At 70.9% G+C, this 55840-nt stretch carries 58 protein-coding genes, 1 other RNA gene and 1 pseudogene; 49 read left to right on the forward strand and 11 right to left on the reverse strand.

Annotated features, from left to right (window positions below; all coding sequences use genetic code 11):
- From ACH34T_RS29775 to ACH34T_RS29790, 4 genes are all read right to left on the reverse strand, one after another.
- Positions 1 to 392: Rv3235 family protein (locus tag ACH34T_RS29775; RefSeq protein ID WP_396024249.1), on the reverse strand; the 392-nt coding region annotated here is incomplete at its 3' end.
- 281 nt (positions 393 to 673) lie between these two features.
- Positions 674 to 2023 (reverse strand): PTS transporter subunit EIIC, encoded by a 1350-nt coding sequence (locus ACH34T_RS29780; RefSeq protein ID WP_396024250.1) that lies wholly within the window; start codon positions 2021 to 2023, stop codon positions 674 to 676.
- 55 nt (positions 2024 to 2078) lie between these two features.
- Positions 2079 to 2822, reverse strand: coding sequence for a GntR family transcriptional regulator (locus ACH34T_RS29785; protein WP_396024251.1), 744 nt, complete (start codon positions 2820 to 2822; stop codon positions 2079 to 2081).
- 207 nt (positions 2823 to 3029) lie between these two features.
- Entirely contained in the window at positions 3030 to 4364 is a 1335-nt protein-coding gene (locus ACH34T_RS29790) for a PTS transporter subunit EIIC (RefSeq protein ID WP_396024252.1), read from the reverse strand.
- Positions 4365 to 4542: 178 nt separating this feature from the next.
- Here ACH34T_RS29790 and nagA point away from each other — a divergent pair, with 178 nt between their 5' ends.
- The 7 genes and pseudogenes from nagA to ptsP all read left to right on the forward strand — a co-directional run bounded on the left by nagA (position 4543) and on the right by ptsP (position 10268).
- Positions 4543 to 5712, forward strand: coding sequence for an N-acetylglucosamine-6-phosphate deacetylase (nagA, locus tag ACH34T_RS29795; RefSeq protein ID WP_396024253.1), 1170 nt, complete (start codon positions 4543 to 4545; stop codon positions 5710 to 5712).
- Positions 5709 to 6749, forward strand: a complete 1041-nt coding sequence (locus ACH34T_RS29800) for an SIS domain-containing protein (RefSeq protein WP_396024254.1) — start codon at positions 5709 to 5711, stop codon at positions 6747 to 6749. The genes nagA and ACH34T_RS29800 overlap by 4 nt, the downstream gene beginning before the upstream one ends.
- Positions 6750 to 6811: 62 nt before the next feature.
- Positions 6812 to 7051 (forward strand): annotated as a pseudogene (locus tag ACH34T_RS29805) (glucose PTS transporter subunit EIIB); the annotation flags it as partial.
- Between the two features lie 79 nt (positions 7052 to 7130).
- Positions 7131 to 7580, forward strand: coding sequence for a PTS glucose transporter subunit IIA (locus ACH34T_RS29810; RefSeq protein WP_396024255.1), 450 nt, complete (start codon positions 7131 to 7133; stop codon positions 7578 to 7580).
- Between the two features lie 4 nt (positions 7581 to 7584).
- The gene (locus ACH34T_RS29815) at positions 7585 to 8292 is read left to right on the forward strand and encodes an HAD family hydrolase (protein WP_396024256.1); all 708 of its coding nucleotides are present in this window, start codon (positions 7585 to 7587) and stop codon (positions 8290 to 8292) included.
- A 19-nt stretch (positions 8293 to 8311) separates the two neighbouring features.
- Positions 8312 to 8584: an HPr family phosphocarrier protein gene (locus ACH34T_RS29820; protein WP_396024257.1), complete on the forward strand. Its 273-nt coding sequence runs from the start codon at positions 8312 to 8314 to the stop codon at positions 8582 to 8584.
- Entirely contained in the window at positions 8571 to 10268 is a 1698-nt protein-coding gene (gene ptsP, locus ACH34T_RS29825; protein ID WP_396024421.1) for a phosphoenolpyruvate--protein phosphotransferase, read from the forward strand. Before ACH34T_RS29820 ends, ptsP begins: the two co-directional genes overlap by 14 nt.
- A gap of 9 nt (positions 10269 to 10277) precedes the next feature.
- Here ptsP and ACH34T_RS29830 read toward each other — a convergent pair whose 3' ends face one another.
- Together ACH34T_RS29830 and ACH34T_RS29835 are read right to left on the reverse strand one after the other, a co-directional pair.
- Positions 10278 to 11921 (reverse strand): glycoside hydrolase family 3 protein, encoded by a 1644-nt coding sequence (locus tag ACH34T_RS29830; protein ID WP_396024258.1) that lies wholly within the window; start codon positions 11919 to 11921, stop codon positions 10278 to 10280.
- A 288-nt stretch (positions 11922 to 12209) separates the two neighbouring features.
- Positions 12210 to 13673, reverse strand: a complete 1464-nt coding sequence (locus ACH34T_RS29835) for an N-acetylglucosamine kinase (RefSeq protein WP_396024259.1) — start codon at positions 13671 to 13673, stop codon at positions 12210 to 12212.
- 61 nt (positions 13674 to 13734) lie between these two features.
- Between ACH34T_RS29835 and ACH34T_RS29840 the strand changes: the two genes are divergently transcribed.
- The 10 genes from ACH34T_RS29840 to ACH34T_RS29885 all read left to right on the forward strand — a co-directional run bounded on the left by ACH34T_RS29840 (position 13735) and on the right by ACH34T_RS29885 (position 28911).
- On the forward strand, positions 13735 to 14733 hold the full coding sequence (locus ACH34T_RS29840; RefSeq protein ID WP_396024260.1) for a MurR/RpiR family transcriptional regulator: 999 nt from the start codon (positions 13735 to 13737) through the stop codon (positions 14731 to 14733).
- Positions 14730 to 15626, forward strand: a complete 897-nt coding sequence (gene murQ / locus ACH34T_RS29845; RefSeq protein ID WP_396024261.1) for an N-acetylmuramic acid 6-phosphate etherase — start codon at positions 14730 to 14732, stop codon at positions 15624 to 15626. Before ACH34T_RS29840 ends, murQ begins: the two co-directional genes overlap by 4 nt.
- Positions 15627 to 15762: 136 nt before the next feature.
- Positions 15763 to 16434 (forward strand): HAD family hydrolase, encoded by a 672-nt coding sequence (locus tag ACH34T_RS29850; protein WP_396024422.1) that lies wholly within the window; start codon positions 15763 to 15765, stop codon positions 16432 to 16434.
- 25 nt (positions 16435 to 16459) lie between these two features.
- A complete protein-coding gene (locus tag ACH34T_RS29855) occupies positions 16460 to 16966 on the forward strand; it encodes a DUF6912 family protein (RefSeq protein ID WP_396024262.1) in 507 nt (168 codons plus the stop codon).
- Positions 16967 to 17031: 65 nt separating this feature from the next.
- Positions 17032 to 18663, forward strand: a complete 1632-nt coding sequence (gene pruA, locus ACH34T_RS29860) for an L-glutamate gamma-semialdehyde dehydrogenase (RefSeq protein ID WP_396024263.1) — start codon at positions 17032 to 17034, stop codon at positions 18661 to 18663.
- 80 nt (positions 18664 to 18743) lie between these two features.
- Positions 18744 to 19154: a RidA family protein gene (locus ACH34T_RS29865; protein WP_396024423.1), complete on the forward strand. Its 411-nt coding sequence runs from the start codon at positions 18744 to 18746 to the stop codon at positions 19152 to 19154.
- Positions 19155 to 19313: 159 nt separating this feature from the next.
- Positions 19314 to 20024 (forward strand): HAD family hydrolase, encoded by a 711-nt coding sequence (locus ACH34T_RS29870; protein ID WP_396024264.1) that lies wholly within the window; start codon positions 19314 to 19316, stop codon positions 20022 to 20024.
- 60 nt (positions 20025 to 20084) lie between these two features.
- Complete coding sequence (locus ACH34T_RS29875; RefSeq protein ID WP_396024265.1) at positions 20085 to 22040, forward strand: acetoacetate--CoA ligase; 1956 nt, start codon at positions 20085 to 20087, stop codon at positions 22038 to 22040.
- 242 nt (positions 22041 to 22282) lie between these two features.
- Positions 22283 to 23752: a serine/threonine-protein kinase gene (locus ACH34T_RS29880; RefSeq protein ID WP_396024266.1), complete on the forward strand. Its 1470-nt coding sequence runs from the start codon at positions 22283 to 22285 to the stop codon at positions 23750 to 23752.
- A 278-nt stretch (positions 23753 to 24030) separates the two neighbouring features.
- Positions 24031 to 28911: an NAD-glutamate dehydrogenase gene (locus ACH34T_RS29885; RefSeq protein WP_396024267.1), complete on the forward strand. Its 4881-nt coding sequence runs from the start codon at positions 24031 to 24033 to the stop codon at positions 28909 to 28911.
- 72 nt (positions 28912 to 28983) lie between these two features.
- Here ACH34T_RS29885 and ACH34T_RS29890 read toward each other — a convergent pair whose 3' ends face one another.
- On the reverse strand, positions 28984 to 29979 hold the full coding sequence (locus ACH34T_RS29890; protein WP_396024268.1) for a hypothetical protein: 996 nt from the start codon (positions 29977 to 29979) through the stop codon (positions 28984 to 28986).
- Between the two features lie 195 nt (positions 29980 to 30174).
- The gene (gene prfB / locus ACH34T_RS29895; RefSeq protein WP_396024269.1) at positions 30175 to 31290 is read right to left on the reverse strand and encodes a peptide chain release factor 2; all 1116 of its coding nucleotides are present in this window, start codon (positions 31288 to 31290) and stop codon (positions 30175 to 30177) included.
- Positions 31291 to 31525: 235 nt separating this feature from the next.
- Here prfB and ACH34T_RS29900 point away from each other — a divergent pair, with 235 nt between their 5' ends.
- Positions 31526 to 32569 (forward strand): hypothetical protein, encoded by a 1044-nt coding sequence (locus tag ACH34T_RS29900; protein WP_396024270.1) that lies wholly within the window; start codon positions 31526 to 31528, stop codon positions 32567 to 32569.
- A gap of 43 nt (positions 32570 to 32612) precedes the next feature.
- Here ACH34T_RS29900 and ACH34T_RS29905 read toward each other — a convergent pair whose 3' ends face one another.
- A complete protein-coding gene (locus ACH34T_RS29905) occupies positions 32613 to 32798 on the reverse strand; it encodes a hypothetical protein (RefSeq protein WP_138643356.1) in 186 nt (61 codons plus the stop codon).
- Positions 32799 to 33002: 204 nt separating this feature from the next.
- Here ACH34T_RS29905 and ACH34T_RS29910 point away from each other — a divergent pair, with 204 nt between their 5' ends.
- The 7 genes from ACH34T_RS29910 (at position 33003) to ssrA (ending at position 39594) form a co-directional block, all read left to right on the forward strand.
- The gene (locus ACH34T_RS29910; protein WP_396024271.1) at positions 33003 to 33209 is read left to right on the forward strand and encodes a hypothetical protein; all 207 of its coding nucleotides are present in this window, start codon (positions 33003 to 33005) and stop codon (positions 33207 to 33209) included.
- A 22-nt stretch (positions 33210 to 33231) separates the two neighbouring features.
- Complete coding sequence (gene ftsE, locus ACH34T_RS29915; RefSeq protein ID WP_138643357.1) at positions 33232 to 33921, forward strand: cell division ATP-binding protein FtsE; 690 nt, start codon at positions 33232 to 33234, stop codon at positions 33919 to 33921.
- 242 nt (positions 33922 to 34163) lie between these two features.
- On the forward strand, positions 34164 to 35069 hold the full coding sequence (gene ftsX, locus ACH34T_RS29920) for a permease-like cell division protein FtsX (protein WP_396024272.1): 906 nt from the start codon (positions 34164 to 34166) through the stop codon (positions 35067 to 35069).
- Positions 35070 to 35160: 91 nt separating this feature from the next.
- The gene (locus ACH34T_RS29925; protein ID WP_396024273.1) at positions 35161 to 36402 is read left to right on the forward strand and encodes a S41 family peptidase; all 1242 of its coding nucleotides are present in this window, start codon (positions 35161 to 35163) and stop codon (positions 36400 to 36402) included.
- Between the two features lie 60 nt (positions 36403 to 36462).
- Entirely contained in the window at positions 36463 to 36963 is a 501-nt protein-coding gene (gene smpB / locus ACH34T_RS29930; protein ID WP_396024274.1) for an SsrA-binding protein SmpB, read from the forward strand.
- A 9-nt stretch (positions 36964 to 36972) separates the two neighbouring features.
- Complete coding sequence (locus tag ACH34T_RS29935) at positions 36973 to 38916, forward strand: penicillin-binding transpeptidase domain-containing protein (RefSeq protein ID WP_396024275.1); 1944 nt, start codon at positions 36973 to 36975, stop codon at positions 38914 to 38916.
- Between the two features lie 305 nt (positions 38917 to 39221).
- Positions 39222 to 39594: a transfer-messenger RNA gene (ssrA, locus tag ACH34T_RS29940) on the forward strand.
- A gap of 70 nt (positions 39595 to 39664) precedes the next feature.
- Here ssrA and xerC read toward each other — a convergent pair.
- Together xerC and ACH34T_RS29950 are read right to left on the reverse strand one after the other, a co-directional pair.
- Positions 39665 to 40876, reverse strand: a complete 1212-nt coding sequence (gene xerC, locus ACH34T_RS29945; RefSeq protein WP_396024276.1) for a tyrosine recombinase XerC — start codon at positions 40874 to 40876, stop codon at positions 39665 to 39667.
- Positions 40877 to 40878: 2 nt separating this feature from the next.
- Entirely contained in the window at positions 40879 to 41568 is a 690-nt protein-coding gene (locus ACH34T_RS29950) for a helix-turn-helix transcriptional regulator (RefSeq protein WP_396024277.1), read from the reverse strand.
- Positions 41569 to 42140: 572 nt separating this feature from the next.
- On the opposite strand from ACH34T_RS29950, the gene ACH34T_RS29955 reads away from it, so the two are divergent.
- The 24 genes from ACH34T_RS29955 to ACH34T_RS30070 all read left to right on the forward strand — a co-directional run bounded on the left by ACH34T_RS29955 (position 42141) and on the right by ACH34T_RS30070 (position 55823).
- Positions 42141 to 42392, forward strand: a complete 252-nt coding sequence (locus ACH34T_RS29955) for a helix-turn-helix transcriptional regulator (protein WP_396024278.1) — start codon at positions 42141 to 42143, stop codon at positions 42390 to 42392.
- Entirely contained in the window at positions 42389 to 42709 is a 321-nt protein-coding gene (locus ACH34T_RS29960; protein ID WP_396024279.1) for a hypothetical protein, read from the forward strand. Before ACH34T_RS29955 ends, ACH34T_RS29960 begins: the two co-directional genes overlap by 4 nt.
- Positions 42710 to 42815: 106 nt before the next feature.
- The gene (locus ACH34T_RS29965) at positions 42816 to 43085 is read left to right on the forward strand and encodes a hypothetical protein (protein WP_396024280.1); all 270 of its coding nucleotides are present in this window, start codon (positions 42816 to 42818) and stop codon (positions 43083 to 43085) included.
- Complete coding sequence (locus ACH34T_RS29970; protein ID WP_396024281.1) at positions 43086 to 43886, forward strand: hypothetical protein; 801 nt, start codon at positions 43086 to 43088, stop codon at positions 43884 to 43886. It begins immediately after the preceding gene.
- Positions 43871 to 45463, forward strand: coding sequence for an AAA family ATPase (locus ACH34T_RS29975; protein ID WP_396024282.1), 1593 nt, complete (start codon positions 43871 to 43873; stop codon positions 45461 to 45463). The genes ACH34T_RS29970 and ACH34T_RS29975 overlap by 16 nt, the downstream gene beginning before the upstream one ends.
- On the forward strand, positions 45460 to 45702 hold the full coding sequence (locus ACH34T_RS29980; protein ID WP_396024283.1) for a hypothetical protein: 243 nt from the start codon (positions 45460 to 45462) through the stop codon (positions 45700 to 45702). Before ACH34T_RS29975 ends, ACH34T_RS29980 begins: the two co-directional genes overlap by 4 nt.
- A complete protein-coding gene (locus ACH34T_RS29985; RefSeq protein WP_396024284.1) occupies positions 45699 to 45914 on the forward strand; it encodes a hypothetical protein in 216 nt (71 codons plus the stop codon). The genes ACH34T_RS29980 and ACH34T_RS29985 overlap by 4 nt, the downstream gene beginning before the upstream one ends.
- Before the next feature lie 2 nt (positions 45915 to 45916).
- On the forward strand, positions 45917 to 46405 hold the full coding sequence (locus ACH34T_RS29990; protein WP_396024285.1) for a single-stranded DNA-binding protein: 489 nt from the start codon (positions 45917 to 45919) through the stop codon (positions 46403 to 46405).
- Between the two features lie 10 nt (positions 46406 to 46415).
- The gene (locus tag ACH34T_RS29995) at positions 46416 to 46580 is read left to right on the forward strand and encodes a hypothetical protein (RefSeq protein ID WP_396024286.1); all 165 of its coding nucleotides are present in this window, start codon (positions 46416 to 46418) and stop codon (positions 46578 to 46580) included.
- Positions 46577 to 46789: a hypothetical protein gene (locus ACH34T_RS30000; protein ID WP_396024287.1), complete on the forward strand. Its 213-nt coding sequence runs from the start codon at positions 46577 to 46579 to the stop codon at positions 46787 to 46789. The genes ACH34T_RS29995 and ACH34T_RS30000 overlap by 4 nt, the downstream gene beginning before the upstream one ends.
- Positions 46786 to 46926 carry a hypothetical protein gene (locus ACH34T_RS30005; protein WP_396024288.1) on the forward strand — a complete coding sequence of 47 codons (141 nt, stop codon included), beginning with the start codon at positions 46786 to 46788 and terminating at the stop codon, positions 46924 to 46926. Before ACH34T_RS30000 ends, ACH34T_RS30005 begins: the two co-directional genes overlap by 4 nt.
- A gap of 55 nt (positions 46927 to 46981) precedes the next feature.
- Entirely contained in the window at positions 46982 to 47359 is a 378-nt protein-coding gene (locus tag ACH34T_RS30010) for a hypothetical protein (RefSeq protein ID WP_396024289.1), read from the forward strand.
- Entirely contained in the window at positions 47356 to 47616 is a 261-nt protein-coding gene (locus ACH34T_RS30015; protein ID WP_396024290.1) for a hypothetical protein, read from the forward strand. Before ACH34T_RS30010 ends, ACH34T_RS30015 begins: the two co-directional genes overlap by 4 nt.
- Positions 47613 to 48116, forward strand: coding sequence for a DUF6011 domain-containing protein (locus ACH34T_RS30020; protein ID WP_396024291.1), 504 nt, complete (start codon positions 47613 to 47615; stop codon positions 48114 to 48116). The genes ACH34T_RS30015 and ACH34T_RS30020 overlap by 4 nt, the downstream gene beginning before the upstream one ends.
- Positions 48113 to 49015, forward strand: coding sequence for a hypothetical protein (locus ACH34T_RS30025; RefSeq protein ID WP_396024292.1), 903 nt, complete (start codon positions 48113 to 48115; stop codon positions 49013 to 49015). The genes ACH34T_RS30020 and ACH34T_RS30025 overlap by 4 nt, the downstream gene beginning before the upstream one ends.
- Positions 49016 to 49080: 65 nt before the next feature.
- Complete coding sequence (locus ACH34T_RS30030) at positions 49081 to 49374, forward strand: HNH endonuclease (protein ID WP_396024293.1); 294 nt, start codon at positions 49081 to 49083, stop codon at positions 49372 to 49374.
- Positions 49371 to 49817, forward strand: a complete 447-nt coding sequence (locus ACH34T_RS30035; protein ID WP_396024294.1) for an AAA family ATPase — start codon at positions 49371 to 49373, stop codon at positions 49815 to 49817. Before ACH34T_RS30030 ends, ACH34T_RS30035 begins: the two co-directional genes overlap by 4 nt.
- 181 nt (positions 49818 to 49998) lie before the next feature.
- Positions 49999 to 50208, forward strand: coding sequence for a hypothetical protein (locus ACH34T_RS30040; RefSeq protein WP_396024295.1), 210 nt, complete (start codon positions 49999 to 50001; stop codon positions 50206 to 50208).
- Entirely contained in the window at positions 50205 to 51671 is a 1467-nt protein-coding gene (locus ACH34T_RS30045) for a hypothetical protein (protein ID WP_396024296.1), read from the forward strand. The genes ACH34T_RS30040 and ACH34T_RS30045 overlap by 4 nt, the downstream gene beginning before the upstream one ends.
- 133 nt (positions 51672 to 51804) lie before the next feature.
- The gene (locus ACH34T_RS30050) at positions 51805 to 52017 is read left to right on the forward strand and encodes a hypothetical protein (protein WP_396024297.1); all 213 of its coding nucleotides are present in this window, start codon (positions 51805 to 51807) and stop codon (positions 52015 to 52017) included.
- On the forward strand, positions 52010 to 52303 hold the full coding sequence (locus tag ACH34T_RS30055; protein WP_396024298.1) for a DUF6221 family protein: 294 nt from the start codon (positions 52010 to 52012) through the stop codon (positions 52301 to 52303). Before ACH34T_RS30050 ends, ACH34T_RS30055 begins: the two co-directional genes overlap by 8 nt.
- Positions 52300 to 53493: a phage portal protein gene (locus tag ACH34T_RS30060; protein WP_396024299.1), complete on the forward strand. Its 1194-nt coding sequence runs from the start codon at positions 52300 to 52302 to the stop codon at positions 53491 to 53493. Before ACH34T_RS30055 ends, ACH34T_RS30060 begins: the two co-directional genes overlap by 4 nt.
- Positions 53493 to 54152 (forward strand): HK97 family phage prohead protease, encoded by a 660-nt coding sequence (locus ACH34T_RS30065; RefSeq protein WP_396024300.1) that lies wholly within the window; start codon positions 53493 to 53495, stop codon positions 54150 to 54152. The genes ACH34T_RS30060 and ACH34T_RS30065 overlap by 1 nt, the downstream gene beginning before the upstream one ends.
- 162 nt (positions 54153 to 54314) lie before the next feature.
- A complete protein-coding gene (locus ACH34T_RS30070) occupies positions 54315 to 55823 on the forward strand; it encodes a phage major capsid protein (RefSeq protein ID WP_396024301.1) in 1509 nt (502 codons plus the stop codon).
- Positions 55824 to 55840: the final 17 nt, after the last annotated feature.

Here is a 55840-nt window from a genome sequence, read left to right on the forward strand (position 1 = left end):
GTACTGCCGCGTCCGCCCGTACTGCCGCGTCCGCCCGCGCCGCTGCGTGCGCCCGCACCGTTGCGTCCGCCCGTCCCGCCGCGTGCGTGCGCGTTTTCGCGGCGGGTCGTGGTTTCGCGGTGGAGCATTTCGCGGCATACCGCCGGGGTGGCCAGCAGGGACAGCTGGTGCGCCGGGCGCGTTCCCGCCAGGACCTCCACGACCAGGCGGACGGCCGCGTCGGCGACGGCGCGGACCTCGGCCTCCACCCCGTCCTCTGGACGCACCAGCCGCAGGCCGGGCGGCGGCGCGGGAGCCGCCACCGGGCTCAGCGCCAGCGCCCCCTGAATGGCGGGCACCGGACGGTACCGGACGAACCGCACCACCGCAGACTTCCCCGTACGCCCTCGCATAAGAAGACCTCCCGTCTCGTTTGAAGACAGGAGTCACGAGAGCCGCGAGAAATACGTCCCGGCCACATCCGGTCCATTCCGTAACGCCGGGCGGGTCGGGCGGGGGCCGGCCGGAAAGGGGAAGGCGGCGGGACGCTGGTGCGTCCCGCCGCCTTCGGGAGCGAGTCCCGGGCGAGGGTGCGGGGTTTCCGGGACTCTTGGGAGCCGGGCCGGGGGGCTGGGCCGGCCCGGGGTCGGGGGCGCCGCGCGAGTGAGGGGCTCGCGGCGCCCCCCGGGAAGGGTCAGCCGCCTGAGGGCGAGCCCTGCGCGTCCCCCTTCTTGCTGCCTGCCAGTTCCGGGTCCACGTTGGGGTCGGCGGCCACCGACTCCTCGCCTTCGGGTTCGCGGCCCGGGGTCGCGAAGTTGAACTTCACGATCATGAATTTGAAGATGAAGTAGTACACGAAGAAGTACAGGACGCCCATCCCGAGGATGAGCGGGAGTTTCTCCGTGTTGTCCTTCGTGGCGTTCAGCAGCAGGTCGATGCCGCCCGCGGAGAAGCTGAAGCCGAGTTGGGCCCCGGCGGCCTCCAGCACCGCCATCGAGATTCCGGTGAGGACGACGTGCACCGCGTAGAGGACGGGCGCGACGAACATGAACGCGAACTCGATCGGCTCGGTGATGCCGGTGACGAACGCGGTGAGCGCCGCCGAGAGCATGATGCCGCCGACCGCGGGACGCCGGTGCGCCGGGGCGGCGCGCCACATGGCGAACGCCGCGCCGGGCAGGCCGAACATCAGCACGGGGAAGTACCCGGCGAGGAAGCCGCCCGCGTTCGGGTCGCCGGCCAGGTAGCGGTTGATCTCGCCGTGGACGACGCCGTCCGGGGTCTTGAAGTCGCCGAACACGAACCAGATGAGGGAGTTCGGGATGTGGTGCAGGCCGAAGGGCAGCAGGAGGCGGTTGACGACGCCGTAGACACCCGCGCCCGCGGCGCCCGCGCCGGTGACCCAGTCACCGAAGTCGGTCAGCCAGCCGCCGAAGATCGGCCAGACGAAGCCGATGAGGACGCCGAGGATCACCGCGGCGAACGCGGTGATGATCGGGACGAACCGGCGCCCGCCGAAGAAGGCCAGGTAGGCGGGCAGTTTCACCCGGTAGAACCGCTGGTAGAGGAGTGCGGCGGTGAGCCCGATGAGGATGCCGCCGATGACGTCGGTGAGGCCTTTGGCCCCGTAGTCGATGACCTCGGTGGGCGTGCCGTCCACCACCTTGGTGATGAGGACACTGCCCTTGAGCTCGTCGCTGTGAGAGAACATGATCTTGGAGACCCGGTCGTAGACCAGGTAGCCGACCACGGCGGCCAGCGCGGTGGAGCCGTCGGACTTGCGGGCGAAGCCGACCGCGACACCGACCGCGAACAGCAGCGGAAGGGCGATGAACAGCGCGTTGCCGGCCTCGCCGACGATCTCGGCGACGCGGTCCCATCCGAGACGGTCCTTGCCGAGGATGTCGGGCTGGCCGAGACGCAGCAGGATTCCCGCGGCGGGCAGCACGGCGATCGGCAGCATGAGGCTGCGGCCGATCCGCTGCAGCATCGCGAGGACGCTCGATCCTCGGCGTGGTGCGGAGTCCACTGTCGTGGCAGTCATCGTGAGGTTCCTCCTCAGGGGATTCAGGAGTTCTCAGGTGTAGGGGGCTGGGGGATCAGGACTGGGGCGGCGGGGGATTTCCGAGTGCCGTGTGGATCTGGTAGCGGTCCGCCCTGTAGGTCGACACGCCCAGCTCCGCACACACACCACCGGTGTACGAGCGGCGTTGGAGGAGCAGCACCGCACTGCCCCTGGGGATTTGCAGATGCCTGGCGTCCGCGGCGTCGGCCAGGCTTGCGTCGATGGTCTGGTCGCCCGCGTCGAAGACGAGACCGTACACCGCCTCAAGGACTCCGTACAGAGATCTGTCAGCGAGACGGCGGTCGAGCAGGTCGGGAGCGAGCGAAGCGAGGATGTGGGCACGTTCCAGGGCCATCGGCTCGCCGTCCGCGGTGCGCAGGCGTTCGATGACATGGATCTCGGTGCCCGGCTCGACCTCGAAGATCCTGGCGAGCCGGGCGTCGGCGTAGACCGTCCGCCTCTCCAGGTCGATCGCGCCGGGACGTAGGCCGCGGCTCAGCATGTCCTCGGTGAACGAGACGAGCCGCAGCGGCATCTCGATCTTGGGCCGGGCCACGAAGGTGCCCTTGCCCGGGACGCGGTACAGCCGGCCCTCGGAGACGAGCTGGTCGACGCCTTGCCGCACGGTCATGCGGGACAGTCCGTACCGGACGCACAGCTCGCGCTCCGACGGGATCGGGGCGTCGACGGGCAGTTCCGCGCTCTCGATGAGGTCGAGGAGGATCGCGCGGAGCTGGAAGTACTTCGGTACCGGGCTGTGCGGGTCGATGGTCGTCACGGGGGTTTCCTCGATGGCCGGGGGCCGGATCGATGGGATTCGCCGGGTTTCGACGGATGAGGTGGATAGACGGTGGTTGGAAGGTAATCGATTTGGTTCGTACTGGTCTAGGCCGGACTAGACCACAGGACCGAAAGGCATGTCAATGCACGAATTCGTAACGACCGGGTCACGTGCGCGCGCGACCATGATCGGCGATTGTGCAGGTCAGGGAGCCCTCTCGGAGGGGGTGTCCGGCCGGGCCTCCGGCGGCATGTCCTCTTCCGGCTCCCGACCCGGGGTCGGCAGGTCGAACCTTTTGATGATGAATGTGAAGATCGCGTAGTACAGCGCGAAGTAGACCACCCCCAGTGCGACCACCATCCACAGATGCCGGGTGTTGCTCTTGGTCGCGTTCAGCAGCATGTCGATCAGCCCGGCGGAGAAGCTGAAGCCGAGCTGCGCGTCCGCCGCCGCGAGCAGGCCCAGGGACACGCCCGTCAGCACGACGTGGACGCCGTACAGCACGGGCGCGACGAACATGAACGAGAACTCGATCGGCTCGGTCACGCCGGTGACGAACGCGGTCAGCGCGGCCGAGAACATCAGGCCGCCGACGGCGCCGCGCCGGTGCGGCGGGGCGGCGCGCCAGATGGCGAGGGCCGCGCCTGGCAGGCCGAACATCAGGACGGGGAAGAACCCGGCGAGGAACGTCCCGGCGTGCGGGTCCCCGGCCAGGTAGCGGTTGATCTCGCCGTGCGTGACGCCGTCCGGCCCCTCGTAGGTGCCGAACACGAACCAGATCAGCGAGTTCAGGATGTGGTGCAGGCCGAACGGGAGCAGCACCCGGTTCGCGACGCCGTAGACCCCGGCGCCGAACGCGCCGGCCCCGGTGATCCAGTCGCCGAAGCTGTCGATCCAGCCGCCGAGCGTCGGCCACCCGAACCCGAAGACCACGCCGAGGAGCAGCGCGGCGGCGGCGCTGACGATCGGCACGAACCGCCGGCCACCGAAGAACGCCAGCCAGGACGGCAGCTTGATCCGGTAGAACCGCTGGTAGAGCAGCGCGACCATGACGCCGACGGCGATGCCGCCGAGCACCTGCGTCGGGTTCGTCAGCCCGTAGCCGACCGCCTCCTCCAGGCTGCCGTCCTCCTGCTGGACCTTCTGGACGACCAGGCCCTTCAGCTCGCCGGTGTGGGAGAACATCACCTTCGAGACGCGGTCGAAGACGAGGTAGGCGGCGACGGCGGCGAGCGCGGTGGAGCCGTCGGACCTCTTGGCGAACCCGATCGCGACGCCGACCGCGAACAGGATCGGGAGGTTGTCCAGCAGCGCGCCGCCCGCCGCGGCGAACACCTCGGCGATACGGTCCCATTCGAGGCCGTCGGCGCCGAGCATGTCGGGCTGGCCGAGCCTCAGCAGGATTCCGGCGGCGGGCAGGACGGCGATCGGCAGCATCAGGCTGCGGCCGATCCGCTGCAGCACGGCGAACGTCGCCGACCAGGCGCCGCCGAGGCCCCGGCCGCCCCCGCCGCCCCCGACGGCGGCCGTTGAGCTCATCAGCGCTCGCCTTCCGGACCGGCGCCGGTCCGAAGTGCCGATACCGGACGAGTTCGAGCCCGCATCTTCATCTTCATCCGATTCGTGGAGTATGGTGCGTACTGGTCTAGTCCGGACTAGACCAGTTGTACCGGGCGTTAACGACCAGCGATTGAAGCGTCACGGAGAGTACGCAGCGATGGCATCACTACTGATCACGGCCTCCCGCATGATCATTACCCCCGCGGGAGGTTCTACCCGCGTACTCTCCCCTGGATACGTCCGCGCGGAGAACGGCGTGATCGCCGAGGTCGGCGAGGGCGGCCCGCCCGCCGCGCTCGGCGCGCCCGACCTCGACCTGCCCACCGGCCTGCTCGCCCCCGGACTGGTCGACATCCAGGTCAACGGGTTCTTCGGCCACGACATGGTGGACGCCGACGAGGCCGGCTGGCACACCGTCGTGTCCCGCCTCCCCGAGACCGGCGTGACCGCGTTCCTGCCCACGTTCATCACCGCGCCCGTCGAGACGCAGGCCGCCGCCCTCCGCCGCGCCCGCGAACTCCTCCCGAACCTCCCGGACGGGACGCGCGTCCTCGGCGTCCACCTCGAAGGACCGTTCCTTTCGGAGAAGCGCAAGGGCGCGCACAACGCCGTCCACCTCACCGACCCGGCGCCCGACGCGATCGCGACGCTGCTGGAGACCGGGCTGGTCAAGCTCGTCACGCTCGCGCCCGAACGGGACGGCGCGCTCGACGCGATCCGCACGCTGACCGAGGCCGGCGTGGTCGTCAGCGTCGGGCACAGCGACGCGACCGCCGACCAGGTCGCCGCCGCGGCCGACGCCGGAGCCCGCAAGGTCACCCACATCTTCAACGCGCAGACCGGCGTCCACCACCGCGACCCGGGCGTGGCCGTCCAGGCGCTCATCGACGAGCGGCTGAGCCCCGGCCTGATCCTCGACCTGCACCATGTCGCGCCGAAGGTGGCCGAGCTGGTGTTCCGGGCCGCGCCGGGACGGGTCGTGCTCGTCACCGACGCGGCCTCGTCCGCGGGGATGCCGCCGGGCACGTACGAGCTCGGCGGCGAGCCCATCACCATGCCCGCGGACGGCCCGCCGCTGCGCGCCGACGGCACGCTCGCCGGGTCCGGACTCCGGCTGGACGACGCGATCGGCAACGCCGTCCGCATCGGCATCGACGCGGTCACGGCCGTGGACGCCGCGACCCGGACCCCGGCGGACCTGATCGGCCGTCCCGACCTCGGCCGGATCTCCCCCGGCGCCGCCGCCGACCTGGTCTGGCTCGGGCCGGACCACCGCGCGCGTACGACGTGGGTCAACGGGCAGAAAGTCTTCGGAGGGGGATCATGACCAGTCTCATGCGCGCCGAGATCGGCGAGCAGCCGGACGCGCTGCGCCGGACGATCGACGCGCTGCTGCCGCGCACGTCCGACCTCGCGGCGCTCGCGCGCGAGACGCGGCAGGTGCTGTTCATCGCGCGCGGGTCGTCCGACAACGCCGCGGTGTACGGGCGCTACCTGGCGGAGTCGCACTCCGGACGGCTGGCCACGCTGGCCGCGCCGTCGATCGCGACCACGTACAAGCGCAGACTGGACCTCTCCGGCGTGCTGGCCGTGGCGATCAGCCAGTCCGGCAAGACGGAGGAGATCGTCGAGACCCTCGGCTGGGCGGGCGACTGCGGCGCCAGGACGGTCGCCGTCACCAACGGCGCCGGATCGCCGCTGGCCGAGATCGCCGAGGTCGGCCTGATCACGGAGGCGGGCGACGAGATCGCCGTCCCGGCCACCAAGACCTACACCACGCAGCTCGCCGCGATCTCGGTGCTCGCCCTCGGCCTCGGCGCCGACACGGACGTGGACGACCTGCGCCGCGTCCCCGACGAGGTCGCCCGGATGATCGAGCTGACCGAGGCGTCGGACGCGCTGCCCGAGATCGTCGAGGAGCTGGCGAAGGTGCAGGGCACGGTCGTGTCCGGGCGCGGCATCGCGTTCGGCACCGCGCTGGAGCTCGCACTGAAGATCAAGGAGGCGTGCTACCTGCACGCCATGGGCCTGTCGTACGCCGACCTCCTGCACGGCCCGATCGCCGTCGTCGACGACCAGACCCCCGCGCTGCTGGTCGCCGCCGACTCCGGCCCGACGCTGGCCGGGACGGTCGCGCTGGCCAGGCGGGTCGAGGGCGCGGGCGCCCGCGCGTACGGCGTCGGCGGCGGCGCCGACCTCGCGGCGGCGTGCTCGGCGGCGCTGCCCGGCCCCGCCCTCCCCGAGTGGACGTCCCCGCTCGGCCTCATCGTTCCCGGCCAGCTCCTGGTCGAGAACCTGGCCCGCCGGCTCGGCATCGATCCGGACGTGCCGCGTGGCCTGAACAAGGTCACCCAGACAGACTAAGACAAACCCCCTGCAAAGCCCGGGGCGACGAGAGCCGGACCCGGGCCCACCCCGACGAGGAGAAGAACATGGACAAGGCCGAGGCCATCGTCGCCGGACTGGGCGGCGCCGACAACATCATCGAGCTCGAGCCCTGCGCCACCCGGCTGCGCACCGAGGTCAAGGACGCCTCCAAGGTCGACGAGGCCGCGCTGAAGAAGGCCGGCGCGTTCGGCGTCATGCGCAGCGGCACCGTCGTCCAGGTCGTCGTCGGCACCGAGGCCGACACCCTCGCCAGCGACATCGAGGACGTCCTCGACTGATCAGGTCCGTTCCGGAGGGTGTGGGGGCCGCCCCCCACAGCGGACCGCCCCCGGACCGATTCGAAGGAGACCCCCGCTGATGACCCGAGTACTGTCCCCGGTCTCCGGCCGGGTGGTCGGCCTCGCCGGCGTGCCCGACCCGGTGTTCGCCCAGGCCATGGTGGGCCCGGGCACGGCGGTCGACCCCGAGCGCGGCCCCGGCCACGCCCTCGCGCCCGTCACCGGCAAGATCGTCAAACTGCATCCGCACGCCTATGTCGTCGTGGACGGCGAGGGCCACGGCGTCCTCGTCCACCTCGGCATCGACACCGTCAAGCTGAAGGGGCAGGGCTTCGAGCTCCTCGCCGCCGAGGGCGACGAGGTCACCTCCGGCCAGCCGGTCGTCGCCTGGGATCCGTCCGTCATCGAGGCGGGCGGCCGCTCCCCGGTCTGCGCGGTCGTCGCGCTGGACGCGGGCGCCGACGCCCTGACCGACGTGGTGGAGACCGGCGAGGTGGCGAAAGGGGCCGAGCTTTTCACATGGAGCTGATCGGATGGCGGTGATCGACCTGGGCGCCGCGGTGTTCGACCTCGACGGCACCCTCATCGACACCGAGCCGCGCAGCCGTGCGCAGTGGTCGCGGCTGTTCGACGCGCACGGCGTCCCCTACGACGACGCGCTGATCGCCTCCTTCGCCGGACGCCGCGGCCTGGAGGCGCTCCAAGAGCTCGTCCACCTGTTCCCCGGCAGGACGGCCGAGGAGCTGTTCGAGCAGGTGGTCTCCTACCAGACGATGCCGGGGATGCCTTCCGCCGCGCCCGTTCCCGGTGCGGTCGAGCTCGTCCGGACGCTGGCCGACCGCGGCGTCCCGCTCGCCGTCGTGACGTCCGCGGAGCGCTCGTACGCCGAGGGCCTGCTGGACGAGCTGGGCGTCCGCGGCCTGCTCGACATCGTCGTGACCGCCGGGGACGTGGTCACCGGCAAGCCCGACCCGGAGGGCTACCTGGCCGCCGCGCGTGCGCTGGACGTCCCGGCGGCGGACGCCGTCGGGTTCGAGGACACCCCGGCGGGCGTCGCGGCCGTCAAGTCCGCCGGCATGACGTGCGTGGGCGTCGTCACCACCCAGCCGGCGGGTTCGCTGGCCGGGGCCGACCACGTGGTCGCCGACTTCAAGGACGTGGACGTCGTGCCGGGCCCCGCGCTGCGGGTCCCCGGCGCGTTGGACGTCCGGCAGGGCCGAAGCCAACAGGGACAGTACTGAGACCTCAGAGGAGTGTGCCGTGACCGAGCGCAATGTCAAGATCCAGTCGAGGGTGGGCCTGCACGCGCGGCCGGCCGCGCTGTTCGTCCAGACGGCGGCCAAGGCGCCGATGGACGTGACCGTGTCCAAGCCCGGCGGCGCCCCGGTGAACGCCAAGAGCATCCTCGCCGTGCTCGGGCTGGACGCGCGGCACGGGGAGGAGGTCGTCCTGTCCGCCGAGGGGGCGGGCGCGGACGAGCTGCTCGACGACCTGGAGAAGCTGCTGGCCACGCCGGAGCCTGAGGGTGCCTGAGGCGCGGGGGGTCCTGCGGGGCGCGGGCGTCAGCCCGGGCGTCGGGGTCGGGCCGGTGCGGACCATCGCGGGCGCCGTCCCCGAGCCGCCCGCCGGGGCCCGGCACGGCGGCGACGCGGCGGCCGAACGCGACACGGCCCTCGCCGCGCTGGAAGCCGTCGCCGCCGACCTGGAACAACGCGGGGCCCGCGCCGCCGAGGTGGGCAACACCGACGGCCGGGACGTGCTGAACGCGCAGGCGCTGATGGCCCGCGACCCCGGCCTGGCCGACGACGTCCGCGCCCGGATCGACGGTGGGGCCGGGGCGGCCCGCGCCGTCTTCGAGGCGTTCGGCGTCTACCGGGACATGCTCGCGGGCGCCGGGGAGTACATGGCGGCCCGGGTCACCGACCTGGACGACATCCGCGACCGTTCGATCGCCCGGCTGCTCGGGCTGCCGATGCCGGGCGTCCCGGAGTCCGACGAGCCGTTCGTGCTGGTCGCCCGCGACCTCGCGCCCGCCGACACCGCCGTGCTCGACCCGGCGAAGGTCGTCGCGTTCGTGACGGAGGAGGGCGGCCCGACCAGCCACACCGCGATCCTGGCGCGGACGATGGGCGTCCCCGCGGTCGTGGCGCTGCCCGGCGCTACGTCGCTGGCCGACGGCGTCCGGGTGCTCGTCGACGGGGCCGCGGGGACGGTGCGTCCCGACCCGTCCGACGCCGCGGTCGCCGCTGCCCGCACCGCGGCCACTGCTCGCGCGTCCGCGCTGGAGGGCTCCACCGGGCCTGGCGCCACCAAGGACGGCCACCGGGTGCCGCTGCTGGCGAACATCGGCGGCCCGAAGGACGTCGACGCCGCGTTGCAAAACGGTGCGGAAGGCGTTGGGCTGTACCGCACCGAGTTCCTTTTCCTCGACCGTGGGACGCCGCCGTCCGACGCTGAGCAGGAGGACGCGTACCGGACGGTCCTGGAGGCGTTCCCGCAGGGCCGCGTCGTCGTCCGGACGCTCGACGCGGGCGCCGACAAGCCGCTCGCGTTCCTCCCGGCGCCCGGCGAGGAGCCGAACCCGGCGCTCGGCGAGCGCGGCCTGCGGATGTCGCGCCGGCATCCGGACGTGCTGGCCGCCCAGCTCGCCGCGCTGGCCCGCGCCGCCACAGGCCTGTCCGTGAAGTTGCAGGTCATGGCCCCGATGGTGACGGACGCGGCGGAGACCGAGTACTTCGCCGCCGCGTGCCGGGAGGCCGGCATCGCGCATCCCGGCGTCATGATCGAGGTGCCCGCGGCCGCGCTCCGCGCCCGCGACCTCGCGCCCGAGGTGGAGTTCTTCAGCATCGGCACCAACGACCTCACGCAGTACGCGTGCGCGGCGGACCGGCAGGTCGGCGGCCTCGCGCACCTCCAGGACCCGTGGCAGCCCGCCGTCCTGGACCTGGTCGCCCCGGCGGCCGGGGCGGGCGTCCCGTGCGGCGTCTGCGGCGAGGCGGCCGCCGATCCGGCGCTCGCGTGCGTGCTGGTCGGGCTCGGCGTGACATCGCTGTCGATGAGCGCGCCGTCGCTGCCGCTGGTGCGGGCCGCGCTCGCCCGGCACACGCTGGACGACTGCCGCCAGGCCGCCGCCGCGGCCCGCGCCGCCCGCACCGCCGAGCAGGCCCGCGAGGCGGCCCGCGCCCACCTGCCGGGACTGGCGGAACTCCAGGTGTGACGGCTTCGGCTACGGATAGCCGAGGCCGTGCCCGACCTGCTTCCCCGCCGCGGGGACCGGCAGGCGGCCGGTCGGCTTGACTGCGCCGCTCAGCACCCCGGCGAGCGCGGTGACCGACACCCCGCTGGACGAGTACGTGGCGAGCGCCGCCGCCGCGCTTCCGGCCGAGTCGAGGTCGTAGGGACGCCCGAGCGCCGCGACGACGACCGGTTTCGACCCGAGCGCCCGCACCCTGGCGGCCGCGCCCCGCCCCGTGTTCTCGGTGGTCAGGACGATGACGTCCGCCGAGCCCGGGGCCGTCACCGTGACCCCCCGGCGGCGCAGCGCCGCGCTCAGCGTCCCGCTCTCCGGCCCGGTGACGGCGACCTTCCTGCCCTTCAGCGGCAGCACGTTCCGCTCGTTGCGGACGAGCGTGACCGCGTGCTCGGCGACCCGGCGGGCGATGGCCTTGTGCGCGGGCGTGCCGATCACGGCGCGGGCCTTGGCCGGGTCGGCGGCCGTGTTCTGGAACAGGCCGCGCCGCTGCTTGAGCTTGAGGATGCGCGTCACGGAGCCGTCCAGCCGCTCCCGCGTGATCTTCCCGGACCGGACGGCCGCCAGCACCGCCCGGTACGCGCGCGGCAGGTTCGGCGGCATCAGCAGCTGGTCGGCGCCCGCCTCGAACGCGCGGACCGCCGCCGCCGCGTCGCCGTACTTCTCCCGCACGCCCGCCATCTCCAGCGAGTCCGTCGTGATCACGCCCCGGTAGCCGAGCCCGCCGCGCAGCAGTCTGCCCAGCACGTTCCGCGACAGCGTGGACGGGTCGCCTGACCCGTCGAGCTTCGGCACGACGATGTGCGCCGTCATGACCATGTCGACCCCGGCCCCGATCGCCGCGCGGAACGGGGGCGCGTCCAGCCGCTCCCACATCGGGCGCGTGTGCTTGATCACCGGCAGTCCGGTGTGGCTGTCGGTGGCGGTGTCGCCGTGCCCGGGGAAGTGCTTGGCCGCGGCGGCGACCCCGGCGGCCTGGTAGCCGTCGACGGCGCCGGCCGTCAGCTTCGACGCGAGCCCCGGGTCGGCGCCGAACGAGCGCAGCCCGATCACCGGGTTGCGCGGGTTCACGTTCACGTCGGCGTCGGGCGCGTAGTCCAGGTTGATGCCGACCGCGCGCAGCTCCGTGCCCGTGACCTGGGCGGCGGCGCGGGCGTCTGCGGGGTCGCCGGTCGCGCCGAGCGCCATGTTGCCGGGGAACCGGGTGATGAACGGCGTGCGCGACACGATGCCCTGCTCCTCGTCGACGCCGAGCAGCAGCGGGATCTTGGACGCCTTCTGCAGCGCGTTCGACTGGGCGGCCGTCCGCGCCGGGGCGCCGAAGTTGCCGGGGAAGTAGATCAGCCCGCCGACGCGGTACTTCCTGATCTTGCCGAGGGCGTCGGCGCGGCCGGAGAACCGCGTCACGAACAGCTGCCCGACCTTCTCCTCCGCGCTCATCTTCGCGACGTGGCCGGGGATCCAGGCGTCCGGGTCCTTGGACGGGGCGCCCCGCGAGCCGGGCGCCCCGGACGGACGCGTCCCGTCGCCGCGGTCGTCCCCGCCGCCGCAGCCCGCCGCCGCGGCGGTCGCCGCCAAGGTCAGCGCCGCCGCGAGCGCGAGTGGACGTGTGGCACGCACCTGACCAGGCCCCCCGACATGGTCTCGGTTCTCACTACCAGGTCTCGGTTTCCCGGTCGCATCGGACGTCGCGACGTTAACCGCTCGCCGTCCCGCTGTCGACCCGACAGGCATCACGTTCCACGACCGCCCCCCGCGTAACAGGATGATCACGATGGACCCCAGGATCACGGGTGTGGATCTTGTGGGGTCCATCGCGATGAACCCTGACGGCCTGGATGCCGTCTGCTTCGGGATCGGCCGGGCTGGAACGGGACAGCCGGGGCCGGGTCCTGCCGGCCTGAAGGCTCAGCCGGGCAGGGGGTGGCCGAGGCGGCGCAGCGCCATCCCGGCCGCGCCGACGGCTCCGTCGCCCGCGCAGCGCGGCGCCGCGGCGAAGCGGTCGCGCAGCCCGGTGCGGACGGCCTCGGCGACGGGGCCCTCACGGAGCACCGAGCCGTGCATGACGACCGGTGCGCAGGGGTCGGACAAGGCCGTGCGCACCGCGTCCACGTCGCGGAGCAGCCACTGCGCGGCCTCTTCGGTGATGCGCCTGGCGACCGGGTCGCCGGCGGCCGCCGCGGCGGCGACCACCGGGCCGAGCCGGCCCAGCGCCGCGGGCGGGCGGCCGTACACCTCCTTGATGATCGCTTGGGCGAGACGGGGGTTGGGCGGGGTCCCGGGCATCTCGGGATGGCCCGGCGGCGCCGGGTCTCCCCGCGGGCTGTGGGAGCCGGGATCGCCCCGCGGACCGTGGCCGCCGGGATGGCCCGGTGGCCCGTGCGAGCCCGGATGGCCCGGCGGCCCGTGCGGGGCGAGCGGGCCCGCCCCATGCGAGCCCGGCGGGCCGGCCGAACCCGACGAGCCCGGCGGACGGTGCGGACCGCCCGGTCCGTCGCCGGACGCCGACGCCGGACAGGGCACGTTCCCGGCGGCCGGATAACGGCCGTTCCCGGGCGACGGGACGGGCCCGTCGCCGGGCGGCGGCGGGCCGAGGGGTTCGGGGACCAGCACGGCGGTGCCCGTGCCGCTCCCGAGGGACGAGGTGCCGAGGGGGGTGCCGCCTCCGGAGGAGAGCGTGACGGCCTGCGACAGCAGCGGGGCGCCCGGTGACGACGAAGGGGCGCCGGCCATGGCCAGCGCCCTCGGTCGGCGGGGTCTCCGCCGTTCCGCGTCGATCTCCGCGACCACGGTGGCGCCCAGCAGCGCCCGGGGGACCGAATCGGTGAGCAGCGTCGGGGAGCCGCGGCCGTCGTAGGCGGCGAGCGCGGCCCGGACGGCCTCCTTCCCGAGCCATACCGCCGAACCCTCGTCCCCGACGAGCCAGCCGTAGCCGTCCGCGCGCTGCACGATCGCCCCGTCGTTGATGACCGCCGCGCCGGCGCCCGTGCCGGAGAACACCACGATGCCCTTGGGCTCGCTGGTTCCGGCGGCGAACGCCACCGCGATATCGGTCACCACCGCGGGCGAGCCGCGCAGGCCGACGGCCTGCCAGGCCTGCCGCGCCGCCGTGACGGCGGCGGGCCGCCCGGCGGAGCCGGCACCGGCGATGCCGAACACGCCGGTGAGGATGTGGGTTCGGTCCAGGTCCCCGAGCGCCTCCCGCAGGGCGGTGGTCAGCGCCCCAGCGGTGTCGCCTCCAGAGTTGGGATTTGCCCCTGGGCCGGTGCCGGAACCGGCCAGAGCACCCCCCAGCGTCAGTACGACGCAGCGGGTTTTCGTGCCACCCGCGTCGATACCGACCACGTAAGGACCGGCCAAATGGGTCAACACATGGCGACCGTAGCCTTTTCTACCGTTGACGTGACATCTCGCGCGTAAGAAAATTTCCATCATGAGGAAACCCATCGGCTCCGAGCGGAGCCTCGAGCAGGGCCCCGAGCGGGGGATCACGGGGGAGCCCGGTTCACCACACGACGAGGAGGCCGCCCAGTCCAGAGAAAGGGATAGCACGCCGCTGAGCACGGTGGTGCGAGTCCGCTCGCTGCTGCCCTCGCTGCCCCCCGCGGAGCGGCGAGTCGCCCAACGCGTCATCGACGACCCCGAAGGGGTCGCCAACTCCACCATCACCGAACTCGCGCAGACCTGTGGCACCTCCGAGACCACGGTCATCAGGTTCTGCCGGGCGATCGGGTTCCATGGTTATCCAGAGCTGCGGCTGACCCTCGCCACGGAGGCCGGACGCGCCCAGAGCGCGGCCGGTGGCCGGGTCATCGGCAGCGACATCAGTCCCGACGACTCGCTCGAACAGATCGTAGAGAAGGTGACCTTCGCCGATGCCAGGGCCGTCGAGGAGACCGCCGCCCAGCTCGACATCAAGATGCTCGAACAGGTCGTGGACGCGGTCGTGGCCGCGGACCGGGTCGACGTCTACGGCGTCGGGGCGAGCGCGTTCGTCGCGGCCGACTTCCAGCAGAAGCTGCACCGCATCGGACGGATCTGCTCTGCCTGGGCGGACGCCCACATCATGCTCACCAGCGCCGCGGTGCTGGGCAGCACGAGCGTGGCGATCGGCATCTCGCACACGGGCGCGACGGTGGAGACCATCGACGCGCTGGCGGTCGCCAGGAGCAGGGGCGCCAAGACCGTGGCGCTCACCAATTTCCCGAAGTCCCCGATCGCGGAGGTGGCCGACCTGATCCTGACCACGGCGGCGCGGGAGACGACCTTCCGCTCCGGCGCCACAGCAAGCCGGCTGGCGCAGCTCACGGTGGTCGACTGCCTCTTCGTCGGAGTGGCGCAGCGCACCTACGGGCCGACCCGCAAGGCACTGGAAGCCACATTCGAGGCGGTCCGCGGCCGGACCGTGCGACCCGACCGGAGGCGTCGGTGATCGATTGCGAGCTCCCCACCGAGGGGCGGAATCCCCGCACCCTCGACGTCGACACGCTGCCGACCCTGGAGGTGCTGCGCCTGATCAACTCTGAGGACGCGACCGTACCGATGGCCGTGGCGTCCGTCCTGCCGGAGGTTGCCCGGCTGGTGGACGTCGCCGTGGAGTCGCTGCGCGCGGGAGGACGCGTGCACTACTTCGGCGCGGGCACGTCCGGGCGGCTCGCGGTGATCGACGCCGCCGAGCTGCCGCCGACGTTCGGCATCTGGGGCCGGGTGGTCGCCCACCACGCCGGCGGTCCCGGCGCGCTGTCCCAGGCGATCTCGGACGTCGAGGACGACGTCGAGCTGGGCCGGCGGGACGCCCACGACGTGCGGCCCGGCGACGTCGCCGTCGGCATCGCGGCGAGCGGCCGCACGCCCTACGTGGTCGGCGCGCTGCGCGCCGCCGCGGCGGTCGGCGCCCGCACGGCGCTGATCAGCTGCAACCCGCACACCCCGTACGGGGACGAGGTGGAGGTGCACATCGGCCTCGCCACCGGACCGGAGGTGATCAGCGGGTCGACCCGGATGAAGGCGGGCACGGCGACCAAGCTCGTGCTCAACTCGTTCTCCACCACACTGATGATCAGGATGGGCCGGACCTATTCCAACCTGATGGTCAGCGTGAACGCGCTGAACTCCAAGCTGCGGGCGAGGCTGGTGCGCATCCTCACGGAGGCGACGGGGATGGACGCGCGCATCTGCGAGAACGCGCTGACAGAGGCAGGAGGCAACACCCGGGTCGCGCTCGTCTCGCTGCTGGGCGAGGTGCCCGCGGCTCGGGCGACAGTGGTACTGGAGGAGGCTGACGGGGGCGTACGGGAGGCGCTGCAGCGGCTCAGGTCAGCCTGATCGGGGTTCCGGGGGCCGGCCGGCAGTTGGGGCCGGCGGCCTTTCGGACCGGGGGACTGGCAGAACGGGGTTCGGTGGAAGGCCCGGAATCGCCTACGATCGGGCCGTGCCCGATGAACGACTCGTGGAACGGCCCATGGAACGGCCGGTAGAACGGCCGGTGAAACGGCCCGCGCCGGTCAAGGCCGTGATCACCGACTGGGGCGGAGTCCTCACGTCGCCTCTCAACGACGCGATCGACGTGTGGCTCGCCGCCGAACGCATCGACGTCGCGCGCTACAAGGACGTGATGCGCGCCTGGGTGAAGCAGGCGTACGACGGCGCCGGCACGAACCCCATCCACGGGCTGGAGGACGGCACGCTCCCCACCGAGGAGTTCGAGCGGCTCCTCGCCGCCGAACTCCTCACCACGGAGGGCCGGCCGGTGGCGGCCGCCGGGCTCATCGCCCGGATGTTCGGCGCGTTCGCCCCCGTCCAGCCGATGTACGACGCGCTCCGCGCGGCCCGCGCCGCCGGAGCCCGTACGGCCGTCCTGTCCAACTCGTGGGGCAACGACTACCCGCGCGAGCTGTTCGCCGAGGTCTTCGACGCCGTCGTGATCTCCTCCGAGGTGGGCTTCCGCAAGCCCGACGAGCGGATCTTCCGCCACACCCTGTCCCTGCTCGGCCTGGACGCCGCCGAGTGCGCCTTCATCGACGACATGGAGCACAACGTCCGCGCCGCCGAGGACATCGGCCTCCACGGCATCCACCACACCGATCCCGACACCACCATCGCGGAACTGCGCGGGTTGGGGCTCCTGCCCTGACCGTCTGGCAGACTGGCTGATCGTCATGCGCGTCTATCTGCCGTCCACGCTCGCGCTCCTCGCCGGCGTCCACGCCGCCCAGGAGGCCGGTCCCGCGCCGCTCGCGGCCCACGCCGTCACGCCCGCGCTGCGCGAGTGGTACGCGGGCGGAGACCAGGAGGAGCTGGAGTACGCGGCGATGTCCGCCGCCGCTCGCGGCTCCCTCCGCCTCCTCGCGGCCGACCCCGCCGCGCCGCGCCGCCGCGCCGTGCTCGCCGCCGAGGTCCCCGACCACCTGGTGAGCTGGGCGGGGAACGCCGAGATCGGCAACGACGACCGCACGATCGTCGAGGTCTCCGCCGCCGTCCCGTGGAAATGGATCGCGTCCGGGCACGTCGACGATCCGTCCGCGGAGGCCGACGTCGCCGCGGCCGCCGCCGCCCTCCCCGCCGCAGACGCGGGCGACGACGACGCCCGCTTCACCGTGGACGGCGCCGAAGGCCACGAACTCCTCTGGTACGCCACCCAGGAACTCCCGCACCTCCTCGACTGACCGCGATATGGGCGGGTAGGTCCCGGCATGTCGACAAGGCCGTCGGAATCGCAGGGAGCCGTCAAATGGACGCCGTCACCAACGTCCCCGTACCGCTGAACGAGCCGGTCAGGACGTACGCGCCGGGCAGCGCCGAACGGGCCGCGCTGGAGGCGAAGATCAAGGAGCTCGGCGGCGCGCAGACCGAGCTGACCATGACGATCGGCGGCGAGCGGCGGATGGGCGCGGGCACGCCGATCGACGTCGTCGAGCCGCACCACCACGGGCAGGTCCTCGGCCGGATGGGCGACGCGACGGAGCCGGACGTGATCGAGGCGATCGCGGCGGCGCGGGAGGCGGCGCCCGGCTGGCGCGCCATGGCGTTCGAGGACCGCGCCGCGATCTTCCTGCGCGCCGCCGACCTGCTCGCCGGGCCGTGGCGGCCGACGGTGAACGCCGCCACGATCCTCGGGCAGTCCAAGTCCGTGCAGCAGGCGGAGATCGACGCGGCCTGCGAGCTGATCGACTTCTGGCGGTTCAACGTCCGGTACGCGCAGCAGATCCACGAGCTCCAGCCGCTGTCGTCGCCGGGCGTGTGGAACCGGCTCGAATACCGGCCGCTGGAGGGGTTCGTCCTCGCGATCACCCCGTTCAACTTCAGCGCGATCGCCGGGAACCTGCCGACGTCGCCCGCCCTGATGGGGAACGTCGTCGTGTGGAAGCCGTCCCCGACGCAGCAGCTCGCCGCGCACTTCACCATGCGGCTGCTGGAGGCCGCCGGGCTCCCGCCCGGCGTGATCAACCTCGTCACCGGGAACGGGCAGGCCGTCTCGAACGTCGCGCTGCGCCACCCCGACCTCGCCGGGCTGCACTTCACCGGCTCGGCCGCCACCTTCCAGAACCTCTGGCGGACGATCGGCGAGAACATCGCGTTCTACAAGAGCTACCCGCGCATCGTCGGCGAGACCGGCGGCAAGGACTTCGTCGTCGCGCACCCGTCCGCCGATCCCGCGGTGCTGAAGACCGCGCTCGTCCGCGGCGCCTTCGAGTACCAGGGGCAGAAGTGCTCCGCGGCCTCCCGCGCCTACGTCCCGCGCTCCGTCTGGGACGGCATGCGCGACGACTTCCTCGCCGAGACCGAGTCCCTCACCATGGGAAACGTCGCCGAGGACCTGTCCCTCTTCATGGGCGCGGTGATCGACGACCGCGCGTTCGCCAAGCACCGCCGGGCCGTCGAGCGGGCCCGCGACGTCGACACCATCAAGATCCTCACGGGCGGGGAGCTGGACGACTCGCGGGGCTACTTCGTCCGGCCGACCGTGCTGGAGTCGTCCGACCCCACCGACGAGATCTTCACCACCGAGTACTTCGGGCCGATCATCGGCGTGCACGTCTACGACGACGGCGACTACGACGCCGTCCTGCACCAGATGGAGGGCGTCGCCGAGTACGGCCTGACCGGCGCGATCATCGCCGAGGACCGTGCCGCGATCGCCGCCGCCACCGACGCGCTCCGCTTCGCCGCCGGGAACTTCTACATCAACGACAAGCCGACCGGATCGATCGTCGGCCAGCAGCCGTTCGGCGGCGCCCGCGCGTCCGGCACCAACGACAAGGCCGGTTCGGTGTTCAACCTCACGCGCTGGACCAGCGTCCGCTCGATCAAGGAGACGTTCGTCCCGCCGACGGACTACCGCTACCCCCACATGGGCCCCTGACGGGCCGGGGTCATGCTTCGCTGGCTGGAACGCCCTTTGAAATGCTGGCCGTGTTCTTGCCTGATGCGAAGGGAATCACCATGGCCCGCGCCGTCACATTGATCCGCTCGTCCGCACTGTCCGACGTCGCCGAGTACGCCTACGCGGCCACGGCGCCCGCCGGATCCCGCCTGATCTTCCTTGCCGGGGCCTGCCCGCTGAACAAGGACGGATCGACGGCGGCGGTCGGAGACTACGCGGGTCAGGCAGCGAAGGCCGTCGAGAACATGCAGATCGCCCTGACAGACTCCGGTGCGTCCTTGCACGACGTCATCAGCACCCGGGTTCTCGTCGCGTCCAGCAGGCAGCAGGACCTGGGGACCGCCTGGCAGGTGGTCCGGGCAGCCTTCGGTGATCACGACGTTCCCAGCACCCTGATGGGCGTCACGATGCTGGGCTATGACGATCAGCTCGTGGAGATCGAAGCCATCGCGGCCGTGCTCGACTCCTGAGGCGGCGACTCCTGAGGCGGCGATCGACCGGACCTGACGGGCACGGTTGCGGACGGCGCCCGTGAGGCCGGACGATAAGGTCGCCCTGCCGTCCGGTGGGGCGGGGCGGTGCTGGGGACGCCGCCCGTCCACGCTCGTCCAACCTCGCATGGGAACGGGATGTCGACGCTGAACCGTCTGGTGCTGTGGAACATCGATCACACCCTGGTCGACGTCGGGCGGGTCACCCGGGACGCCTACGCGGAGGCGTTCCAGCGGACCATCGGACGCCCCCTCGTCCGGCTGGCCCCCACCCCCGGCCGCACCGAGTCCGAGATCATCTTCGAGACGCTCGCGTTCAACGACGTCGTCACCACCGACGACCATCTGCCCGCCTTCATGAACGCGCTCGCCGAGGCGTTCGCGACCCGCCGCTCCGACGTGCGCGCCCACGGCCGCGTCCTGGCGGGCGCGCGCGAGGCCGTCGAGGCGCTGTCGCATGTGCCGGGCGTCGTCCAGTCGGTGCTCACCGGCTCCGTCCAGCCGAACGCCGTGGTGAAGGTGACCGAGCTGGGCCTCGCCCCCCATCTCGACCTGGACGCGGGCGGCTACGAGAACGGCGTCTACAGCAAGGCCGCCCTCCTGGAGCTCGCCCGCACCCGCGCCGGGGAACGGAACCGCACCGCCTACCCCGAGGCCGCCACCGTCTACATCGCCGACTCCCCACGCGACGTGCAGGCCGCCCACATCGCCGGCTCCCCGATCATCGCCGTCGCGACCGGCAGCGCCACCGAGGCCGAGCTCCGCGCCGCCGGCGCCGACCGCGTCCTCGCCACCCTCGCCGACACCAAGGCCGTCGTCACCGCCGTCGCCGACCTCACACGGATCTGACGACGTCTGACCCGCGATACTGGGAGCGCCGCGCGCCGGGGCGCGGCGGGAGGGAGAGAGATGTCCCGTGAGGTTTCCGAGGGCTCGCCGCTGTGGGAGCCGTCGGGGGAGGTCGTCGCCAACGCGCGGACGACCCACTTCGTCCACTGGCTGTGGGACCGGGGCGTCCTCGCGGAGACCTACGACGATCTGTGGCGCTGGTCGGTCACGGAGGTCGACGCGTTCTGGGACGCGATCTGGTCCTATTTCGAGGTCGTCGGGACGCGTGGCGACGGCCCCGTCCGATCCGGCGGCCTGATGCCGGTGGACGGCCTGAAATGGTTCCCCGGCGCGACGCTCAACTACGCGGCGAACGCGCTGAAGCGAGCCGAGCGGAACCCCGACGAGACGGCGGTGATCTTCCGCTCCGAGGCGGGCGGGCATCGCGTGCTGACGTACCGGGAGCTGGCCCTGCACGTGGCGGAGGTGCGCGCGGGCCTCGCCGAACTCGGGGTGGGCAAGGGCGACCGGGTGGCGGCGTACGTCCCGAACATCCCCGAGGCGCTGATCTGCTTCCTGGCGACGGCGTCGCTGGGCGCGATCTGGTCGTCGTGCTCCCCGGACTTCGGCTCGTCCTCGGTGATCGACCGGTTCGCGCAGATCGAGCCGAAGGTCCTGCTCGCCGTGGACGGCTACGCCTACAACGGCAAGCGGTTCGACCGGCGCGAGGTCGTCGGGGAGATCGAGGCCGCGCTGCCGACCCTCGCCGCGACCGTCCTGATCCCCTACCTGGACCCGGCCGCCACCCCGGACGACCTGCGCACAGGCATGCGATACGCCGACCTGCCGCGTCCCGGCCACGACACGCTGGAGTTCGAGGACGTCCCGTTCGACCATCCGCTGTGGGTGGTCTACTCGTCCGGGACGACCGGGCTGCCGAAGCCGATCGTCCACGGCCATGGCGGGGTCGTGCTGGAGCACCTCAAGGCCCTGTCGTTCCACCAGGACCTCGGCCCAGGGGACGTGTTCTTCTGGTACACCACCACCGGCTGGATGATGTGGAACTACCTCATCGGCGGCCTGCTGGTGGGCTCGACCGTCGTGATGTACGACGGCGCCCCCCTCGACCTCTGGTCGCTGGCCGCCGACAACGGCGTCACCTACATGGGCGTCGGCGCACCGTACATCATGGCGTCCGCCAAAGAGGGCCGCAGGCCCGGCGACGAACTCGACCTCGCACGGCTGCGCGGCATCGGCTCGACCGGTTCGCCGCTGCCGCCCGAGGGGTTCGCCTGGGTGTACGACGCGGTCGGTCAGAGTCTGCTGCTGGGCTCGTTCTCCGGCGGCACCGACCTGTGCACCGGGTTCGTCGGCCCGTCGCCGCTGCTGCCGCTGCGCGCCGGGGTCATCCAGTGCCGCGGCCTGGGCGCCAAGGTGGAGGCGTTCGGCGACACCGGCGAACCGGTGATCGACGAGGTCGGCGAGCTGGTCATCACCGAGCCGATGCCGTCCATGCCCGTCTTCTTCTGGAACGACGAGGGCGGCGAACGGTACCGCGAGTCCTACTTCGACATGTACCCGGGCGTGTGGCGGCACGGCGACTGGGTGAAGATCCTCCCGGACGGCGGCTGCGTCATCTACGGACGCTCCGACTCCACGCTGAACCGCGGCGGCGTCCGCATGGGGACGTCCGACTTCTACCGCGTCGTCGAGGCGTTCGACGAGATCGCCGACAGCCTCGTCATCGACACCGGACGCCTCGGCCAGGAGGGGCGGCTGCTGCTGTACGTCCAGCTCGCGGAGGGCACGTCCCTGACCGACGAGCTGCTCGGACGGCTGAAGCGCGAGATCCGGTCGGCGCTGTCGCCGCGGCACGTCCCGGACGAGATCCACGCCGTCCCCGGCATCCCGCGGACGCTGTCGGGCAAGAAGCTGGAGGTGCCCGTCCGCAAGATCCTCCAGGGCACGCCGGTCGACCGGGCCGCCAACCGCGACTCGATGGCCAACCCGGAAGTCCTCTCCCACTTCACGCCATAACACCCGCCCGTTGGACGTTCGGTTTCGCTTAGGTGACACCTTGTCCGCCTGTATCGCTGTGGGACACGACGGCATTAGGGTGGTGCTCCGGTCCAAACGTGTCCGATCGGAAGCGTGTGGGGCAAATCGCGCCGTATGGTCGCAGGACCGGTGAACTTCCCCTCGGTCTCGGGCGTCACACAGTCTGAGGGGTGATCCGGGCCTGTGTTGTGCCCGTGATCGAGGGAGGGACGGTTCCACGCATGGAGGTTGGGGCGTTGCGGTCCGGTGACCCGGATCGGCTGGGTTCGTACGCCCTGATCGGCCGGGTGGGCGAGGGCGGCCAGGGGACCGTGTTCCTCGGCGCGGACGACGACGGCCGCGAGGTCGCGATCAAGCTGCTGCACGCGGAGCTGACGTCCGACGACAAGGCCCGCGCCCGGTTCCTGCGCGAGCTGGAGACCGCCAAGAAGGTCGCCCCGTTCTGCACCGCCCAGGTCATCGACGCGGACGTGGACGGCGACCGGCCCTACATCGTCAGCGAGTACGTCCCTGGCCCGTCGCTGAACCAGCAGGTCCTGGACGCGGGCCCGCTCGACGGCGCCGGGCTGGACCGGCTCGCCGTCGGCACCGCGACGGCCCTCGCCGCGATCCATCAGGCGAAGATCGTCCACCGGGACTTCAAGCCGCACAACGTGCTGATCGGCCCGGACGGCCCGCGCGTCATCGACTTCGGGGTGGCGCGCGCGATCAGCGCCGGCACCACCCTGACCAGCCGCGTCATCGGCACCCCGTCCTACATGGCGCCCGAGCAGATCAGCGGCGACGAGGTCGGGACGGCCGCCGACGTGTTCTGCTGGGCGGCGACGCTGGTGTTCGCGGCCACCGGGGAGCCCCCGTTCGGCCAGGACACCATCCCCGCCGTGATCAACCGCATCCTGCACGAGGAGCCCGAGCTCGGCGCGCTCGAAGGGCCGCTGCGCGAGCTGGTGCTCGACTGCCTGGAGAAGGAGCCCGCGCACCGGCCGGGCGCGCGGCAGGTGCTGATGCGGCTGCTCGGCCACGAGGAGACCTCGCGGACGGGCGCGCCCGCCGTGGTGTCCCGGGCGTCCGGCGACACCGACGAGACCGCGATGCTCGCCGCCGGGTCCGTCCGCGCGGCGGAGCTCGACGACGACGCGTTCGCGTCCGGCCAGGAGTTCGACGACCGCCTCTTCGAGGACGAGCCCGCCGCCTTCCACGGCGGCGACCGGCTGCCCGCGCCCGATGACGACTGGCTCTCCGAGAGCACGCTGCCCCGCGACCTCGCCGCCGCTCACGGCGACGGCGGCCGCGGCCGCGGGCTGCGCCGGGTGCTCGCGGGCTCAAGCCGCTCCGCCATGCTGGCCGGGGCCGCCGCGCTGTTCGTGGCGATCGTCGTGGTGTCGTCCGTCCTCGCGCTCGGCGGCCGCGACAACGGCAAGGCGGGGCAGAAGGTCAGCGACCCGAGCGCGCCCGCGTCGTCGGACGTCCTGCCGAGCACGCCGCCGTCGACGAGCGAGGAGCCCGTCGAGGAGACCGACACGCCGACCTACCGGCCGACGTCGCCCACCTGGACGCCGTCCGAGACCCCGAGCGAGACCCCGTCGGACAGCGGCAGCCCCACCCCGACCAAAACGAACACCACCTCGCCGACGCCCACGGATCCGTCCGACCCGCCCGACCCGTCGCCCGGAACGGGCGGCGACTCCTAGCGGCGGCTCCGGCGGGGCGCCGCGGCACCGGAAGCGGCGGCGCTACGCCGCTCCCGCCACCGCCGCACGCGTTCCCGAGACCCGGCCGCGCGGGGTTCGGCGATCACCCCGGACGATGCCGCACGGCCTGACATGGTGGCCTGGTGAGCTGGCCGGAAGGTGGGCAAGGCCACGTCCACGTTGCCGCGGAGCGGTCGGCTTTGGGGCGATTCCTGGCTACGCTGGCGCAGTGAGCGGCGCCACAACGAGGTGGCGAAGGGTCTCTAGGGGAGTAGTCGATGAGCGGCATGCTCGATCAAGCGAAGGACGACCTGCTCCGGCGGGCTGCTGAGACGTGCGCGCAGCGTCCGGGAGCACGCGGCGGGGACGCGGAGGAGGCCTTCGCCTACCTCCGGCTGTACTACCGGCACGTCGCCCGCGAGGACCTGCTGGACCGCGATCCGGCCGACATCTGCGGCCCCGCGATGGCGCACCGGACCCTCGGCGAGGAGCGGCCGCAGGGGCGCGCGAAAGTCCGTGTCTTCACGCCGTCGCTGGAGGAGTACGGCTGGGACCCGGGCCACACGATCGTCCAGGTCGTCACCGACGACATGCCGTTCCTGGTCGACTCCGTCACGATGGAGCTGACCCGGCACCAGCTCGCCACGCACCTGATCGTCCACCCGCTGCTCGGCGTGGACCGCGACGTCGCGGGTCACCTGAAGGCGTTCCGCGGCAAGCTCGACAGCGACGACGACGTCGACGAGTCGTGGATGCACATCGAAGTGGACCGTACCAGCGACCGTTCCGTCCTGGACGCCCTGGAGAAGGACCTGCTCCGCGTCCTGCAGGACGTCCGCGTCGCCGTCGAGGACGAGCCCAAGATGCGGGCCCGCGCCGGGGAGATCGCCACCGCCATCCAGGAGTCCGCGCCGCCGCTGCCGGGCAAGGAGCTCGCCGAGGGCGTCGAGCTGCTCGACTGGCTGGCGAACGGGCACTTCACGTTCCTCGGCTACCGCGACTACACGCTCACCGAGAGCGGGACCGCGCTCAAGCCCGAGCCGGGCACCGGCCTCGGCATCCTGCGCAGCGACAAGCAGGAGTCCGACAGCTTCGCGGCGCTGCCGCCCGAGGTCCGCGAGAAGGCGACGGAGAAGCGCCTGCTGGTGCTGACCAAGGCGAACTCGCGGTCCACCGTCCACCGCCCGCTCTACCTCGACTACATCGGGGTCAAGAAGTTCGACGAGTCCGGCACGGTCATCGGCGAGCGCCGCTTCCTCGGCCTGTTCACGCACGTCGCCTACAGCGAGTCGATCTCGCACATCCCCGTCCTCAAGCGGAAGCTGGAGGAGGTGCTTGAGCTCGCCGGTTTCACCTCCGACAGCTACGACGGCCAGGACATCATCGAGATACTGGAGGGTTACCCCCGCGACGAGCTGTTCCAGATCTCCGTCGACGACCTGCTGGGCATCTCGCTCGGCGTGCTGCGGCTCCGCGAGCGCCGCCAGCTGAAGCTCTTCCTCCGCAAGGACCTGTACGGACGCTACATGTCCTGCATGGTGTACCTGCCGCGCGACCGCTACACCACCAAGGTCAGGCTGCGCATCCAGGGGCTGCTGAAGGACGCGTTCGACGGCGTCAGCGTCGACTACAGCGCGAACGTGTCCGAGTCGATGCTGGCGCGGCTGCACGTGGTCGTCCGCGGCGAGCGGGGCCGTCCGCTGCCGGACGTGGACGTCCCCGAGCTGGAGGCCCGCCTCGCCGCCGCCATCCGCTCCTGGGAGGACGACCTCGGCGACGCGATCGTCGAGCAGTGCGGCGAGGAGCGCTCGGGGACGCTCGGCCGCCGCTTCGGCGACGCGTTCCCCGAGGCGTACAAGGCCGACTTCCCCGCCCGCACCGCCGTGGCCGACCTGCGCCGCCTGGACGCCCTGACCGCCGACGCCGGCGGCGAGCCCACGGCCGACGGCGGCGGCGCGTCCGTCGGCGACACGTCCATCAACCTGTACGAGCCGTACAGCGCCGAGCCGGGCGAGCGCCGCCTCAAGATCTACCGGCTGGGCGAGCCGATCTCGCTGTCGCGGATGCTGCCGCTGCTGCAGAACATGGGCATCGAGGTGGTCGACGAGCGGCCGTACGAGATCGGCACCTCCGACGGGCAGCGGTTCTGGATCTACGACCTCGGACTGCGGTACGTGCCGCCCGCCGACGTCCCCGAGGAGTCCATCAAGGGCCTGTTCCAGGAGGCGTTCATCCGCCTGTGGCGCGGCGAGATCGAGAACGACGGGTTCAACGCGCTCGTCCTGCACGTCGGGCTGAACTGGTGGCAGGCGATGCTCCTGCGCGCCTACGCGCTGTACCTGCGGCAGGCCGGGACCACGTTCTCCAAGCGTCACATCGAGCAGGTGCTGCTGCGGAACTCGTCCATCACGCGGCTGATCGTCCGGCTGTGGGAGAGCCGCCTCGACCCGACCCTGCAGGGCGGCGAGGAGGAGCGCAGCGCCGGGATCACCGAGGAGCTCCAGGGCAAGCTGGACGACGTCGCCAGCCTCGACGAGGACCGCATCCTGCGCGCCTACGTGGCACTCGTCCAGGCGACCCTGCGCACCAACCACTACCAGGGCAAGCCGTACCTGGCGATGAAGTTCGACCCGCACGCCATCCCCGACCTGCCCGAGCCCCGCCCCACGTACGAGGTCTTCGTCTACTCGCCGAAGGTCGAGGGCGTGCACCTGCGGTTCGGGGCGGTCGCGCGCGGCGGGCTCCGCTGGTCCGACCGCCGGGAGGACTTCCGCACCGAGATCCTCGGCCTGGTCAAGGCGCAGGCCGTGAAGAACACGGTGATCGTCCCGGCGGGCGCGAAGGGCGGGTTCGTCGGCAAGCAGCTGCCCGACCCGTCCGCCGACCGGGAGGCGTGGCAGCAGGCCGGGATCGCCTGCTACAAGGACTTCATCTCCGGCCTGCTCGACCTGACCGACAACCTCGTGGACGGCAAGGTCGTCCCGCCGCCGAACGTCGTCCGGCACGACGGCGACGACACCTACCTGGTCGTCGCGGCCGACAAGGGCACCGCGACGTTCTCCGACCTTGCCAACGGCGTCGCCGCCGAGTACGGCTTCTGGCTCGGCGACGCGTTCGCGTCCGGCGGCTCCGTCGGCTACGACCACAAGGGCATGGGCATCACCGCCCGCGGCGCCTGGGAGTCGGTGAAGTACCACTTCCGCTCGCTGGGCACGGACGTCCAGAACGAGGACTTCACCGCCGTCGGCATCGGCGACATGTCAGGGGACGTGTTCGGCAACGGCATGCTCCTCTCCGAGCACACCCGCCTCGTCGCCGCGTTCGACCACCGGCACATCTTCATCGACCCCGAACCGGACGCCGCGACGTCGTTCGCCGAGCGCCGCCGCCTGTTCGAGCTGCCGCGCAGCAGCTGGGCCGACTACGACACCTCGCTGATCTCCAAGGGCGGCGGCGTGTTCCCCCGCACCGTCAAGTCGATCGCGCTGACCCCGCAGACGCGGTCCGCGCTCGGCATCGAGGACGGCGTGAAGGCGCTCACCCCGTTCGAGCTGATCAAGGCCATCCTGAAGGCGCCGGTCGACCTGCTCTGGAACGGCGGCATCGGCACCTACGTGAAGTCGACCCTGGAGAACAACGCCGACGTCGGCGACAAGGCCAACGACCCCGTCCGGATCGACGGCTCCGAGCTGCGCAGCCGCGTCGTCGGCGAGGGCGGAAACCTCGGCGTCACCCAGCTCGGCCGGATCGAGTTCGCCCGCACCGGCGGTCTCATCAACACCGACTTCATCGACAACTCCGCAGGCGTCGACACGTCCGACCACGAGGTCAACATCAAGATCCTGCTCGACCAGGTCGTCCGGGACGGCGAGCTGACCGGCAAGCAGCGCGACGGCCTGCTGTACGAGATGACCGACGAGGTCGGACGGCTCGTCCTGCGCGACAACTACGCGCAGAACGTCGTCCTCGCCGCGGCCCGCGCGCAGGCACCGGCGATGCTGCACATCCATGCCCGCTACCTGCGCAAACTCGAACGCGACGGACGCCTCCAACGCCGCATCGAGTTCCTCCCGGACGACAAGGCCCTCGCCGAACGCCGCCAGGCCGGGCTCGGGCTCACCAGCCCGGAGTTCTCCGTCCTGCTCGCCTACGCCAAGCTCGCCCTCGACCACGACCTCGTCGCGTCCGACCTGGCCGACGACCCGTACCTGGAGGCGTGGCTCGTCGACTACTTCCCGACCCCGCTGCGCGAACGGTTCCGCGCCTACATGGACCGGCACCCGCTGCGCCGCGAGATCATCACCACGGCCGTGGTGAACGACCTGATCAACGCGAGCGGCTCCACGTTCGTGTTCCGGATGAACGAGGAGACGGGGGCGTCGTCGTCCGACATCGCCCGCGCCTACCTCGTCGCCCGCGACGTGTTCGAGATGCCGCGCTTCTGGCGGTCGGTGGAGTCCCTGTCCCACGAGATCGACGAGTCCACGCAGATCGCGATGCTGCTGGAGGCGCGGAAGCTGACCGAGCGCGCCGCCCGCTGGCTGCTGCACAACCGGCGGCCGCCGTTCGACATCCGCGAGACGATCGACTTCTTCGCCGGGAGCGCGGCCACGCTGAGCACCCACCTGTCGAAGCTCCTCGTCGGGCTGGACCTCGCCGCGTTCGAGCAGCGCCGCGACGGCTTCGCCCAGCGCGGCGTCCCGGACGAGCTCGCCGAGCGCTGCGCGACGTTCGTCCCCGCCTTCTCCACCTTCGACCTCGTCGACATCGCGCACGACACGGGCCGTCCGGTGGAGGAGGTCGCGGAGGTCTACTTCGACCTCGCCGACCGGCTGCAGCTGTCCCGCCTCCGCGAACGCATCATCGCCCTGCCCCGCGACGACAAGTGGCGCTCGATGGCCCGCTCCGCGCTCCGCGACGACCTGTACACCGCGCACGCGGCCCTGACCAGGGACGTCCTCGTCACCAGCGAGCCGGGCGGGCACCCGGAGGAGCGCATGGTCCACTGGGCGGAGAAGAACAGGCCCGCCGTCCAGCGCGCCCAGCAGACCCTCAGCGAGATCTGGGAGAGCGACAGCTTCGACCTGGCGACCCTCTCCGTAGCCCTGGGCGCCATCCGCACCCTGGTCACAGCCAGCTCCCTACCCTCGGCCGAGTAAGCACCGTCGGGCGCCGGTGGGGTCCCGCCGCAGCGGTCAGAGGAGCGGGACCCGCCCGGCACCCGACGGAGATCAGGAGCCGTGTGCGATGACGGCCTTGCGGTAGATGCCGGTGACCGTGGCGCGGCCCTTCGGCGGGACGGCGGCCAGGTACTGGACGAGGACGGTCGTGTCCATGCGCGTCCGAGCGGCCCTGGCCGGGGCGAGGCCGAGGAGGTCCCCGCCCACCGTCAGCCGTCCCCGCTGGGACGAGGAGTACGCCTCGTTCTGCTTGAGCACGTACCAGACCAGGGCCCCGCGGTCCTTGGTGCGCAGCGCGAACACCCTGTAGCGGCTGGGGGAGAACCTGGACGACAGCGTCACGCCCCGTCCGGCCAGGGTCTTCTCGCCGTTCTTCAGCGCCTTGTACGTCTCGCTGGTCTGCGCCCCGTCCGCGAGGACGGACGCGTCCGACGCGCGGGGCCCGTCGGTGAGCAGCGCGGCGTGCGCCTCGGGCAGCTTGCCGGGCGCGACGGCGAGGCCGTTCTTCTCGTCCGTGGCGACCGCCGTGGCGAAGCCGTCCGGGTCGACGGCGACGCGGCTGAGCGCGTCGCCGGCCGGGTAGGGGTTGGCGGACAGCAGCCAGGGTGCCCCCGCCTTGGCCTGCGTGAACAGCAGCGCGTGCCGCAGCGCCCGCTTCCCCTTTCCGGTGACGGCGCCGACCGCGAACCAGTGCGGGTAGCCGCTCAGCCGCGGGATGTAGTACGCCGTGTTCGTGAACGTCAGTTTCGGCGCCCGCCGGTTGATGGCGCGGCGGAGCCTGAGCGAGGCGTCGTCCATGGACAGCTGCGGGTCGGCCTCGATCGTGCGCAGGGCCTTCCCGTCGAGCCTGCGCCCCGCCTGGTTCGCCCCGGCGGTGTAGGAGGCGAGGACCTGCTGGGCCTGCGCCTTGCCGAGCGCGGGCGCGGCGGCCGCGCGTCTCTCCGCTTCGGCGGACGACGGCGAGCCGTCCGAGCAGCCGGCGCTCATCGTCGCGATGAGCAGGCAGGACGTGGACAGTGCGGCGAAGGTGACGGTGCGTGCGGGCATTGTGCGAGCCCCCCGAGTGGTGACGGAGATCCGGACCGCCCGTCATCTTCGCAGAGTGACCGCCAAGTCACTCTGTGAACACAAAACCTCGCCGCACAAACTTCCAGGTAACACCGTCCTCCAGCCCCCACCCGCCGCCATTCAACGGACGAGCTCCGCTCGACGCCCCGAGGCACGCCTGGTGCTCGCCTGGAATCAGGCGGTCTGCTGCTCCTGCTGCCGCATCCAGCGGATCTCGGCCTCGATGAACTCGTCGATGTCGCCGTCCAGCACGGCGGAGGGGTTGCCGACCTCGATGCCGGTGCGCAGGTCCTTCACGATCTGGTACGGGTGCAGCACGTAGTTGCGGATCTGCGTGCCCCAGCTGCTGGTGCCCTCGCCGCGCAGCGCGGACATCTTCTCCGCCTCCTCCTGCCGCTTGCGCTCCAGCAGCTTGGCCTGCAGGACGTTCATCGCCGTCGCCTTGTTCTGGATCTGGCTGCGCTCGTTCTGGCAGGACACGACGATGCCGCTCGGGATGTGGGTGATCCGCACGGCCGAGTCGGTCGTGTTGACGCCCTGCCCGCCCGGACCCGACGACCGGTACACGTCGATGCGCAGGTCGTTCTCGTCGATGTCGACGTGGTCGCTCTGCTCCACCACCGGGACGACGTCCAGCCCCGCGAACGACGTCTGGCGGCGGCCCTGGTTGTCGAACGGGGAGATCCGGACGAGCCGGTGCGTGCCGTGCTCGCCGCGGAGCGTCCCGTACGCGTAGGGCGCCTTCACCGAGAACGTCGTCGACTTGATGCCCGCCTCTTCGGCGTAGGACGTGTCGTAGACCTCGGTCGGGTAGTTGTGCCGCTCAGCCCAGCGCAGGTACATCCGCTGGAGCTGCTCGGCCCAGTCGGCGGCGTCGACCCCGCCCGCCTGGGCGTTGATCGTGACGAGCGCCTCCCGGGCGTCGTACTCGCCCGACATCAGGGTGCGGACCTCAAGCTGCTGGATCGCCTTGTGCAGCGCGGCGATCTCGGCGTCGGCCTCCGTGCGGGTGTCGGCGTCGTCCATCTCGGCGGCGAGCTCGTACAGCGTGGCGGCGTCGTCCAGCCGCTGCCGCAGGCCCTCGACCTTGCCGAGCTCGCTCTCCAGGTACGACAGGCGGCGGCCCACCGTCTGGGCGCGCTCCTGGTCGTTCCACAGGTCAGGGTCGGCCGACTGCTCGCGCAGCTCGGCGATGTCGCGCCGCATGCCGTCGAGGTCCAGCACCTGTTCGATGCCGGCGAGAGTCGAGCCGAGCTCCTTGAGCTGCTCTTCGGGTTCGATGCCTGCCACGCCTTCGAGCTTATCGCCGTCCGGGCACCGGTCGGGCGGCCGAGCCCCGCGCCCGGACACAACGCCCGCACGCGACGCCCGGACGCGACGGATGCGGAACCCGGTGGACGGGGAACGCAGGCGCCTCCGGCCAATATCATGTTGGGTGGCAGAATCACGGGCCGAGGAGGCAGGCCGGCGGACGGCCGCCATGGAATTCGGTCCGGGGGACGGGTCTGTGCACAGGTTCTCGCGGATGGTCGCGGCAGCGATGATCGTCGTCATGCCGCTGGCCGCGGGCTGCGCCGAGGGCAAGGCGAAGGCGCGGCCGACCGCCGGCCTGCCCACGACGTCGCCGCCCGAGCCCGAGCCGGTGCCGCTGACCCCGGACGTCGCCGAGCGCGCGTTCCGTACCTATGTCACGGACGAGGACGTGTCCAGGGCCGCGGGCGACGAGCGGCTGGCGCTGACGTGGACGTCCGACGGCCAGTCCCAGCTCACCGCGGCCGAGTTCCGCAAGGCCGCCTACGACGGCGACCCGGTGCGGCGCTTCGTCTACGGCGATCCCAAGCTGTACGTCCCGAAGTTGAAGGACGCCGCCTACCCGCAATGGTTCCTGGTGTCGGTCGACCGGTCCGTCCTAGGCGAGTCCAAGAGCAAGCGCAGGGCGCTGATGGCGTTCATCTTGCGCGGCCCGTCCGACGACTGGAAGCTGACGCTCGCGACCCTCCTGCAGCCGAAGGCGAAGGAACCGGCGATCTCGATCGACGAGGAGGGGTACGCGACCCCGCTGGGCAGCGACGACACGTCGGTGCTGATCCGTCCCCGGGACGTCGGCGGCATCCAGGCGACGATCGCCGCGGAGGGCGGCGGCAGCGTCGCCGCGAAGGTGATGAGGTCCGGCACCGTCACCACGGGCTTCTACAAGGCGGCGAGGCGCGCCAAGAAGAAGGCGAAGGAGAAGGATCTGACGCTCCAGGTCGTCTACACCGCGACCCCGTTCCCGTACTTCGGGCTGCGGACGAAGACCGGCGGCGGCCTGATCATCTATTCGCTGTTCCGCAACACCTCGCTCGCCGCCAAGGACCCCGGCACCCCGAAGCCGGAGATCCCGGAGGATGCGGAGCACCTGCTCGACGGCACCGTCGAGGGCAACGAGGTCGCCACGACGGCGACCCTGCATTTCGCGGCGTACGACCCGCCGCGGCCGGAGAAGGACGAGCCGCGGCCGAAGGCGCTCCTGATCGCCGACGACGGGGCGATCTCCAAGGCCGCCACTCCACCGATCAAGAAGCCGTAGAAGTCCAGGGGCCCGCGGCCGCCCCGGTGGCCGTCGGGGCGCTCTAGCCGTAGACCCGCTGGACGACGAGCGCGACGAACAGCAGCGCGACGAGCCCCGCCAGGACGAGGGCCGGCGGCACGGCCGGGCCGTGCCGGTGCAGCTCGGACCGGGCCTCCCGGCAGGTCGCGCAGCGCCCTTCCACCACCGGGTTCGAGCACCGAGCGCAGATCAGATGTTCGCAGCTCATGTCGTGGCCCCAATCTTCGAGAACGGGACGCCGGCCCCGTGCGGGGAAACGTCGACCTGTCTGGGTGTCTGTCGAGCTTGCCTGGTGTCCGTCGACCTATTAGGTATCTTTCTCCATCATCCAGCCTAGCCGGACTGTATGGTCGTTCCGGCAAGTCCGGGAGCTTGACGGTACGAAACGACCGGACGTCAGGAGATGGCTCGCATGGCACTGACCGGACAGAACGACCTGATCGGGCGATGCGGCGACCTGGCGCGTTCGTACCACGTCGAGTGGGACGAGACAGTTGACTCTCCCCTCTACACTGCTCGAAGGCTCCGCGTCCCACCCGGTCGCGAGGCCGGGCGGCGCAAGGCGGCGGCCGCGGGCGACGAGTCCGCGGCGACGTCCTCGCCGCTCCCCAACCCCTAGACTGAACCGCCGTGATGCAGCCGTGATCCATTTCGACAACGTCACCAAGGTCTACCCGAGCCAGAACCGGCCCGCCCTGGCGCACGTGAACGTCGCCATCGAGAAGGGCGAGTTCCTGTTCCTGGTGGGGCCGTCGGGCTCCGGCAAGTCGACCTTCCTGCGACTCATCCTGAAGGAGGAGCGTCCTTCCCAGGGTCACGTGCACGTGGCGGGCAAGGACCTGAGCAGGCTGAGCAACTGGAAGGTGCCGCACCTGCGCCGCAGGATCGGCTGCGTCTTCCAGGACTTCCGCCTTCTCCCCAACAAGAACGTCTTCGAGAACGTCGCTTTCGCCCTAGAGGTGATCGGCAAGCCGCGGCGCTTCATCGGCAAGGTCGTCCCCGAGGTCGTCGACCTCGTCGGCCTTGAGGGCAAGATGCACCGGATGCCGGACGAGCTGTCCGGCGGCGAGCAGCAGCGCGTCGCGATCGCGCGGGCGTTCGTCAACCGGCCGATGATCCTGCTGGCGGACGAGCCGACGGGGAACATCGACCCCGCGACCTCGATCGGCATCATGAAGGTGCTGGACCGGATCAACCGGACCGGCACCACCGTCGTGATGGCCACCCACGACGCCGCGATCGTCGACGCGTTCCGCAAGCGCGTCGTCGAGCTGGAGGACGGACGGGTCGTCCGCGACCAGTCCCGCGGTGTGTACGGGCAGGCCTACTGACCGTGCTTTGGACCGTTTTCGCCGGTAGGCGCGGGGGATCGTCCACCCGCGCCGGCGCCGGATGGAGCGCGGTCCGCGCCACGGCACATCCATCTGAACCATCGGTTCCTTCCGGGTCGTACGACACCGAGTACGGAGTCGGCACGGCCCACAGGTAGGAACGCCCCGCATCGGGCCGCGTTCCAGCACGGGACGACGGCCCAGGCTTCCGGCGGGACACAGGCGATCAAGGACAGCGAGGCATGCGCGTACAGTTCGTTCTCCAGGAGATCTGGATCGGTCTCCGCCGGAACATGACGATGACGATCTCCCTCGTCATCACCGTCGCCATCGCCATGGCGCTCTTCGGCACCGGGCTGCTCCTGCGGGAGCAGGTCAGGGCGTCCAAGAGCTTCTGGTACGACAAGATCGAGGTCTCGATCTTCCTGTGCGCCAAGACGAGTTCCAACGAGGCATGCCAGAAGCGCGACGTCTCCGACCAGGAGCGGCAGACGCTCAAGGCGCAGCTGGAGAAGATGCCGCAGGTCTCGAAGGTCGAGTACGAGAGCAAGCAGCAGGCGTACACCCGGTTCAAGGACAACTTCGCGGGCGCGCCGGGCTTCGTGGAGAGCACCCGCGAGGGTGACATTCCCGACTCGTACCGGGTGAAGCTGAAGAATCCCGAGGAGTACAAGGCGGTCGCGCAGGCGATGCTCGGCCAACCCGGCGTCGACACCGTCATCAACGAACAGGAGATCCTGAAACGGTTCTTCAGGATCCTGAACGGCCTCCAGGTGGCGGCGCTGACGATCGCGTTGATCCAGGTGGTCGCGGCGGTGATGCTGGTCGGCAACACGGTCCGGCTGTCGGCGTTCAACCGGCGCCGGGAGACGGGCATCATGCGGCTGGTCGGCGCGTCCAACACCTATATCCAGATGCCGTTCATCCTGGAGGGCGCGATCGCCGGGCTGATCGGCGGGGTGTTCGCGTCCATCCTGCTGGTGTTCAGCAAGAAACTGCTGGTCGACCGATTGGCGGGGGACGTCCAGCTCGTCAGCCAGCTGGGCTGGAGCAAGGTGGTCGCCGTCATCGTGGTGTCGATCTGCTTCGGCGTGCTGCTCTGTGCCGTCGCGTCGTTCCTCACACTCCGCAGATATCTGCGAATCTGACCTGATTCGCACATGTCTGCGAATCTGACCTGGTGACCGGATCCGGCTGAAGCGCCGGATCCGGCGTCCTCGGCCGCCCTACACTTGCCGCATGTTCCGGTCCGTGTCGCTCCGGGGGTGGCGGCCCCGGAGAGCTCCCTATGTCAGGAAGGGTGGGCGCCTGCTGCGCGGCGCCGCCGTCGCCGTCGCCGTCCTCTGCGCCTACGGGGCGGGGATCGTGAGCGGCTCCGGGTCGGAGCGGCACGCCGCCGTCGCGGGCGGGTCCGTCCTCGACGAGGCCGCCGCGAAGATCGGCGGCCGGGCCGCGAGGCCCGTCGGACGCGCCGAGCTCGACCGTGCCGCCATCGAGGGCATGCTGCGGGGCCTCGGCGACCGGTGGGCGCAGTACTACTCGGCCCGCGAGTTCGACGACGTCGAAGGCCGCCTGACCGGCCACTACAGCGGCGTCGGCCTGTGGCTCGGCGGCGCGGACGGCGAACCCGGCGCCCGGGGAACCGGGTTCGGGGTGCTGGTCGCGAGCGTCCAGCCGGGCAGCGCCGCCGCCCGCGCCGGAGTCCTGCCCGGCGACGTCATCACCGGTGTCGGGAACGCGTCCGTGGCGGGCTGGGACGTCGAGCGCGTGGCCGGGGCGCTGCGGGGACGTCCGGACGAGCCCGTCGAACTCACCGTCGAACGCGGCCGTAGAACAGAGCGGTTCCATCTCGTCCGTACACCGGTCCCCGCAGGAGACGTCACCGTGACCGATCTTCCCGAGCGCGCGCGGATGATCCGGGTCGGCGCCTTCACGAGTGGGACGGGACGCCAGGTCCGCGCCGCCGCGACCGCGCGGACGACGTCGGGCCGTCCCGCCGGCGGCGTCCTGCTCGACCTGCGCGGCAACCCGGGCGGGCTCCTGGACGAGGCCGTCGAGACGGCGTCGGCCTTCCTGTCCGGCGGGCCCGTCGTGACGTACGAGCCGCGCGGACGTCCCGCCCAGAAGCGCACGGCGACGAAGCCCGGCGACGCCGGGACCCCGCTCGTCGTGCTCGTGGACGCCGGCACCGCGAGCGCCGCCGAGATCGTCGCGGGGTCCCTGCGCGACCGCGACCGCGCGGTGATCATAGGATCGCGTACGTACGGAAAGGGCTCGGTGCAGGAACCCATCCGGCTCGCCGACGGGTCGGTGATCGAGCTGACCGTCGGTCGCTACCGCACCCCGAGCGGCCGTAACCTCGACGGGGTCGGGATCGAACCCGATGTGGCGGTGTCCGCCGACCGTCCCCCCAAGGAGGCCGAGCGGCGCGCCCGGACGGTGCTGCGCGGCCTGCGTGCGGCCCTTCCGGACCAGGAGTGAAGGGCGCACCGCAGGGGTTTCGCCGAACGAAGACCGACATGCCGGACAAGGACTGAGGACGTGGCACGGGACACCGGGCGCAAGAAGGACAAGGACGCCACCGGGCACAAGCTCATCGCCAAGAACAAGCGGGCCCGCTACGACTACCACATCGACGACACGTGGGAGGCGGGCATGGTGCTGATGGGCACCGAGGTCAAGGCGCTGCGCGCCGGCCGCGCCTCCCTCGCCGACGGCTACGCGCACGTGCGGGACGGGGAGGTGTGGCTGGAGAACGTCCACATCCCCGAGTACACGCAGGGCACCTGGACCAACCACGCCCCCCGCAGGCGCCGCAAGCTGCTGCTGCACCGCCGCGAGATCCAGAAGATCATCACCAGGTCGGAGGAGCCCGGCTGGACGCTGGTCCCGCTGTCCCTGTACTTCAAGGACGGCAAGGCCAAGGTCGAGATCGGCCTGGCCCGTGGTAAGAAGGCGTACGACAAGCGCCAGGCCATCGCCAAGCGGGAAGCCGAGCGGGAGATGCAGAAGGCGGCGGCGGCCCGGTTCAGGAGACGGTGAAGGGTGCCGATGACCAACCGAGGCCGGAGCCGGGCTCCGCGGGGGACCCGGACGCGCAGACGCCAGGCGGTGTCCCTCGCGGTCTGCGGCACGCTCGTCGCGTCCCTGACGACCGGCTGCTGGGCCGAGACGTCGGCGATGCCCGCCGTCCGCGACTTCCTCATCGCCTGGCAGGTCGGCAACTACGAGGCGGCCGCCGGCCGGACCGTCGGCATCGACAGGAAGCAGGTCGAGGACGCGCTCGGCCGCGTCCGGCGGCAGCTGGACGCCGCGTCCCTGCGGCTGTCCCTCGGCACCCAGGTCAAGGGCAGCGACGTCGACCAGATCGTCAAGAAGGGCGACGAGGCCGACGCGCGCTTCACCGTGAAGATCGACCTCGGCGAGAACGGCCAGCCGTGGGAGTATCCGGGGCTGATGCACCTGAAGCGCGTCGGCGGCAAGTGGAAGGTCGTCTGGAGCCCGTCGATCATCCACACGAAGCTGAAGCCCGGGCAGCGGCTCGCCGTGGTGACCGAGGTGCCGAAACGCGCCCCCGTCACCGACACCCAGGGCCGCTCCGTGGTGCGCCAGGTCGACGCCTACATGGTCGGCGTGTACCCCGGGCAGCTCGCCGACCCGCAGAAGACCCTCGACCTGCTCGCCAAGCAGACGAAGATCGACGGGGGCCGCCGGCTGGACGCCGAACGGCTCCTCGGCCGCGTCCAGTCCGCCCCGCCGCAGGACTTCCTGCCCCTCCTCACCCTCCAGGTGCCCACGCACACCAAGCTCATCCAGCGGCTCAACCGCGTCCCCGGGATCCAGTTCCAGCACGTCAAGGCCCCCATCGCGCCCGCCTACGCGCCCGAGCTGATCGGCAACCTCGGCCCCGCCACCGCCGACCGCCTCCAGCAGGTCGGCGCCCCCTACCAGCCGGGCGACACCATCGGCGTCAGCGGCCTCCAGCTCCTCCAGCAGCGCCGCCTCGCCGGGACGCCCACCGTCCGCGTCGTCGCGCAGGACGAGACGGGCAAGAACACCGAGGAGCTGCGTTCCTGGCCGGGCCAGGACCCGCAGGGCGTCCGGACCACGCTCGACCCCGCCTACCAGCGCCGCGCCGACTTCGCGCTCAACGGGCTGCCGTACGCCGCGTCCATGGTGGCCGTGCGTCCGAGCACCGGCGAGATCCTGGCCGTCTCCAACCACGGGACGAAGGGCGAGAACCGCGCGTTCGAGGGCCACTACCCGCCCGGGCTGACGTTCGGGATCGTGTCCGCCGAGGCCCTGTTCGCCCAGGCCGGGCTGAACCCGTCCACCAAGACGACCTGCCCCGGGACGGTGACCGTCGGCAACAAGACGTTCACCAACAAGGGCCGCGCCGACAGCGTCCTCGCGACCCATTTCGCCATGTCCTGCAAGACGACCCTCGCGCAGCTCGGCGGCAAGCTGGACGCGCAGACCCTCGTCAAGGAGGCGGCACAGCTCGGCGTGGGCCAGAACTGGGGCCTGACCGTCCCGGCGTTCACCGGCTCCGTCCCGACGCCCGCCGACGACGGCGAGAAGGCCGCCGCCATGGTCGGTGAGGGCAGGGTCGAGGTCAGCCCGCTCGCCATGGCCCTCGTCGCCGCCGCCGCGCAGAACGGCACCTGGAAGCCGCCGTACGTCCTCTGGGACATTCCGAAGACCGTCCAGGCGCCGCCGCCGCAGAACCTGCAACCCCAGGCCATCGCCAGCCTCAAGCGGGTCCTCGGCCGCAACGTCAAGCTCGGCAACGCCCGCGGCGCCCGCGTCTCCGGCGACGTCGTCGGCGTCGCCGCCCTCGCCACCTACCAGGAGGGCGGCCGCACCAGGACCGTCTCCTGGTTCGTCGGCTCCAGCGGCGACCGCGCCTTCGCGATCGCCGTCGAGGGCCGCGTCAACACCCCGGATCTCGCCGCGAAGTTCCTGAGCGGAACCCCCCGCGGCCGGACCGCGTGACAACTTTGTCATCCCTTTACACATCGGACGCAACTAACCCGTCACCTCCGAGCGTCTTTACGGGTGACTGAGACTCCGCTTGGGGGGTTGCGGACTCAGTCGCCGTGATGAGACCAGAGCCTCGTCTCGGGGGAGGCTCTGCCGTCCGGACCGGCCCGACCCTGCCGGTCGACCCCGGTGGACGCGACTAGCTCGCGTCCACCGGGGTTCACGGCTGCCGGGGGAATCACGTTGCCCGTTCACGCGTTATCCCTGTAGCGTCAAGGTGCGGACGTCCCCGGATGCCCGCATTGACAACTCAACATGGGGGTGACCGGCTTCGACTTCGGTCGTTCGAGCCAGGGGAAGCGGGTCGAGGGTTGCTGTCGTGACCTCGTAAATCCTGTGACAGCAAACCAATAACTGCCAACAAGCAGCAGTCCCAGTTCGCCCTCGCCGCCTGAGCGAGGAGTGAACTGTGTCAGCCCGGGAGCGTCTCCGGCCCGGGACCTGGCATCGTAAGGAGACTCCACCTGCCGGCCCGGTCGCGGGGCCGGTAGGGAAAACCAACAGCGACTGAGTCCGTCGGCGACACGCCTGCGTGAGCGCCGGGACTGAGAAAACGCCAAGCAGGCTGCACCCGGAGAAGCCCTGACTTATCACCGAAGGACGCGGGTTCGATTCCCGCCACCTCCACGGCATATGAAGCCGCTGATCAGACGAGTTCTGGTCGGCGGCTTCTTCGCTGCGCGCCCACTTTACGCCCACTTTAGGAACCGTCCTTGCCCAGGGCCTTGGCTGCCTCGGCGGACGCCACGTTCCGTCCCATGTAGACGTCCTGCGTCATGCTCGGCTTGGCGTGGCCGAGGTGGTCGGCGATAGCGCGGGCGCTCAGGCCGGCCTCGTCGAGCCGGGTGGCGACGGTCTTCCGGAACGTGTGCGAGGTGACCCATCCGAACCGCTCGGCGTCGATGCGGGCGAGCACTTCCTTGACGTCCCGGTTGGCGTTGGACGGGTTCCGCACCCCGCCGAACAGGCCCGGGAACAGTAGCTCGACGCCCCCGGCAGGGCGCTGGGTCTCCTCGTCGTCCTCGCCGATGATCGTGATCTGCCGGTCGCCGTACAGCCACGACATCGCCATCCGGCGTCGGCACAACTCCACCAGGTGCGGCGGGAGCGCGATCACCCGCCAGCCCGCCTCGGTTTTGGGGCGCAACTGGAGGCAGGTCCCTTTCCCCTTCAGGCGCACGCTCGTCGCGTTGACCTCCAGTACTCCGGCCTCTAGATCGACGACCTCGGCGCGGACGCCGAGGGCCTCTCCGACGCGCATGCCGGTGCCGTCGAGGAACTCGATCAGGTCGGCCGCGTCCAGCTCGGCGGCGCGCTCGTCACCGGCGGCCTTCGCCAGCATCACGGCCTCGTCCTCACGGCTCAGCGCCTTCGGCCTGGTCTTGCGGCCGGTCGAGATCTTCGCGATCTCGCGTACCGGGTTCGTGTCGAGCGCGCCGTGGCGCACCACCAACCCGAGCAGGAGCGATAGCACGTCCCGGGTCGTCTTGGCCGCGCTGGGGCCATGGCTCTTGCGGACGGCCTTGACGAACGCGTCGCACCTCGGCACATCGATCTCGCGCATCAACAGGCCGCCCATGGCCTTCAGGATCCGGTCGAGTGCCCGCTCGTAGATCTCCCGCGTCTGCAGGGTCAGCGTGCCGGACTCGGTGATCTCGGCCTGCCACAGCTTCGCCGCGTCGCGGAGCCTGGTCTCCGCCGTGATCTCGCCGTCCGCCGGCGGCCCGCCCCGATCGCGGATCGCCTCCTTCAGCTTGCGCTCGGCTGCGGCCTGGGTTTCGCCGCACCGGTTGATCTCGCGGACCTCGCCGTCATGGTCCCGGTACTTCACGCGGGCACGCACGCGGCGCGGGGCGAGCTTCTGGAAGCGGATCTTCCCGGCAGTGCCGACGGGCAGGGGAGGGCGACCCATGATTACTCCTTCTGATCGTCCTCGGTCCCAGGGAAAGCGGCTCGCAGTTCGCTTGCCTCTTTCATGGCGGCATCGGTCAACTCGCGTCCCCCGTAACGATGGATCCACTCACGCATTGCCTGAATCACGTCCGGCGTGGGGATCGTCGCCTCCGACGGATCTTCCGGGTGCATCCGGGCAGGCTCACCTTCAAGCTGAATGAGGTTCTCCATCACGTTGGTGAACCCTTCGTGTGTCCAGAGCACCTTCCAGACCCAGGCGAGGCCCCAGCGCGCGATCTCATCAGGCTTGTCGGGGCTGATCTGGAGGCGCTCCGAGACCGCCAGACCAAGCGACTCAACGTCCTCAATCCACTCCCACAGCACTTCGGTTATCGCCTGGGCGGTCCCGCCGCTTCCCCTTCTCAGACGGTCCACCGCGTAGAGCATGTCTCGATCGGCGGGGCTGCCGGACATTGTCATGGACCTGAGGTCCACGTCGAAGATCTGGGCGATGACGTACGCCTCATTGAGTCGCACCGGTCGTTCGCCGGCCTCGACCCGCTGCACCGTCTGCTGGTGGAAGCGCAAGCCGAAGCGCTGAAGCTCCTTCGCGAGATCTGTCTGCGTCATCTTTCGTGCCTCGCGGAGGCGCTGCATCTGGGTAGCGAAGTTCCGCTCCCAGGTTGTCCACGGGGAAGGTGGGGTGTCCATGAGCGCACCGTACAACGTTTTGTAGGTGCGTGCCACCGCTGTGTTGCGTTGGTCGCGATGGGGTGATAGAACAATGCCTTGATGGTGATCGCCTGCAGGACGTTGTCAGCGATGGCCTGGAGAAGCGATTTGAGGTGCGCGCTAGAACGGCAACTTTGCTGTGGACGGCGCTATCCACAGATTTTCTTTCCTGCACAGGCTATTAAGTCCCTGACCTGCAGAGATGAGGTGAAGCTCTCGTGAACGCCCATGGTTGTCCACAGGTTGGCCACGCCGAATCGGGGCACAGTCCACAGTTTATCCACCGGCCTGTCCACAGGGCTCGTTGCGAACGCCGCAGGCACCAGCCATCCTCGATCGCATGAACGTTCGACGCCGGACCGCGTTGTACGACTCGGGAGAATGTCGTACGCACGTGCTCAAATAGAAGCGGCCCCGCCGCGAGTCAGCCGTCCAAAGCATCGACTCGCGACAGAGCCACTTTGACCACCCGTCACCGTGCTCACAGCGAAGGCAGTCACGTGAAGAGTAACAACCCTCGCCAACGTCAGCCCATCATGGGCGACGTCAGGATGTCAGAGAAGGCAACCCAGCAGATCGAGGACGCCGGCGTCGCGCAGCACGTCGCCCGCGGCGACCGCCTCGTCCAGTTCGCCGAGGCCGCAGAGATCACCACGCTCAGCCCGGCGACTCTGCGGTGGATGCGCCACCAGGGCGAAGGCCCGCCGTTCTTCACGCTGGGGCGAAGGCTCGTAATTTCTGAGAGTCGGCTCTACGACTGGATCAACGCGCAGGCCGCGAAGGACCGGGCGGCCGCGTCGTGAGCGCCCCCGAGATCACCGTCGGCGCCCTCGTCGAGCTGCAGGTCGACCGGCACGGCTTCTTGAGCGAGATGGACGCGTACGCCGCCTGCGCCGCCGTGGACGCCCACGACGCACCCGCGACCGTCCTGATCCGCGGCGTCCTGCGCTCCGCAGAGGCGTCCGCTGGCGCGGCCCGACAGGTCGGCGCGGCCCTCGCGACCGCCGCCCGCATCGACGTTCTCGGGAACGGTCCTGCGGTCGCCGAGTGGGCCGACCGCGTCCGCGCCGCCGCCGCCGAAGAGATCCAGCTCCGCACCCGGACGCCCGCCTCGGGCTGACGGCCAGGCCGCGACGTTAAGCGGCCCCGTCCTGCACAGTCCTCGCGACGGCACCTTCCCCTGCCGTCATGGCAGTGATCCAACCTCGAACGCATTGGGGCGTCCCGTGATCGATAAGCAGCCGGAGGAGCCCGGCTTCAGCTCCACAGAGGGGAAGCGGGCCGCGCGGAACGCCCGTGCCGCCGAGCGGGAGCGCGAGGCACAGTATGCGCCCGCCGTCCAGCTCATCACCGGCGAGTTGGCCGAGCTGGTCGAGTTGCGCGGCCGCATCGCCCGGGCCCGCGCCATCGCCGCTCGCCAGGGCCTCACCGACATCGTGGCCGCCCTCGACGGCCAGCTCGCCCCGTTCCCGCCCGGCGACGACGGGGAGGGATAGGTGGCCCGTATCAGGTCGATCAAGCCGGAGTTCTGGGACGACCGGAAGCTGGCCCGATCCACCTCCCGCGATGCCCGGCTGCTCTACATCGGGCTGTGGAACCAGGCGGACGAGCACGGTCGGTGTAACGGCGATCTCGCGTGGATCAAGGGCCGGGTCTTCCCGTACGAGTCTGATCTCGGCGCAGACGAGTGTGCGCGGCTCCTGGACGAGCTTGCGCGCGGCGCATGGGTCCAGAAGTACACCGTGAACGGTGATCCGTTCCTGTTCCTGCCGAGACTCGCCAAGCATCAGCGCCTCGAATCGGAGAAGGTGCCGTCGCGGCTGCCGGGGCCGGATGAGGCCGACCCGGAAGCGTCTCCCGACCAGCAGCAACGGGGCGGCGCAAACGAGTCTGCGCGCGACTCGGACGAGTCTGCGCCTGGCGAAGATGAGTCGTCGCTTCTTTATGTAGCAGGTGGCAGGGAGCATGTATCCCCACCCGCTTCGCGTGCGGGTGCGCCTGCCCCCAAGCCAGGGTCTGACGATGACCCGCACTGGCTGAAGTTCTGGGAGGCGTACCCGCGCAGGGTCGGCAAGGAGGACGCCCGCAAAGCGTGGGCCGCAGCGATCAAGGCGCGCTGTGACCCGGAGGAGATCGTCGCTGGGGCCGTGCGCTACGCGGCCGAGATGAAACGACTCGGCAGCCCCAAAGACAAGATCAAGTATCCGCAGGGCTGGCTGACCGGTAAGCGCTGGAACGACGACCTCACCGCCGCCACGTCAAAGAGTGGTTCGGTCGGCGGATGGATGGACAACTGATGGACGTCCTCCGCGAACTCGTCCTCCCCAAACTGGAGGGCGTCCGCCAGTCCGGCGGCAGCTTCTCCGCGCGCTGTCCCGCTCACGACGACAGGAATCCGTCGTTGTCGATCTCCGTGGGCCACACGCAACCGGTGGTCCTGAAGTGCCAGGCCGGATGCGAGACCGTGGACATCCTCGCGGCGATCGGCCTCACCGAGGCCGACGTCTGCACGCCGCGTGACGAACAGCCGCGTGAGGAGTGGACGCCGCGCGGTCCCGCCGTGGCGGTGTACGACTACGTCTCCGAGAACGGCGAGCTTCTGTTCCAGGTTTGCCGCACCCTGGGCAAGGAGTTCCCGCAGCGGCGCCCGGACCCGACGGCCAAGAGCGGCTGGCGTTGGAGCCTCGGCGATGTTCGCCGCGTCCTGTACCGGCTACCGAAGCTGATCGAGGCGGTCCGCGACGGCAAACCGGTGTGGATCACCGAGGGCGAGAAGGACGTCCACGCCCTAGAGGCCCGCGGCCTCGTCGCCACGTGCAACCCCGGCGGCGCGGGCAAGTTTCGCGCTGAGTACGCCGAGGTCCTGCGGGACGCCGAGGTCACCATCGTCGCCGATGCAGACAAGCCCGGCCAGGCGCACGCCCGCCAGGTCGCCGCCATGCTCGACGGCATCGCTGCCCACGTTCGCATCGTCGAGGCGGCGGTCGGCAAGGACGCCGCCGACCATCTCGCGGCTGGCCGGACGGTCGAGGGGTTCGTCGAGACCTGGGCCAGCGACGAGCCCGCGAAAGTTGATCTCGCCGTCGATCTCTGGGAGTTCATCGGGCAGTCCGACCCGCCGTACGACTGGGTTGTCCCTGGCCTGCTGGAGCGCGGCGACCGGCTGATCCTCACCGGCTTCGAGGGCTTGGGGAAGTCCATGCTCACCCGACAGCTTGCCGTGTGCGCCGCCGCCGGCATCCATCCGTTCGAGTGGTCGCGGACGTACGAGCCCCGCCGCGTCCTGATGATCGACTGCGAGAACTCCGAACGCCAGGGACGCCGCCGGTTCCGCCCGCTCGCCGCCGCGTCCATCAAGGTGTCCCGGCGAGTCCCCGACGGCGGCCTGCGCCTGATCCATAAGCCCGAGGGCATCGACCTCACCCGCGAAGGCGACGCCGCGTGGCTCATGGAGCGCGTCACCGCACACGCGCCCGAGCTGCTCATCGTGGGCCCGTTCTACCGGCTCCACATGGGCGACATGAACGACGAACGGGTCGCCCGCAAGGTCGTCGGCATTCTCGACGCCGTCCGGACGAAAGCCGACTGTGCCGTCGTCACCGAGGCTCACGCCGGGCACGGCGAGGCAGGCCGGAACCGCTCCGTCCGGCCGCTCGGCTCGTCCTTGCTGCTGCGCTGGCCCGAGTTCGGGTTCGGCATCGCACCCGACTCCCGACAAGAGGTCGGACCCGGCCAGCCGTACCGCGACGTCGAGGTCCGCCCATGGCGCGGCGCCCGCGACGAACGCAACTGGCCCACCCATTTGACCTGGGGCGACCCCGACGGGTGGCCCTGGCAGATCGCACCCGAAACGATCGGAGGAAAGGGATTTTGATCAACAGCATCCATGAAGAGATCGGCTGGTTCACCTGCGCGAACCTGCGCTGCAAGCGCCAGCTCGGCCGGGATCACGTCACCCTCGTCACCACCGCGCACATGCGCCGGTTCTGCAGCGTCCTGTGCATCACCGAGGGGCAACGCGCATGGCATGAGCACATCGCCAGCCCGGACAACCCCGAGGTCCGGGAGATCGAGCGCCGGTTCTGGGAGCAGGCAAAGGCGAGTCGGCCGTGAGCGCCATGCTCGGCGTCCACGACCAGGCCGGACGACTTCGCAGGGCGATCGAGATCCGGCGCTGCGTCGAGGAGGCCCGCACCGAAGACGGCTACCCCAAGAGCGCGGACGCTCGGGAGGCCCTCGACACCGCCCGGAACCTCGCGGACTGGACGGTCGCCGAGCTGACCGAGGAACTGCTCGACACCCTCGACCGCATCAAGGAGAGCTGACCATGGCAGGCGACACCCAGATCACCCTCGTCGGGAACCTCGTCGAGGACCCGAAGCTGCGCTTCACCCAGACCGGGCAGGCCGTCGCGAACTTCCGCATCGCCTCGACCCCGCGGTTCTTCGACAAGGCCGCGAACGAGTGGAAGGACGGCGAGGCCCTGTTCCTGACGTGCAACGTCTGGCGTCAGCCCGCCGAGCACTGCGCCGAGACCCTCACCAAGGGCATGCGGGTCATCGTGCAGGGCCGCCTCAAGCAGCGGTCGTACGAGACACGCGAGGGCGAGAAGCGCACCGTCTTCGAGATCGAGGTCGATGAGATCGGCCCGTCCCTGCGCAACGCCACCGCGAAGGTCGCCAAGGCCCAGCGGTCTGGCGCAGCGCCGTCCGGCGGCGGCTTCGGCCAGAACGTGCCCGCTGGCCAGCAGAACCGCAATGACGACCCCTGGACGAACGGCGGCGCCCAGGGCTCCAACGACGCCCCGCCGTTCTAGGGAGCTCGACATGTCCGACCGCATCGTGAGGTGCCGCTACCTGCGGCGCAATGAGCAGCAGTGCACCGCAGAAGCGGCCGACCCGGTGGCCGAACTGCTGCTCTGCACGAAGCACCTGGCCCGCGCGATGGCGCTTGTCCAGGAGCGCCGCACCACCAGGAGCGCCACCCGATGACCGACCAGCCAACCGCGCCGGACGACCTCGTCCTGATGTTCGAGCTGCTGTGCGCGCTCGACGGCCAGCCGATCCACGGTGACGGCACCCAGTGCGACGGCTGCGACGCGCACGTCGTCCCGACCCGCCACATCTCCGGCGGCGTCCTGCTGCGCATCGTCCATGACCCCTGGTGCGACAAGGCCGCCCGCAAGGAGGCCGCCCGATGAACCTCGACGGCGTCCCGCTGCCCGTCCAAACCTTCGCCCTGATCGGTCTCTACGTCACGCTCTGGCTCGGCTGCGCGGCATCGGCGTGGCTGACGTGGCGCGCCGTCGACTGGCTACGGGCCCACCGCACCCGATGAAGAACGAGACGGCCGGGCGCGTCCCTACCGCGCCCGGCCAGGAAGGAAGCATGTCATGACCATCCGAACCGAGGTCGTGTCGCTGCTGTGCGGCATCGACATGACCGGCGGCGGCCCGGCCACATGGCGCCACGAGCAGGACGGCCGCCCGCTGACCGACGCGGAGCGCGACCTCGCGCTGTCCGCGACGCGCGAGGAGATCGAAGCCGTCCGCGACTACGCCGTCCGGGCGCAGGAGTACCACACCGAGAAGCTCGCCGACTTCGAGCGCATCGAGGAACTCACGCGGCGGTACGCGCACGGCCTGCCCGACGGCGAGCCCATGGGCGCGATCGTCGCCCGGATGGACGGGGCCGACCGCGCCGAGTTCCTCCAGATCATGGAGCGTCTCGCGCCGGACGGGACGCTCTGGACGCCGGGTGGTGGATCGTGACCAGGCCGAAGACGTCCAAGCCCAACCTCAGCAAGGCTGACCGGAAGCGACTCAAGGAACTGCGGAGCCAGCGCCGGGACGCCGCCCGGAACTTCTACCACCCCGCCATCTGGTACGGCGCCGAGCCGTGCACCGACGAGGCGTCGATCATCGCCGAGGAGCGCGCCAGGATCGACGCCGAGATCAAGCGGCTCACCGCGCCGCCGCCGGTCCTGGAGGGCGTCATCGTCCGCCCCGACCAGGGAGCGCTGTGGTGACCGGCCGGACGACCGCCGTTTCGTGGGAACAACGAGTGGCGTCCCGCACCTGGCAGGACATCCCACGCGGCTACTACGCCATCGAGATCCTCCATCAGCCATGCGAATGTCTCGACAACGGCGTCGAGGACGAGTGCGGGCACATGCCCGAACTGCTGGGCTATCGGCTGTTCGAGCGCAAGGAGTCCCGCGTCACCCGCACCGGCCGCCGCGTCGGCAAGGACCGGTTCATCTCCGGCACCACCGTCGTCGTCCCCGGGATCGACCACGACCTCGTCCGCGAGGTCCTCGACAGCGAGCGCGACTGGACGACTGAGGTGTGGGGTCCGCGCGGCCACGAGTTGTACATCCTCGACGACCTGGTCACGAAGCCCGACTACTACCGCGCCCAGTACGGCAAGTTCACTGGCCGGTGCGGCTGCTGTGGGCGTGCCCTCACCGACAACGACTCCAAGCTGCGGGGCATCGGCCCCGAGTGCCTGAAGGGACTTCAGCCGTGACCACCACCGAAGACCGCGACAACGTCCGGGCCATGCACGAGTCGCTGGCCCGCCTCACCGGCCGCACGGTGGAGGAAGCCGAGGCGATGACCATCGAGGAGGTCGTCGACTTCACCGCCCGGATGTCGTTCCACACCCTCGGCCTGCAGATCGCCACGCGCTTCGAGGAGGCTGACGGCGTCCATCTCATGGAGGACGGCATCAGGGCGCACGCCGCACGCGTCGGTGAGGCCCTGGAGCGTCTGCACGAACGGGTGCCGCTGTTCCCCGTCCGCATGCAGGACGTGACCATCGACCTGTTCGGGTTCGGCCGCGCGCCGATCCACTTTGTCACCCAGGCGAAGGACGAGGACGGGTCTGACGTCCGGTACTTCCTGCTCTCGGAGCTGGCCGAGCCGCTCGGCATCCCGCTCCACAAGGCGCACGAGTGGGCCGAGCGGGAGCAGGCCGACGCAATCCGTGCCCAGCGTGAGCGCGACGAAGAGCGGGGCGCTCTCGGATGGGAGTGCATGAACGACGTCATCGACCTAGGCGTGTGGCTGACGGTGGACGACCCGGAGGCCAGGCCGGACGCGGACGGCAAGCGGTGGTCGACGGCGGGCGAGTGGCTCGTCAGCGACGATCGGCTGCTGGCCCTGATGACGTGGTCGCCATGGTCGAAGGTGTTCTACGAGAACGCCCGCCCGCTCATGGCGCACGCGTTCATCCACTCCGGCCTGGCCGACAAGCTCGGCGACGTCCCGACGTACAGGACCGTCGAGACCTACGACGGTGAGACCAAGACCGGGCCGACCGGCGACACCCTCGGCGACCATGTCCGCGAGGACGCCGCCGGGATCACGGTCGAGGAAGCGGCCAAGCGAGCCATGCGCGGGCTGTGCTTCGGGCCCCCTGAGTAGCCAACCCGCCGCCCCGACGTGCCCGCGTGGCACGTCGGGGCGGCACCCCGGAAGGAGGGCGGGCAGTGGCCAAGCCCGGGCTCGGCGCACGGCACCAGGCCATCGCCGCGATCATCCGCAAACGCGCCGCGGCCGGCGAACCCTGCCACCTGTGCGGACAACCCATCGACACCCGCCCACCCGAACAAGGCGGCCCCGCGCCCCGCACCCGATGGTCATTCAGCCTCGACCACATCACCCCGAGGTCGAAGGGTGGCCAGTCCACCCTGGCCAATGCGAGACCGAGCCACTACGGCTGCAACAGCCGACGCGGCAACGGATCATCGAACCGCAAGACCTGGCGACCGAGGAGGTGGTGACCGTGCTGACCATCGTCACCGGCCCACCCTGCGCCGGGAAGACAACCCACGTCCGCACCCACGCCAAGCCCGGCGACATCGTGGTGGACTACGACCAGATCGCCCAGGCGCTCGGCAGCCCCGACACCCACGACCACCCTGCCCCCATCGCCTACGTCGCCAAGGCCGCGAGGCAGACAGCCATCCGCGCCGCGATCGGCTGCCACCGCCGCGGCTCCACCGTCTGGATCATCGACACCGCACCCTCACCCCACCGCCAACACCAGTACGCCAAGGCCGGAGCCAAGGTCATCACCCTCACCGCGCCAGCCGACGAGCTACACCGAAGGGCACAGGACCGGCCCGAGGCATGGCATGCCCTGATCGACCAATGGCTAGCCGACCATGAGGGCCCAAACGATCACGCAGCGCACACAGGCACCTGGAGACCAAGATCATGGTGACCAACTCCGACCACGAAACGATCAACGAAACCGCAGGTCAGGGATTTTTGAGGGCCATGATCACAAGACCCGGCACTGAGTCCACGTTTTCCCTCCCCGTGGTGCCGCGTTTGGTCACGGAGGGTGAGAGGGGTTGATCATGGGGCCGGTGGAGAGGGCCACGCGAGATGAGTTGGCGGCCATGGCTGACGAGGCTGTGACCTGCGCTCTTGGGGCGTCGGCGGTGGATCTGGCGCGGCGTCAGGACGGGGCGCATCAGCCGAATCAGGCGGCGCAGTGCGCGAAGGAGTTGCGGGAGACGCTGCGGGTGCTGGCGGAGCGGTTCCCGCCGGCGTCGAAGGCGGACTCGGTGGATGAGCTGCGGTCTCGGCGCGAGGAGCGTGGGGCGTGACGCTGCTGGGTGTGCAGACTCCGCGGCTGCGGACGGTCCCGGCCTACGAGCGGACGTGGGGGGCGGAGGTGCGGGATCTCGCGAGCCTGGCCGGGCTGGACCTCGACCCGTGGCAGGGCGATGTGCTGGACGACTTGTGCGCCGAGTCGGTGGAGCGGCCGGGCCGGTGGAACACCCTGGAGAACTGCATGATCGTCGGGAGGCAGAACGGGAAGGGCGCTGTACTGGAGGCGTACGTCCTGGGCTGCCTGTTCCTGTTCGATGACCCGCTGATCATGTTCAGTGCGCACCGGTTCGACACGGCGCGGGAGATGTTCCTGCGGATCAAGGAGCTGATCGCGGGCTGCCCGGACCTGTCCCGGCGGGTCCGGCGGGTGTCGGAGGCGCACGGCAAGGAGGGCATCGAGCTGCGGTCGGGGCAGCGGATCAAGTTCCATGCCCGGTCGGAGAAGGCGGCCCGGGGGTTCTCCGGCGACAAGGTCATCATGGACGAGGCGTTCCGGCTGGATGCGGGGATGATGGGCGCGGTCATGCCGACGATGTCCGCGCGCCCGAACCCGCAGATCGTCTACGCCTCCAGTGCGGGGTGGGAGATCTCCGAGCAGCTCGGCCGGCTCCGGCGCCGCGCGGTGAAGGCGATCGAGGACGGGCAGCCGGACCCGTCGCTGACGTTCCTGGAGTGGTCGGCGGCGGACGAGACCGAGCGGGTGAGGGGTGTGCTGGCCGACCCGGGGCTGTGGGCGCAGGCGAACCCGGCGCTCGGTATCCGGATCAGTGAGGAGTTCATCGCGGCGGAACTGCGGACGATGGGGGCGGTGGAGTTTGCGCGGGAGCGGCTCGGCGTCTCGGACTATCCGCCGGACGAGGAGGATGAGGGCGGCTGGGAGGTCATCGGCGAGGCGGACTGGGCGAAGCTGGCCGTGCAGGGCGAGGCCCCGCGGCCGGGTGACGAGGGTGCGCGGCGGCCGGCGTTCGGGGTGGACATGACGCCGGACCGGAGCATGGCCGCGGTCGGGGCGGCGTTCCGGGACGAGAACGGCGCCCTGGTGGTCGAGGTGATCAACCATGCGCAGGGGTCGGGGTGGGTGGTGCCCAGGTGCGTGGAGCTGGGCGGCCGGTACGACTGCGTTTTCGTGGTGGACAAGCGGGGTCCGGCGGCGTCGCTGATCAAGCCGCTGCAGGACGCGGGGCTGAACGTGCTGGCGATCGACACGGGCGCGGTGGCGGACGCGTACGGGCGGTTCCTGGACGCGGCGACCGACACCCGGGATCTGGTGCATCTGGACGATGAGCCGTTGAACGAGGCGGTGAAGGGCGCGACGACGAGGCCGTTGGGGGACCGGGTGACGTGGGATCGGCGCGGTGACGCCGACATTTGCCCGCTGGTGGCGGTGACGAATGCGGCGTCTGGGCATGCGGAGTGGGCGGATGTGGACGCCGATCCGATGGACAACATCTGGTGAAACCTCAACCATGGTTGGCGTATACCTCGACCTTGGTTGACAATGGGCGGGTGGAGTGCTTGTGGTAGCGGTGAGCGCGGCGGGTCGGCCGGGGGCGCTGAGGCGTCGTCTGGCTGCTCGGCGCGTCGAGCGGGTGCCGGTGCGTGCGCTGGTGGCCGGGGCTGCGGGCACGGCGCTCAGGGCCGTGTTGACGGCCGTCCTTGCGCTGCGGGGGCTGGCGGGTGTGGCGCTGCTGGCGTATGGGGCGTGGCTGGCGTGGCCGCCCGGCGGGTTCATCGTCGCCGGGGTGGCGCTGCTCGCTGACCGTGTCCACGACGAAGGCAAGGGGCGTTCCGCGAATGAGTGACCTGGTGGAGTTCCTGCGCGCTCGACTGCTGGAGGACGAGCGGTCAGCGTCGGACGAATGCCCTGACGGCGGGCGCGACCAGGCGGCGCGAGAACTGGCCGAGGTCGAGAGCAAGCGGCAGCAGATCGACCTGTGTGAGTACCTGTCCGGGTGGACCGATGAGCACGACACCGAGGTCACCGCTCACGAGATCAAGTCCATGCGCAAGGCCGCTGACCTGATGCTCCGGAGGGTGGCCCTGCCGTACGCAGATCACCCCGACCACAACCCGGCGTGGCGGCCATGAGCGTCCTGTTCGGCCGTGGCCTGGAGCGGCGCGCGGCGTCCCTGGGTTCGTTCTTCGCCGCCTCGTCGCAGATCCCGCCGAACTCCCAGGCTGGTCTTCCCGGCCCGGCGGTGACGGGGATGGAGTGGAGCCTGCAGAAGACCGCCGTGTGGGGATGTGTGAACCTCACGGCGACCATTGCCGAGTGCATGCCGATCGAGATCTTCTCTTCCGAGGCGCCGGACAAGCGGAAGCTGCCGGTTCCGGGGTGGCTGGCGGACCTGGGCGGCGACGGGCACGGCCTGCCCGACTGGCTGTATCAGGCGATCATCTCGTTCATGCTGCGCGGGAACCTGTACGGCACCGTCCCGGCGGGGATGCGGGACACGCTGCGCGGCACTCCGACGATGATCCAGCTGCAGCACCCCGACCGTGTGAGCGTGTTCCAGCCGTGGAACGGGGACCCGCCGGAGTGGCGGGTCAACGGCCGAGAGGTGCCCGCCAAGGACATGTGGCACAAGCGGACCTATCCCGTCCCGGGGCGGCTGCTGGGCGCCTCCCCGATCGAGTACGGGTCCGGGGTGATCTCTCTCGGGGTGGAGTCCACCCAGTTCGGGCTGCGGTGGTTCCACGAGGGCGCACACCCGTCCGGGATCCTGACCAATGAGTCCAAGCTCGACCAGGGGCAGGCGAAGACCGCCAAGGAGCGGTTCATGGCCAGTCTGCGCGGCACCCGGGAACCGGCCGTGCTCGGCGCCGGGTGGAAGTACCAGGTCGTGCAGGTCGCGCCGAACGAGTCGCAGATGCTGGAGACGCAGGGGTTCACCTCGGCGGAGTGCTGCCGGCTGTTCGGCCCCGGATACACGCAGATCTTCGGGTACGAGAGCGGTGAGAGCTTGACGTACGCGAACATCGAGCAGCGCTCGCTCGACCTGCTGACCTACTCGGTGGACCCGTGGCTGGTCCGGCTGGAGCGGATCCTGACGCAGCTGCTGCCCGCTGGCCGGAACGTGAAGTTCAACCGCAAGGGCCTGCTCCGTTCGGACCTGCTGACCCGGTACCAGGCGCACGAGATCGCGCTGCGGAACAAGATGGGCACCGTCAACGAGGCGCGTGCCGAGGAAGACCTGCCCCCGCTGGATGGTGGGGATGAGCTACCGGCGGAAGCCAACCCGGCGCCGCCGCCCGTCCCGGTGAAGGTGCAGAACTGATGAACAAGGCTGACCGCGCCGCGAAGCGGGGCATAGAGCGGCACCACTACCCGGTGCGGCTGGAGGTCCGGCAGGCCACCACCGCCGGTGGTCCGACGACGGTGGAGGGCTACGCGTCGGTGACCGACGAGGTGTTCGAGATGTGGGACCCGTTCGGGGCGTACGGGGAGGTCGTCCGGCCGGGCGCGTTCACCAAGACCCTGGCGGAGAACCCGCAGGTGCAGCTCCTGCTCAACCACGGTGGCCTGTCGATGGCCTACACCCGCGCGGGGTCGCTGCGACTCGCAGAGGACGCGACCGGGCTGCACATGTCCGCGGACGTGAACCCGATCCGGTCGGACGTGAAGGACATGCTGACCGCGCTGGAGGACCACGCGGTCGACGAGATGAGCTTCGCGTTCCGGGTGACGCGTCAGCAGTGGTCGCCGGACTTCGACCAGCGCGACATCATCGAGGTCGACCTGCACCGCGGGGACGTCTCCGTGGTGAACTTCGGTGCGAACCCGGCCACGTCGGTGGCGCTGCGGTCGGCCGACTTCGACCAGCTGCCCGAGGCCGAGGCGCGGGCGCTGTGGGAGCGGCTCGGCCGCCGGTTCGCCGCCGCTCCGGCGGCCGAGCTTCCGCTCTCCCTCGCGCGCGCGCAGGCCGACGCCCTGTAGAACCTCAACCTAAGTTGACGCTCGCGGGAGTGTCCCGCATTCTGGTCATGTACGCCTGCGTCATTCGACGCGCCGGACCCCACGCCGGACCCGCACGCCGGGCACCACCTGGGGCACCACCCGGAGAGAGCAGGCATCGTCCGCTATTCGTGGAGATGCCCCATGCTGGAATTCCTCCGGGCCCGTCTGAAGGAGCTGCTGGAGCAGCGCGCGGCCCGCAAGTCCGAGCTCGACGAGGTGCTGAAGGCGCCGTCGGCCGAGAAGCGCGATCTGAACGAGGCCGAGGCGGCCGCGTTCACCGAGAAGCGCGCCGCGATCCAGACGCTCGACACCGAGATCGAAGAGGTCCGGGGCCGCGTCGAGGAGCTGGAGGCCGACGAGAAGCGCGAGCAGGCCGCCAACGAGCTGCGCGCCAAGTACGGCGCGGAGAAGCCCGCCGCGCCGAACGAGGCCCGCAAGGCGGGCGCGCAGGTGAACGAACCGCTGACCTACCAGCGCGGCGCCGGGCACAGCTACTTCCTGGACCTGGCTCGCATCGAGTTCAACCGCGGCGACGGCGACGGCGGCCTGGTCGAGGCCCGTGAACGGCTCCGCCGCCACGGCGACGAGCTGCGCGTGGAGATGCCCGCGCGGGAGAAGCGCCGCGAGGAGATCGCTCGCCGGGAGATGCGCGGCATCGACAACCTCCCCGAGCAGTACCGGGCGAGCGTTTTCGAGAAGCGCGTGAACCCCAACCGCACCGACGGGCAGGGCGGCTACTTCGTCCCGCCGCTGTGGCTGGTCGACGAGTACATCGACCTGCCCCGGTACGGTCGCACCACGGCGAACCTGTGCCGGACGATGACGCTGCCGTCGGGCACCGACTCGATCAACCTGCCGAAGGTCGCGACCGGCACTGCGACGGGCGTGCAGACCGCGGATGCCGGGGCGGTCCCCTCGACGGACATGACCGACACGTTCGTGACCGCGCCGGTCCGCACGATCTCCGGTCAGCAGGACGTCGCGATCCAGCTGCTCGACCAGTCCCCGATCAGCTTCGACGAGGTCGTGTTCGACGACCTGATCGCGGACTACAACATGCAGCTGGACCTTCAGGTCATCAACGGGTCCGGTTCGTCCGGGCAGGTCACCGGCATCCTGAACACCGCGGGCATCAACTCGGTCACCTACACCGACGCCACCCCGACGCTGCCGGAGATGTATCCCTCGTTCGCGCAGGGCGCGTCGAAGGTCGCCACCGGCCGCAAGATGCCCGCCACCGCCGCAGTAGTGATCCCCTCCATCTGGTACTGGGCGACGGCGCAACTCGACACCACGAACAGGCCGCTGATCACCACGCTCGCCGCCTATAACCCGGCCGCCGTGCAGGACGCCCTGGCCTCCGAGGGCCCGGTCGGCATGCTCGCGCTGGGCCTGCCGGTCTACCTGGACGGCAACGTCCCCAGCAACCTGGGCGCCGGCACGAACGAGACCCGTGTCATCGAGGCCCGGTTCTCCGACCTGTACCTGTGGGAGGGGTCGATGCGGACCCGCGTCCTGCAGGAGGTCCTGTCCGGGACGCTGCAGGTCCGGTTCCAGGTGTACAACTACGCCGCGTTCATGGCGAACCGGCGTCCAACCTCCATCTCCGTCATCTCTGGCACGGGCCTGATCCCGACCGCCGGTTACTGATCCACGGGCTGGGCGGC

The organism is Actinomadura sp. 9N215, from assembly GCF_044326345.1.
Classification (GTDB): domain Bacteria; phylum Actinomycetota; class Actinomycetes; order Streptosporangiales; family Streptosporangiaceae; genus Spirillospora.

Bases quoted from the DNA above. Each gene is read 5' to 3' on its own strand.
- ACH34T_RS29780 (WP_396024250.1), bottom strand. From the start codon at position 2,023: ATGACTGCCACGACAGTGGACTCCGCACCACGCCGAGGATCGAGCGTC.
- ACH34T_RS29790 (WP_396024252.1), bottom strand. From the start codon at position 4,364: ATGAGCTCAACGGCCGCCGTCGGGGGCGGCGGGGGCGGCCGGGGCCTC.
- nagA (WP_396024253.1), top strand. From the start codon at position 4,543: ATGGCATCACTACTGATCACGGCCTCCCGCATGATCATTACCCCCGCG.
- ACH34T_RS29800 (WP_396024254.1), top strand. From the start codon at position 5,709: ATGACCAGTCTCATGCGCGCCGAGATCGGCGAGCAGCCGGACGCGCTG.
- ACH34T_RS29810 (WP_396024255.1), top strand. From the start codon at position 7,131: ATGACCCGAGTACTGTCCCCGGTCTCCGGCCGGGTGGTCGGCCTCGCC.
- ACH34T_RS29815 (WP_396024256.1), top strand. From the start codon at position 7,585: ATGGCGGTGATCGACCTGGGCGCCGCGGTGTTCGACCTCGACGGCACC.
- ACH34T_RS29840 (WP_396024260.1), top strand. From the start codon at position 13,735: ATGAGGAAACCCATCGGCTCCGAGCGGAGCCTCGAGCAGGGCCCCGAG.
- ACH34T_RS29850 (WP_396024422.1), top strand. From the start codon at position 15,763: ATGGAACGGCCGGTAGAACGGCCGGTGAAACGGCCCGCGCCGGTCAAG.
- ACH34T_RS29855 (WP_396024262.1), top strand. From the start codon at position 16,460: ATGCGCGTCTATCTGCCGTCCACGCTCGCGCTCCTCGCCGGCGTCCAC.
- pruA (WP_396024263.1), top strand. From the start codon at position 17,032: ATGGACGCCGTCACCAACGTCCCCGTACCGCTGAACGAGCCGGTCAGG.
- ACH34T_RS29865 (WP_396024423.1), top strand. From the start codon at position 18,744: ATGGCCCGCGCCGTCACATTGATCCGCTCGTCCGCACTGTCCGACGTC.
- ACH34T_RS29870 (WP_396024264.1), top strand. From the start codon at position 19,314: ATGTCGACGCTGAACCGTCTGGTGCTGTGGAACATCGATCACACCCTG.
- ACH34T_RS29875 (WP_396024265.1), top strand. From the start codon at position 20,085: ATGTCCCGTGAGGTTTCCGAGGGCTCGCCGCTGTGGGAGCCGTCGGGG.
- ACH34T_RS29880 (WP_396024266.1), top strand. From the start codon at position 22,283: ATGGAGGTTGGGGCGTTGCGGTCCGGTGACCCGGATCGGCTGGGTTCG.
- ACH34T_RS29885 (WP_396024267.1), top strand. From the start codon at position 24,031: ATGAGCGGCATGCTCGATCAAGCGAAGGACGACCTGCTCCGGCGGGCT.
- ACH34T_RS29890 (WP_396024268.1), bottom strand. From the start codon at position 29,979: ATGCCCGCACGCACCGTCACCTTCGCCGCACTGTCCACGTCCTGCCTG.
- ACH34T_RS29900 (WP_396024270.1), top strand. From the start codon at position 31,526: ATGGTCGCGGCAGCGATGATCGTCGTCATGCCGCTGGCCGCGGGCTGC.
- ACH34T_RS29905 (WP_138643356.1), bottom strand. From the start codon at position 32,798: ATGAGCTGCGAACATCTGATCTGCGCTCGGTGCTCGAACCCGGTGGTG.
- ACH34T_RS29910 (WP_396024271.1), top strand. From the start codon at position 33,003: ATGGCACTGACCGGACAGAACGACCTGATCGGGCGATGCGGCGACCTG.
- ftsX (WP_396024272.1), top strand. From the start codon at position 34,164: ATGCGCGTACAGTTCGTTCTCCAGGAGATCTGGATCGGTCTCCGCCGG.
- ACH34T_RS29925 (WP_396024273.1), top strand. From the start codon at position 35,161: ATGTTCCGGTCCGTGTCGCTCCGGGGGTGGCGGCCCCGGAGAGCTCCC.
- ACH34T_RS29935 (WP_396024275.1), top strand. From the start codon at position 36,973: ATGACCAACCGAGGCCGGAGCCGGGCTCCGCGGGGGACCCGGACGCGC.
- xerC (WP_396024276.1), bottom strand. From the start codon at position 40,876: ATGGGTCGCCCTCCCCTGCCCGTCGGCACTGCCGGGAAGATCCGCTTC.
- ACH34T_RS29950 (WP_396024277.1), bottom strand. From the start codon at position 41,568: ATGGACACCCCACCTTCCCCGTGGACAACCTGGGAGCGGAACTTCGCT.
- ACH34T_RS29955 (WP_396024278.1), top strand. From the start codon at position 42,141: ATGTCAGAGAAGGCAACCCAGCAGATCGAGGACGCCGGCGTCGCGCAG.
- ACH34T_RS29975 (WP_396024282.1), top strand. From the start codon at position 43,871: ATGGATGGACAACTGATGGACGTCCTCCGCGAACTCGTCCTCCCCAAA.
- ACH34T_RS29990 (WP_396024285.1), top strand. From the start codon at position 45,917: ATGGCAGGCGACACCCAGATCACCCTCGTCGGGAACCTCGTCGAGGAC.
- ACH34T_RS29995 (WP_396024286.1), top strand. From the start codon at position 46,416: ATGTCCGACCGCATCGTGAGGTGCCGCTACCTGCGGCGCAATGAGCAG.
- ACH34T_RS30000 (WP_396024287.1), top strand. From the start codon at position 46,577: ATGACCGACCAGCCAACCGCGCCGGACGACCTCGTCCTGATGTTCGAG.
- ACH34T_RS30005 (WP_396024288.1), top strand. From the start codon at position 46,786: ATGAACCTCGACGGCGTCCCGCTGCCCGTCCAAACCTTCGCCCTGATC.
- ACH34T_RS30010 (WP_396024289.1), top strand. From the start codon at position 46,982: ATGACCATCCGAACCGAGGTCGTGTCGCTGCTGTGCGGCATCGACATG.
- ACH34T_RS30040 (WP_396024295.1), top strand. From the start codon at position 49,999: ATGGCTGACGAGGCTGTGACCTGCGCTCTTGGGGCGTCGGCGGTGGAT.
- ACH34T_RS30055 (WP_396024298.1), top strand. From the start codon at position 52,010: ATGAGTGACCTGGTGGAGTTCCTGCGCGCTCGACTGCTGGAGGACGAG.
- ACH34T_RS30060 (WP_396024299.1), top strand. From the start codon at position 52,300: ATGAGCGTCCTGTTCGGCCGTGGCCTGGAGCGGCGCGCGGCGTCCCTG.
- ACH34T_RS30065 (WP_396024300.1), top strand. From the start codon at position 53,493: ATGAACAAGGCTGACCGCGCCGCGAAGCGGGGCATAGAGCGGCACCAC.
- ACH34T_RS30070 (WP_396024301.1), top strand. From the start codon at position 54,315: ATGCTGGAATTCCTCCGGGCCCGTCTGAAGGAGCTGCTGGAGCAGCGC.